Genomic DNA, 57671 nt, shown 5'->3' with positions numbered 1-57671 from the left:
GAGCGCCGCCAGCGCGCAGAGCAGGATCGGAACGAGCAGCCGTTGGCGGCGATATGAGCGCATGTCAGCGATCGTCGCCCAGTCCCGCCCGCCCGGTCCTGTTCACGTCGTACGGCTGGGGGACCGGCTGCGCCGAACGGCCCAGTGCGGGCCGTTCCCGCGAGTCAGCGCGCTCCCACCAGCGACTCGGACGCCGCTTCCCGCTCCGCCATCTCCCGCAACGGCCCGTCCACGGCCACCAGCTGCGCGTACGGCCCGCGCTGCGCCACCCGCCCCCGGGCGAGGACGATCACCTCGTCGACCGCTTCGAGGCCCGCCAGCCGGTGTGTGATGAGCAGCGTCGTACGGCCCTCGGTGGCGTCCAGCAGATCGGCGGTGAGCGCGTCGGCGGTCGGCAGGTCGAGGTGCTCGGCGGGCTCGTCGAGCACCAGGACGGGGAAGTCGGTGAGGAGGGCCCGGGCCAGAGCCAGCCGTTGCCGCTGACCTCCGGACAGCCGTGCTCCGTGCTCGCCGACCAGGGTGTCGAGACCGTCGGGCAGGCTGTCGGCCCACTCCAGCAGCCGGGCGCGGCCGAGCACGGCGCGCAACTGCGCCTCGGTCGCGTCCTTCCTGGCGAGCAGCAGGTTCTCGCGCAGCGAGCTGTCGAAGAGGTGCGCGTCCTGCGCGCAGAGCCCGACGAGCCCCCGGACGTCGTCGCTGTGCAGCGCGTACGCGTCCACGCCCGCCAGCGTGTACGAGCCCGCCTCCGCGTCGAGGAACCGCAGCAGCACCTGTGCCAGCGTCGTCTTGCCCGAGCCGGAGGGCCCGACCACGGCGATCCGGCGTCCTTCCCGCAGGGTCAGGTCGAGCCCGGCGAGCGCGTGCCGGTCCTGTCCGGCGTGCCGGGCGGTCAGCCCCGTGACGACGAGCGGGAACGGCGACACGGGTGCCTGCCCGGGCCGCTCGGGCTCCCGTACCGGCTCGGGAGCGTCCAGCACCTCGTACACCCGCTCGGCGCTTCTGCGCACGCGCTGCCGGTACTGCACGGCGAGCGGCAGCCCGAGCACGGCTTCGAAGGCGGCGAGAGGGGTGAGGACGACGACGGCCAGGGCCACGCCGTCCAGCCGCCCGGCGGCGACCGCCTGGGCTCCGGCCAGGGCGGCGGCGGTGACGGTCAGGCCGGAGACCAGTGCGGTGAGACCGTCACCGAGGGCCGTGGCGGTGGCGGCGCGCGAGGCGATCCGGGTGAGCACCCGGTCGGCCTCGCGGGCCCGGGCGGTCCGCGCGGGCAGGGCACCGGCGACGGTCAGCTCCGCGGTGCCGGTGAGCAGATCGGCCACGTGTGTCGCGAGTGCCCCGCGCGCGGGCGCCAGCCTGTGCTCGGCCCGCCGGGCCACCGCGCCGGTGAGCAGCGGCACCCCGACCCCCGCCGCCAGCAGCCCGGCCGCGAGCACCGCCCCGGCCTCGGGCAGCAGCCACGCCGTGAAGCCGACCGACGCCGCCGAGACGACGACGGCCGCCCCGGCCGGCAGCAGCCACCGCAGCCAGTAGTCCTGCAACGCGTCCACGTCCGCGACCAGCCGGGAGAGCAGATCACCGCGGCGGGTCCGGTGCAGCCCGGCCGGCGCCAGCCGCTCCAGCCGGCGGAACACCGCCACCCGGGTGTCCGCCAGCATCCGCAGCACGGCATCGTGCGACACCAGTCGCTCGGCGTACCGGAAGACGGCCCGCCCGATCCCGAAGGCCCGCGTCGCCGTGACGGCCATCATCAGATAGAGCACGGGAGGCTGCTGAGAGGCCCGCGAGATCAGCCACCCGGAGGTGGCCATGAGCCCCACGGCGCTTCCCAGCGCGAGACTCCCGAGCAGCAGTGCGAGCCCCAGGCGTCCGCGCCGGGCTCCGGACATGGCGCGCACACGCGTGAGGACCCCGCCCTGAGCGGGCCGTTCGACGTACGCGCCCGGGATCGGGGGCCCGGCCACGGACCGCGTCTCGGTCCCCCGGACCGCGGCGGGCATCACCGCGCGGGCGGCGGTGGCCTCGGGTTCCGCCAGCCGCACCACCCGGTCCGCGACCTCCAGCAGCGCCGGCCGGTGCACCACCAGCAGCACGGTCCGGCCGGCCGCGAGGCGCCGCACCGCCGCCACGACCTCGGCCTCGGTGGCCCCGTCCAGCGCCGCCGTCGGCTCGTCGAGCAGCAGCACGGGCCGGTCCGCCAGGAACGCGCGGGCCAGTGCGAGCCGCTGTCGCTGCCCCGCCGACAGGCCGGCACCGTCCTCACCGAGTTCGGTGTCCACGCCCTCGGGCAGTGCGTCGACGAACTCAAGGGCTCCGGCGTTCCCCAGCGCCTGCCTCACGGCGTCGTCGTCGGCGCCGGGCCGCGCCAGGCGTACGTTCTCGGCGATCGTCCCGGCGAACAGGTGAGGCCGCTGCGGCACCCACGCGATCCGGGAGCGCCACTGGTCCAGGTCGGCGTCGGTGAGGTCGGCCTCCCCGATCCGGACCCGCCCGTCGGTGGGCCGCACGAACCCCAGCAGGACGTGCAGCAGCGTCGACTTGCCGGCGCCGCTGGGGCCGACGAGCGCGACCGTCTCCCCGGGCTCGACGCGGAAGGACACGTTCGAGACGGCGTCCGCCGACCGCTCCGGGTACCGCACGCTCACGTCCTCGAAGGACAGCGCCCCTTCCGGTACGGCCATATGGCCGGATGCCGGGACGGGCGTCTCCAGGACCGCGAAGATCTCCTCGGCGGCGGCGAGTCCCTCCGCCGCCGCGTGGTACTGCGCTCCGACCTGCCGCAACGGCAGATACGCCTCGGGCGCGAGGATCAGGATGACCAGGCCGATGTAGAGGTCCATCTCCCCGTGCACCAGCCGCATGCCGATCGTCACGGCGACCAGGGCCACCGAGATCGTCGCGAGCAGTTCCAGCGCGAACGAGGAGATGAAGGCGATCCGCAGCGTCCGCATGGTCGCCAGCCGGTACTCACCGGTGATCCGCCGGATCGACTCGGCCTGTGCCTTGGCCCGTCCGAACACCTTCAGAGTGGGCAGCCCCGCCACCACGTCCAGGAAGTGCCCGGACAGCCGCGACAGCAGCCGCCACTGACGATCCATCCGGGACTGGGTGGCCCAGCCGATCAGCACCATGAACACCGGGATGAGCGGCAGGGTGCCGACGATGATGGCCGCGGAGACCCAGTCCTCGGTGACGATGCGCGCCAGCACCGCCACCGGCACGACCACCGCGAGACCCAGCTGCGGCAGATACCGCGCGAAGTAGTCGTCGAGGGCGTCGACGCCCCGCGTGGCCAGGGCGACCAGGGAACCGGTCCGCTGACCGCTCAGCCACCCCGGGCCGAGCTCGGCCGCACGCTCCAGGAGCCGCCCCCGCAGCTCGGACTTCACCGCCGCGCTCGCCCGGTGCGCGGCGAGTTCGGTCAGCCAGCCGATCAGCGCCCGGCCGACCGCGACGGCGACCAACAGCAGGAGGGGAGTGGCGAGTTCGGGCACCCGCATGCGGTGCTGGAACGCGCCGACCACCACCTCGGCGATGAGCATGGCCTGCGCGATGACCAGGCCCGCGCCCACCGCACCCAGGGCGACGACCGCCACCAGGAAGCCCCGGGTGGCGCGGGCGTACCGCAGCAGACGCGGATCGATCGGTTTCACGTGAAACACACCTCAGTGCGCGGGTCTCGACGATGTGCTGCTCAGTGCACGGTCTCGGCGATGTGCTGCGTGCCGATCCGCTTGCGGAACACCCAGTACGTCCAACCCTGGTAGAGCAGGACGACCGGGGTGGCGATCCCGGCGCACCAGGTCATGATCTTCAGCGTGTACGGGCTGGACGAGGCGTTGTTGACCGTCAGGCTCCAGTCCGGGTTCAGCGTCGACGGCATGACGTTCGGGAACAGCGTCAGGAAGAGCATGGCGACCGTGGCCACGATGGTGAGCCCCGACAGGGCGAACGCCCAGCCCTCACGCCCGGCCCGCGCCGCGACCAGGGCCACGAGAAGCGACACCACGGCCAGGACCGCCGCGACGAGCGACGACCCGTCACCCCGGTCGGCCTGCGTCCACAGCAGGAAGACGAGCGCCAGCAGGGCGGTCACCAGTCCGACGCGCAGCGCCAGCCTCCGCGCCCGCTCGCGGATCTCCCCGACGGTCTTGAGCCCGACGAACACCGTGCCGTGGAAGGTGAACAGCGCCAGCGTCACCAGGCCGCCCAGCAGCGCGTACGGGTTGAGCAGGTCCAGGACGCCACCGGCGTAGTTGAAGTCCCGGTCGATCTTCACGCCCCGCACGATGTTGGCGAAGGCCACGCCCCAGAGGAAGGCGGGCAGCAGCGAGGCCCAGAAGATCGCCGTCTCCCAGTTGCGCTGCCAGTTCTCCTCGGGCCGCTTCACGCGGTACTCGAAGGCCACACCCCGGACGATCAGGCAGACCAGGATGAGCAGCAGGGGCAGGTAGAAGCCGGAGAAGAGCGTGGCGTACCACTCGGGGAAGGCGGCGAAGGTCGCGCCGCCCGCCGAGAGCAGCCACACCTCGTTGCCGTCCCAGACCGGGCCGATGGTGTTGATCAGCACCCGCTTCTCGGGCCGGTTGCGGGCGAGCAGCTTGGTGAGCACGCCGACCCCGAAGTCGAAGCCCTCCAGAAAGAAGTAGCCGGTCCACAGGACGGCGATCAAAACGAACCAGACGTCGTGCAGTTCCATGACGGTGCAGCTCCCTCGGCCTAGTACGAGAAGGCCATCGGCTTGTCGGCGTCCCGGGAGTCGCCGCCGATCTTCGTGGGCGGGTTGAGGTCGGCCTCGGTGAGCTCCGGCGGGCCCGCCTTGACGTACTTGACCAGCAGCTTGACCTCGACGACGGCGAGGATGGCGTACAGCGTGGTGAAGACGACCATCGAGGTGATGACCTCGGCCTGGGAGACGCCGGGGGAGACCGCGTCACGGGTCTGGAACAGGCCGTAGACGACCCACGGCTGGCGGCCCATCTCGGTGAAGATCCAGCCCCAGGAGCTGGCGATCAGCGGGAAGCCCAGGGTGAGGATGGCGATGCGCCAGTACCACTTGGTGAGGGTCGGACCGAGCGCCTTCCTCGGCAGCAGCACGAGATGCGGTACTTCGTCGTCGCCCACCCTCAGGTGCCGCGGCAGCATGAACTTCTTGCGGGTCAGCCACAGTCCGGCCAGGCCGATGGCGAAGGACGTCATACCGAAGCCGATCATCCACCGGAAGCCCCAGTAGGCGACGGGGATGTTGGGGCGGTAGTCGCCGGGGCCGTACTTCTCCTGTTCGGCCTTGTTGACGTCGTTGATGCCGGGCACGTACGAGGTGAAGTCGTCCTTCGCGAGGAAGGACAGCAGGCCGGGGATCTCGATGGCGACCTTGTTGTGGCCCTTGTCGACGTCGCCGATGGCGAAGACGGAGAAGGGCGCCGGCTTCTCGCCGTCCCACAGCGCCTCGGCAGCGGCCATCTTCATCGGCTGCTGCTGGTACATGATCTTACCGAGCACGTCACCGCTGATCGCGGTGAGGAGACCGCCGATGACGACGGTGACGAGGCCCAGCCGCAGCGAGGTCTTCATCACGGGGACGTGCTTCTTGCGGACCAGGTGGAAGGCGGCGATGCCCACCATGAAGGCGCCGCCCGTCAGGAAGGCCGCGGTGAGCGTGTGGAAGACCTGGGCGAGCGCGGTGTTCTGAGTCAGCACCAGCCAGAAGTCGGTGAGCTCGGCCCGGCCCTTCTCCCCGTTGATCCGGTACCCGACCGGGTGCTGCATCCAGGAGTTGGCCGCGAGGATGAAGTAGGCCGAGAGGATCGTGCCGATGGAGACCATCCATATACAGGCCAGGTGGATCTTCTTGGGCAGCTTGTCCCAGCCGAAGATCCACAGGCCTATGAAGGTCGACTCGAAGAAGAAGGCGATCAGAGCCTCGAAGGCCAGCGGCGCACCGAAGACGTCACCGACGAAGCGTGAGTAGTCCGACCAGTTCATCCCGAACTGGAACTCCTGCACGATGCCGGTGACCACACCCATCGCGATGTTGATCAGGAAGAGCTTCCCCCAGAACTTCGTCGCCTGGAGGTACTTCTCCTTCTCCGTCCGCACCCAGGCCGTCTGCAAACCGGCCGTGAGCGCGGCCAGCGAGATCGTCAGGGGGACGAACAGAAAGTGGTAGACGGTGGTGATGCCGAACTGCCATCGCGCCAGGGTCTCCGGCGCCAGAGCCAGGTCCACGTCGCCGCTCCTTACCTACGCTTGTGAAAGCGTTCACATTCACAAGCCATTATGCAGCACGTGCTTTCGAGCGCTGGAGGGGACCCCCTGTCTCCCCCGTCACAGTCGACCTCTTGGCCGGAACTTCAACATATTGTTGAATCAACGGCATGCAGACACCGACGTCACGACAGATACGGATCTCATGGCCGGCGGGGCATCTCACCGCCACGCTCGACGACACCCCGACCAGCCGGGCCCTCGTCGAGGCGCTACCTCTCGTCTCCACCGCCCGCACCTGGGGCGAGGAGGTGTACTTCGACACCGGGGTGTCGGTTTCACGTGAAACGGGAGCCCGGGAGGTCGTCGAACCCGGCACGGTCGCCTTCTGGACCGATGGCGACGCTCTCGCTCTCCCCTACGGGCCCACGCCCATCTCGCAGGGCGACGAGTGCCGCCTCGCAAGCCCGAGCAATGTCCTGGGCCGCCTCGACGGCGACCCCCGGCTGCTCGCGACCGTGCGGGACGGCGACCCCGTGCGCGTGGAACTCCTGGACGTCTGACCCGGCGCGCGAAGCGCTACAGCTCCTTGCGGAACCCTTCCGCCACCTTCAGGAAGATGTCGTTCGCCTCGGCTTCCCCGACCGTCACCCGCACACCCTCTCCCGGGAACGGCCGGATGACCACGCCGGCCTGGTCGCACACCTCCGCGAACGGGACCGTGCGCTCCCCCAGCCGCAGCCACACGAAGTTGGCCTGGGTCTCGGGCACCGTCCAGCCCTGAGAGCGCAGTCCGTCGACCACGCGGGTGCGCTCACACACCAGCGAGCCGACCCGGCCGAACAGTTCGTCCTCGGCCCGCAGTGAGGCGATCGCCGCCTCCTGCGCGAGCTGGCTGACACCGAACGGCACCGCCGTCTTGCGCAGCGCCGCGGCCACCGGCTCGTGCGCGATGGCGAACCCGACGCGCAGGCCGGCGAGACCGTAAGCCTTGGAGAAGGTCCGCAGGACGCAGACGTTGGGCCGGTCGCGGTAGAGCTCGACGCCGTCCGGCACCTCGGGGTCGCGGATGAACTCGCGGTACGCCTCGTCGAGGACCACCAGCACGTCACTGGGCACCCGGTCGAGGAAGCGCTCCAGCTCGGCTCGCCGCACCACCGTGCCGGTCGGGTTGTTGGGATTGCAGACGAAGATCAGCCGCGTCCGGTCGGTGATCGCGTCGGCCATCGCGTCGAGGTCGTGCACATCGCCGGGCGTCAGCGGCACCTGCACCGAGGTCGCGCCGCTGATCTGCGTGATGATCGGGTACGCCTCGAAGGACCGCCAGGCGTAGATCACCTCGTCGCCCGGGCCGGAGGTGGCCTGGATCAGCTGCTGGGCGACACCGACCGAACCGGTACCGGTGGCCAGGTGGGTGAGAGGCACGCCGAAGCGCTCGGACAACTCGTTCATCAGCGCCGTACAGGCCATGTCCGGGTAGCGGTTGAAGGCGCCCGCCGCCGCCGTCACCGCCTCCATCACGCCGGGCAGCGGCGGATACGGGTTCTCGTTGGAGGACAGCTTGTAGGCCACCGGCCCACCGGCCGCGGCGGGCTTGCCCGGCTTGTAGGTGGGGATCCCCTCCAGCTCGGCGCGCAGCTTGGGGCTCGTCTCGCTCACCGCAGTCCTCCTCGTGAAGACCGGCGGCCCATGACCGCCGCCGTCATCCAATACTCCTCACCTTATGAGGATTCGGCGCCGCTGCGTATAGCCACGACCGACCGGTCGGCCCCGGCCCCGTCCGTCACACCGGCATCAGGGGCATCGGCGCACCAAGGCGTACGAATCCGGGGGCGCGCCGTACATATATCTATGCGCCGGTGGTGCACGCCGTGGCGCGCATCCCCCGTGCAGGTGAGTTGAGACCTCTTCGCAACATCGACCACGTGACAGGCCCGTGTGCGCCACCACGTCACGTATTGGCATGGAAGCGCTCAACACCCTTGCTATCACAGGCAATTGGCGCCTGATGATCATGCAGAAACGTGCCTGTCAACGCGTGCATATGCGTCCGCACTACCCCACCGCATGAGCCCTACTATCGGCTCGCCATGACAGCAGCAGGGAAGCACCAGGTGAGCCGCGCGGAAACCTCACGGCGAGGCAGTCGGCCGGGTCGGGCCGGAATCAGAGACGTGGCCGCGGCCGCCGGGGTCTCGATCACGACTGTCTCCGACGCCCTCAACGGCAAGGGTCGACTCCCGGACGCCACCCGGCGCCACGTCCGGGAAGTCGCCGACCGGCTGGGGTACCGGCCCTCGGCCGCCGCCCGGACCCTCCGTACCGGCAAGTCGGGCCTCATCGGCCTGACCGTGACCACGTACGGGGATGAACCTTTCACCTTCACCGAGTTCGCGTACTTCGCCGAGATGGCGCGGGCCGCCACCTCCGCCGCGCTCGCCCGCGGCTACGCCCTCGTCATCCTGCCCGCGACCTCCCGCCACGACGTGTGGTCGAACGTCGCCCTGGACGGCACCGTCGTCATCGACCCCTCCGACCAGGACCCGGTCGTCAGCGAGCTCGTCCGGCAGGGTCTGCCGGTCGTCTCCGACGGTCGTCCGGCCGGCTCGCTGCCGGTCACGGCATGGGTCGACAACGACCACGAGGCCGCCGTCCTCGGCATCCTCGACCACCTGGCCGACGCCGGTGCCCGCCGCATCGGCCTGCTGACCGGCACCACGACGGACACGTACACCCACCTGTCGACCACCGCCTACCTGCGCTGGTGCGAGCGGGTCGGCCAGGACCCGGTGTACGAGGCCTACCCGGCGCACGATCCGTGCGCGGGCGCCGTCGCCGCCGACCGGCTCCTCGCCCGTCCCGACCGGCCCGACGCGGTCTACGGGCTGTTCGACCCGAACGGCACCGACCTGCTCGCCGCCGCCCGCCGCTACGGCCTGCGCGTCCCCGACGACCTGCTGCTGGTCTGCTGCAGCGAGTCCACGGTGTACGCCAACACCGAACCGCCCATCACCACACTGTCCCTGAAACCGCGCCGCATCGGCACGGCGGTGGTGCAGCTCCTCATCGACGCCATCGAGGGAGTGGACTCCGACCATCCGGTGGAGCAGGTGATACCGACGGAGCTGATCGTGCGCACGTCGTCCCAGCGGCGCTCCCCGCGCACGACGGTCAGCCCGCCGCGATCACCCGAGGAGACGTAGGTCCCCAGCGGACTTCCCGCGGCGGACATCCCCCGGCGCGCGCCGCACGGCGGATGTCGCACAGCGGGCAAAGGGAGGGTCGTCCTCCTGGGGAGAAACGGGGCCGGTCCCCCGGAGAGAAGGGATCGTTCTCGCGAAGAGAAGAAGGGCGAGGACGGTCACACGGTGGTCAAAGCCCGGCGCAATCGGGGCGAAAGCCGCGGTGAACTGGACTCTTGCTCTGATTCACCACCCCTGGGTCATCACATGGCGCGATCCGCATTCCTATGATGGGCCCACGACATCCGCGGGCCGCTACGACCAGGCAGTCCGATGCGGTGCAATGCGGCGCGATGGTGGAGGGGTCGATGACTCAGGGGGCCGGTCAGGGACCCGAGGTGGAGCGGACGGCGACGTTGCGCGACTTCCGGGTGCCCGCGTACGTCCACGAGACCGGTCCGTACGTCCACAGCGTTCACCCCGGCGAGGTCGCCCCGCCGCACGAAGAGGCCTATCCCGAGGGATACACGCCGACCCAGCGCGACCTTCCCGTCGTCAACCGGGGTGACACTGTCCAGGTGACCGTGGATCCCGAGACCGCCGCCGCCCCGCAGCCCAGCACCGGGCAGGGCCCGCTGTACGTCGTGGGTGACGTGCACGGCTACCTCGACCAGCTGGTGTCGGCCCTCCAGGAGAAGGGCCTGCTCGACGCCGCCGGCAACTGGTGCGCGGGCACCGCCCGGCTGTGGTTCCTGGGCGACTTCACCGACCGCGGCCCGGACGGCATCGGCGTCATCGACCTGGTGATGCGGCTGTCCGCCGAGGCCGCAGCGGCCGGCGGCTACTGCAAGGCGCTCATGGGCAACCACGAGCTGCTGCTGCTGGGCGCCAAGCGGTTCGGCGACACCCCCGTCAACTCCGGCGCGGGCACCGCCACCTTCCAGGCGGCCTGGCTGCTCAACGGCGGCCAGAAGACCGACATGGACCGCCTCCAGGACCACCACCTGCAGTGGATGTCCCGGCTGGACGCCGTGGAGGAGGTCGACGGCCACCTGCTCGTGCACTCCGACACCACCGCCTACCTCGACTACGGCCGCTCCATCGAAGAGGTCAACGACACCGTCCGCGAGACGATCACCCGCAATGACGCGGACGAGGTCTGGGACCTGTTCCGCAAGTTCACCAAGCGGTTCTCCTTCCGCGACGAGGGCGGCGCGGACGCCGTGCGCACCCTACTCGACACGTACGGGGGCACCCGCATCGTTCACGGGCACAGCCCGATCCCGTATCTGCTGGGCGAAGTCGGTGCCGAGGAGGACGAGGACAACGGCGACCCGGTCATCGAGGGACCGCACGTGTACGCCGACGGACTCGCCATCGCGATGGACGGCGGCGTGACCATGGCCGGAAAGCTGCTGGTCCAGCAACTGCCGCTGGACACGTGAACGTTCACCGGGACAGTGCTCCCGGTGGGAGGACGGGCCCGGTGAGGGGCCAATTTCGGTAAACCCCCTGTCACCGCACACCGTCACCGCTCTACCATCGGCTTATCCGTAGCAGGCTCCCCTCCGTTTCTGCCCGACGGCTCGTCAGCATGCCGAGCCCCAAGCCCTACGGAGCATCGGGGGATGCACATGAACAGCGTTCCGCAGCACCTGCTGAACGAGGACCGCCAGGAGTACGAGCGGATCCTCGATGAGGCGCTGCGCTCCGCACCACACCGTCCCGAACTGGCCGCTGTCGGTCAGCGGCTCAACCCCGAACAGCTGCGCACCATGGCGTTGAACGCCACCGCGCTCATCACGGCGGCCGCCTCGACCGAATACCAGTACTACGTCAAGGTCCGCGACGAACTGCGGCAGCCGGCGTCCGCCGCGCCGGCCGTCCAGGAGTCCGGTTCCGCCGAGCCGGGCGCGGGCGCGTCGGGTTTCGCCGCCACCATGGGGGTCGCCGAGGCCTCCGGTGCGGGCGCCGTCGCCGTCGTCGCCGTCCTCGCACCCGTCCTGGCCGGAACCGCTGCGGCGATCTTCCTGCTCGTCGGTTACATCCTGCGGATGCTCGACCCCGGGCAGGGGTTCGCCCGGACCATGCTCACCACGGGCTGGGTGTTCGGCGCCGTGACCGCGGTCGCGATCCTCGTCGCCGGGGTGGGACTGCTGCTCACCGCCCTGCGCAACAAGCCCACGGCCGAGAGCGGGCCGTACGGCGAGCTGCGCAGAGAGGTCGCCCAGGCCAAGGAGGCCTGGCGCGAGGCGCTGCTGGAACGCGGCGTCCTGCCGTTCCTGCGGGAAGCGCTCGTCGACCCGGGCGCGACCGCCGCGCTGCACCCCGCTCCGTCGCCCGCCCCGGTCAGCCGCATGCCACACCTCGGCTACGACCGCCCGGGGTTCAGCAGCCCGGACGACGGCGACCGCGGCTCACGCCCCAGCTTCAGCAGCCCGGACTACACCAGCCCGGACTTCGGAGGACCGGAGCACCAGCCGGAGTAACCGTCGGATCCCGTCCGAGCAGGCGCCTCCCACAGGCCGGGGGCCATGGGTCCCCGGGGCTGTGCGCGGCCGGGGCTGTGCGCGGGCGGTCAGTCCGCGATCGGCAGGTACACGCGGTTGCCGCTCGCCGCGAACTCCTTCGACTTCAGAGCCATGCCCTCCTCGATCTCGGTCCGTGAACCGCCGTGTTCACGACGGATGTCCTGGGAGATCTTCATGCTGCAGAACTTGGGACCGCACATCGAGCAGAAGTGAGCCGTCTTGGCCGGCTCGGCGGGCAGGGTCTCGTCGTGGAACTCCCGCGCCGTGTCCGGGTCGAGGGCCAGGTTGAACTGGTCCTCCCACCGGAACTCGAAACGGGCGTCGGACAGCGCGTCGTCCCACTCCTGCGCGCCCGGGTGTCCCTTGGCGAGGTCGGCCGCATGGGCGGCGATCTTGTAGGTGATCACACCGGTCTTGACGTCGTCGCGGTTCGGCAGGCCCAGGTGTTCCTTGGGGGTGACGTAGCACAGCATCGCCGTGCCCCACCAGGCGATCATCGCGGCGCCGATGCCGGAGGTGATGTGGTCGTACGCCGGGGCGACGTCCGTGGTCAGCGGGCCGAGCGTATAGAACGGAGCCTCATCGCAGATCTCCTGCTGAAGGTCGATGTTCTCCTTGATCTTGTGCATCGGGACGTGGCCCGGGCCCTCGATCATGGTCTGAACGTTGAAACGCTTCGCGATCCGGTTGAGTTCCCCGAGCGTGCGCAGCTCCGCGAACTGCGCCTCGTCGTTGGCGTCGGCGATCGAGCCGGGCCTGAGGCCGTCGCCGAGCGAGTAGGTGACGTCGTACGCGGCGAGGATCTCGCAGAGCTCCTCGAAGTTCTCGTACAGGAACGACTCCTTGTGGTGCGCGAGGCACCAGGCGGCCATGATCGAGCCGCCACGGGAGACGATGCCGGTCTTGCGGTTCGCCGTCAGCGGCACGTACGCCAGGCGCACACCCGCGTGGACCGTCATGTAGTCCACGCCTTGCTCAGCCTGTTCGATGACCGTGTCCTTGTAGATCTCCCAGGTCAGCTCCTCGGCCCGGCCGTCGACCTTCTCCAGCGCCTGGTAGAGCGGCACGGTGCCGATGGGGACGGGGGAGTTGCGCAGCACCCACTCGCGCGTGGTGTGGATGTTGCGGCCGGTGGAGAGGTCCATGACCGTGTCGGCGCCCCAGCGGGTCGCCCAGGTCATCTTCTCGACCTCCTCCTCGATGGAGGAGGTGACGGCCGAGTTGCCGATGTTGGCGTTGACCTTCACCAGGAATCGCTTGCCGATGATCATCGGCTCGATCTCCGGGTGGTTGACGTTGGCCGGCAGCACGGCCCGGCCGGCGGCGATCTCGTCGCGCACGACCTCGGGCGCCACGTTCTCCCGGATGGCCACGTACTCCATCTCGGGCGTGATCTCACCGCGGCGGGCGTACGCGAGTTGTGTGACCGCCTGCCCCTCCCGACCACGGCGCGGTTGGCGCGGGCGCCCTGGGAAGACGGCGTCCAGGTTGCGGAGGCCGCCGCGGGGCGAGGTGTGCTTGATGCCGTCGTCCTCCGGACGGACGGGGCGGCCCGCGTACTCCTCGGTGTCGCCGCGGGCGATGATCCAGTTCTCGCGCAGCGGCGGCAGTCCCCTGCGGACGTCGGTGTCAACGTGCGGGTCGGTGTACGGGCCCGATGTGTCGTACAACGTGACCGACTGGCCGTTGGTGAGGTGCACCTGACGGACCGGCACGCGCAGGTCGGGGCGGGTGCCCTCGACGTACGCCTTGTGCCAGCCGATGGACTTCCCGGCCTCCTCGGACGTCTCGTCCTGAACGGAGGCAGGCGTGCGTGTGTCCTTGCTGGTCATGAGACCTACTCCCTACGCCGGCATTACCCGGTAACAGGTTCGGCGGTCGACGCAGCGGCTTCCGTCCGGCGATGTTTCGTGTGAAACATCACTCGACTCCGGCGATGTTTCATGTGAAACATCGCCGGGACGGAGGTCAGCGCCCTCTCAGCCCGGTGCTCCGAGCTCCCGCGTGTACAAAAGGTGCCTCCACGCTAGCGGCAATTCTGGCGCGGTGAACAGAGGGCCCCCCTCGTTCTTGCGATGATCGGTCGGTGACCACGACGCAGCGTCCTCCCTTCCCACCGCCCGAACCGCCCCGCGGATCCGGCGCCGGAAACGGCAACGGCCGTGGTGACGGCCACGATGTCACCGCGGGTTCCGGCCGAGGCCCGGCGCGGAGACAAGCCCAGGGCCCCGGGCCTCGATACGGGAGCGGCGGCACTGCCGGCTCCGGGGACGGCGGCGAGCGTGGTCCCGGCTCGGACCGTGGGTACGGGTCGGGTCCGGGTGGCGGGTACGGCTCGGAGTCCGGCAGGCAGTACCGCTCGGATTCCGGCAGTGGGTACGGCTCGGGTTCCGGCAATGGGTACGGCTCGGAGTCCGGTGATCGGCGTGGCGCGGTGTCCGGCCATGAGTACGGCTCCGGGCCGGGGCGCGAGTACGGAGGCCCTCCTGGGGGTGCATACGGTTCCGGCTCCGGCGGTGCGTACGGTTCCCGTTCCGGCGGTGAATACGGGCCGGACTCCGGTGGAGGCCAGGGCGGTACGGGTTCCTCCGGTGGCGGGCGCGGTGGTCCCAACGGTGGGCAGGGCCCCGGTGGCGGGCACGGACCCGGCGGAGGCGACGGGCACGGGCACGGCGGTGACGACGGGCATGACGGGCACGGCTCCGCACCGGGCGGGGGACACGGCCACTCGCATCATCACGGCCCGGCCACGCCCGTCTCGCTGCATCTGCGCAGAGTCATCGCGGCGGTACTGATCCCCTTTGGCGTGGCGGTGCTGGTCGGTCTCGTCGTGCTGTGGCCGGGCGGCGCCCCGGCGCACGAGCGCACCGGCGTCGGCTTCGACCGGCAGACGCAGGACGCCACGGTCACCAAGGTGGTCGAGGTGAGCTGCAAGGAGGCGGGCGCCTCGGGGGTCCCGCCGACCGGCGACACCTCCACCGCGGAGGGTTCCTCGGCGGTGCAGGAGGAGAAGGGCGCCTGCAAGCGGGCGACGATCCGGGTCGACACTGGCGACGACAAGGGCCGTACGTTCACCGAGATCGTCCAGCCGGACCAGTCCCGCCAGTTGCACGAGGGCCAGGAGGTCGTGGTCGCCTACGAACCCTCGGCCCCCAAGGACTTGCAGTACTCGGTCACCGACATCAACCGCCGTGTGCCCCTGGGGCTGCTCGCCGGCATCTTCGCGATCGCCGTCGTGATCGTCGGGCGGCTGCGCGGTGTCATGGCCCTGGTGGCGCTGGCCATGAGCTTCCTGGTGCTGAACTTCTTCATCCTGCCCGCGATCCTCCAGGGCTCGAACCCGCTGGTCGTGGCGGTGGTGGGCGCGAGCGCCATCATGCTCATCGCCCTGTACCTGTGTCACGGCCTGTCCGCCAGAACGTCGGTGGCGGTGCTCGGCACCCTCATCTCGCTGTTGCTGATCGGCGTTCTCGGCTCGGTGTTCATCGACTGGGCCGCGCTCACCGGCAACACCGACGACAACACCGGCCTGATCCACGGCCTCTACCCGACGATCGACATGAGCGGTCTGCTGCTGGCCGGCATCATCATCGGCTCGCTGGGCGTGCTCGACGACGTGACCGTCACGCAGACCTCCGCGGTCTGGGAGCTGCACGAGGCCAACCCCTCGATGGGCTGGCGCGGGCTCTACCGCGCGGGCATCAGGATCGGCCGCGACCACATCGCCTCGGTCGTCAACACGCTCGTCCTCGCCTATGCGGGTGCGGCGCTGCCGTTGCTGCTGCTGTTCTCGATCGCGCAGAGCAGTGTGGGGACGGTCGCCAACAGCGAGCTGGTGGCGGAGGAGATCGTGCGTACGCTGGTCGGCTCGATCGGCCTGGTCGCCTCGGTGCCGGTCACCACGGCTCTGGCGGCGCTGGTCGTCTCGGCCGACCGCCCCCATGCGGAGTCCGCCGCGGAGACCTCTCCGGTCCCGGCGCGCGGGGGGAAGGGCCGGCGCCGCAAGCGCTGACGCGTCCGTGTCGTCGCCGAGGCCTGTGCAGGGCGTGGGGTGCGGCGGAGGAAGAGTTTCGTGGTCGGGCTGCTCCGCTGTGCGGCCCCCGGCACCCTGCGCGCGGTATGCCTTGAGCGCCTCGGCCTCGGGGCCGCCTCAGCCCCCGTCCCGGACCTCGGGGACACTCGGCGTCCCGCACGACAGCGGCCTCGCAGGCACCTGGCACACCCCTCGCCCGGCAGCGTCCGCATTTCCGCCGTCCCGGCCGCGCCGCGCACCGTCGCGAGAGGATCGCCCGGTCATAGGAAGATCGCAGGAAGAAGCGTTCCTGCACAGTTCGGCGGCATCCGGTGAAGCGTTCCTCCACCGTGCCGCCGAGCCCATGTCTCAACCAGCGCCCTGCTCGGCGAGGATGCGGTCCAGGGCCTCGTCCAAGTGCGCGTCGAAATCGGCGAGCGAGCCCTCCTGGCCCAGCGGCACCAACTTGTCCGTACGGTCGAGAAAAGCGACGAGTGGTGCCGTCGAAGACCGGAACAACGCCTGGTCACTGCCCACCTGAAGCCGGATCAACACCTCGCCCAGCGCATCGGGTTCGACGGGCGTGACCCGCACATCGCCCTCCCCGCACGGCCGGCCCACACCGTCGATCAGCAACTCCCGCCCGAAAGCCCACGTGACCGGGGCATCACCGGGCAAGTGGAACGTCAGCCGGACGGCATAGGGATCACTGGACTCATAGCGCAGCTCCACCGGGATGCGGAAGGAGAGCTCCTCGGACACGAGAAAGCTCATCATGACCTCTGCTTGTACGGACTCGCGCATCGATAACCCCGTCATTCGCCGTGACTGGCCGGGAACGAACCTCTGACACTTGGTGGAATCTTGCTGAACGTACACAGCAGATCACAAGGAGTGAGTTTTCACATACTGATAGAGAGCGCCAGCGAGCCGAGCGACCGCCCGATCTCCACCTGCAACTGCCCGGCCACAGGCAGCAGTCGGTCGGCCTGGTGTGCGGGGAGTGAGATGGCCATCGTCGCTGCCGTGGTGCCGATCGTCAGCGGGATCGCGGCGCAGACCGCGCCCAGCGCGTACTCCTGACGTTCGATCACCGGCTCCATACGCCGGATCCGCTCCAGACGACGGAGCAGACTGTGGTTGTCGCGCACGGTGTACGGCGTGAGGGGCTGCACCGGGTAGCGGTCGAGGTGGTCCCGGCGCGCGTCCTCGTCCAGCTGGGACAACAGGCACTGCCCGATGGCGTGCGCGTGCCCGGTCTCCCGGAAGTCGGCCCATTCCTCGACGGCGGGGTTGCCGGGGGTGTCGGAGACGCACATGACCTCGATCTCGCCCTCGCGGTACACCGCGTAGTACACGGGCACACCCAGGACGTCCCGCCAGTGCGCGAGCGCGTCGACGATCGTGCTGCGACGTTTCTGCCGCGCTCCGCTGCTGCTCAGCCGCTCGGCGGCCTCACCGAGGAAGAACAGGCCCTTGTCCCGGCGCAGATAGCCCTCGTGCACGAGTGTGCGCAGCAGATGATAGGTCGTCGGCAGCGCCAAACCCGTCTCACGGGCCAGCTGCTTGGCCGGGGCGCCGTACTCGTGCACGGCGACGGTCTCCAGCAGGCGCATCGCGCGCTGCACGGATCCGATGAGCGTCGGCGGAGGGGCCGGTGCCGGCGCGGCGGGCGCCCTGGGTACCGACGAGCGGGGTTGTGCGGGGACGGCGTGGAGGTGGACGGGGGCGGTGTCAGCCGGGACCAAGGGGCTCTCCCGAAGCGCGGGGGGCAGACCGTGCGGAGGGGCACGGGTGGGGGTGAAGGCCGCTCGCGGGGAAGTCCCCGCGTCGAGTTCCGGACTCTATTCGTCTGCCACCGCGCGCAGACCGCCCCGCCGGGAAACTTCCCCCGCCCGAGGGAACCGGTGATTCCAGGCGTTTCCCACTACCCCCACCGGTTTCCCACCGGTCTCACCAGTCGCTGCGCGACGAGGAGCTCGCCGTGAACTTCCGTACGACGTAGATCAGTCCGCCGACCAGCGCCACGAAGACCAGCACCTTGAAGAGCAGTCCGATGACGAAGCCGACCACGCTGGCGATCAGCCCGCCGAACACGACCAGGGCGATGACCGGCACCGCGATCCACTTCACCCACCACGGCAGTCCCGTGAAGATCTCTCGCATCGCCCTCGTCCTTACCTCTCCACCCGTTCGAGTGCCGGGTCGTGTCGGTCCTGCCGGATCTCGGATCTCCGATGTCCTGCACTCGATGCTAGGTGCGGGCAGGGGCGAACGGGGGCCTCGCACCCCTTGTCCTCCCCTGACCGGTCCCCTAGGGAACCCTGACGCCGTCCGTCATTTCTCGGGCGGAGAGAAGACCACCAGCACCCTCAGGTCCTCGGTGATGTGGTGGAACTTGTGGGCGACGCCCGCCGGCACGTAGACCACGCTCCCGCGCGCCACCTGGGTCGTCTCCAGGCCGACGGTGATCGCGGCACGGCCGCTCACAATGAAGTAGACCTCGTCCTGATTGTGCGGCTTCTGTGGATCCTGCTCGCCCGCGTCGAGGGCGTACAGGCCGACCGACATGTTCCGCTCCCGCAGAAACTGCAGGTAGGCGCCCTCGTTGGCGGCGCGCTCCGCCTCCAGTTCATCCAGCCGAAATGCCTTCATCGCCTTGCCCGCCCCTGCCTCTTGTGCCCGTGTCCGATCAGGTCTGCCACGATCAGACACATGAAGAATTTCGTAGTCAAGACGATCGCCAACGCGGGCGCCCTGGCGGTCGCCGTGTGGCTGCTGGACAAGATCACCCTGACCGGTGACAGCACCGGGAAGGAGATAGGCACCCTGATCGTCGTGGCGCTGATCTTCGGCCTGGTGAACTTCCTGGTCAAGCCGGTCGTCAAGCTCCTCAGCCTGCCGCTGCTGATCCTGACGCTCGGCCTGTTCACGCTGGTCGTCAACGCGCTGATGCTGCTGCTCACCTCGTGGCTCGCGGACAAGCTGGACCTGAGCTTCCACGTGGAGGGCTTCTGGACGGCCGTCGTGGGCGGCCTGATCATCTCGGTGGTCTCCTGGGCGCTGCACGTCCTGCTGCCCGACGGGGACTGAGCGGGCATGACGTACCGGGTCTGCTTCGTCTGCACGGGAAACATCTGCCGTTCCCCGATGGCCGAGACCGTCTTCCGCGCGCGGGTGGCGGAGGCGGGTCTCGACGAGCTGGTGGAGGTCGACAGCGCCGGCACGGGTGGTTGGCACGAGGGCGACGGAGCCGACCCGCGCACGGTGGCCGTCCTGGAGGACAACGGCTACTCCGGCGACCACACGGCCCGGCAGTTCCAGTCGTCCTGGTTCTCCCGCCTCGACCTGGTGATCGCCCTCGACTCCGGCCACCTCGGGGCCCTGCGCCGCCTCGCACCCACGGAGCGGGACGCGGAGAAGGTGCGGCTGCTCCGCTCGTACGACCCCGCCGCCGGTGACGATCTCGACGTACCGGACCCCTATTACGGGGGCATGGACGGCTTCGAGGAGTGCCTTGAGATGGTGGAGGCGGCGAGCACCGGGCTGCTCGCCGCAGTGCGCGAGGACGTGGAGGGACAGGCGGCATGAGCGATTCCGGGACGGATGACGCGGGCCGGATGGCGGATGACGCAAGCCGGACGGCGGCCGACGCGGGCCGGGAGGCCGGCGACACGGACCGGGTGCCCGGCGACGCGCACCAGGTGGAGCATGCCGCGAGCCGGATGACGGGAGCGGCGGGCCGGGCGACGGGAGCCGTCCACGAGGTGACGGCCGCCGTCGATGACGTGACGGCCGCCGTGGACAAGGTGACGGGCGTCGCGGAGGAGGGGGCCGGGGTCACGGACAGCGTGACGGGCGCGGCAGGCCGGGGCGCCGGGGACGGCACGCGCGCGGTGCGGGCGGGACTGCCCGAGCCGGTCAAGCACGAGCCCACCCTGCCCGGTCCCGTGTTCGCCGCCCACTTCCACCTGCCGGGCGATCCGACCGGCCCCTACACCTACGGCCGCGACGAGAACCCGACCTGGACACTGCTCGAGCGGGCGGTCGGCGAGCTGGAGGCGCCCGGTGAGGCCGGCGCCGAGACGCTCGTCTTCGCCTCGGGCATGGCCGCGGTCTCGGCGGTGCTCTTCTCCCAGCTGCGCACCGGCGACGTGTGCGTCCTGCCCGACGACGGCTACCAGGCGCTGCCGCTGGTCCGCGCTCAGCTGGAGGCCTACGGCATCGAGGTCCGCACCGCGCCGACCGGCGGCGACGCCCAGCTCGACGCCCTCGACGGCGCGAAGCTGCTGTGGATCGAGACCCCGTCGAACCCCGGGCTCGACGTGTGTGACATCAGGCGGCTCGCCGAGGCGGCCCACGCGCGGGGCGCCCTGGTGGCCGTCGACAACACCCTGGCGACGCCGCTCGGACAGCGTCCGCTGGAGCTCGGCGCCGACTTCGCGGTCGCCAGCGGCACCAAGCAGCTCACCGGTCACGGCGATGTCCTCCTGGGTTATGTCGTCGGCCGGGACGCCGCCGCCATGGGCGCCGTACGCCGCTGGCGCAAGATCGTCGGTGCGATTCCCGGACCCATGGAGGCCTGGCTCGCGCACCGTTCGATCGCGACGCTCCAGATGCGGGTCGACCGGCAGAGCGCGACGGCCCTCGCGGTCGCCGAGGCGCTGCGTGAGCGGCCCGAGGTGACGGGGTTGCGCTACCCCGGGCTCCCCGATGACCCCTCGCACGAGATCGCCGCGCGGCAGATGCGGCGCTTCGGGTGCGTGGTGTCGTTCACGCTGGCCACGCGCGCGCGTGCCGACCGTTTCCTCGACGCGCTGCGGCTGGTGGACGACGCGACGAGCTTCGGCGGGGTGCGGTCCACGGCCGAGCGGCGCGGACGCTGGGGCGGGGACGCGGTGCCGGAGGGCTTCATCCGCCTGTCGGTGGGTGCCGAGGATCCCGAGGACCTGGTGGCGGATGTACTGCGCGCCTTGGAGGTGTCGGCCGACTGACGTCCCCACGGACGGTCCGAGCCTCCCCCCTCGTGGCTCGGACCGTCCTCCGGTTCCGCGCGCAAGAACCGCGCGACCCAGGCTAGTTGACTCTCTGTCAGTGTCCAATCACCCTAGCGACAGAGACCTATCGACTTATTTATAGTTGAGCGCGGCCGGGGGCGGGAGCGGGGCCGCGGAGGGGAGTGCGCACGGTGGATCTGGCCTTGCTGCGGACCTTCGTGACCGTGCACCGAGCCGGATCCTTCACCCGTGCCGCCGCCCTGCTCGGCCTCTCCCAACCGGCCGTGACCTCACAGATACGGACACTGGAACGGCAGCTGGGCCGCCCCCTGTTCCTGCGGCAGGCCCGCGGCGTGACCCCGACGAGCATCGGCGACGAACTCGCCCACAAGGCCGCGCCCCATCTCGACGCCCTCGTGGAGATCACCGAAACCGGCCTGGACGACGATTCCTCCTTACGGACGCTGCACCTCGCAGGTCCGCCGGAGTTCACCGCCGAACGAGCTCTGCCCGCCCTCACGGAACTGACCGGCGAGGACGGTCAGGGTTTCTCCCTGCGCGCCTCCTTCGGGACCGCCGAGGAGACATTGGAAGGCCTTTCCGCCGGGCACCATGATCTCGCGATCAGCACAGCCCAGCCGCGCGGCGCCCTGCTGACGGCGACTGCGCTCTGCGACGAGGAGCACGTCCTGGTCGCCGCCCCGCAGTGGGGCGGACAGATGGGCGCCGGGCAGCCGGACCACAAGCCGATACCGGCCCTTGAGCAGGTGCCCGTGGTGGAGGTGCACGAGTCGCTGCCCTTCGTCTCCCGCTACTGGGCCTCGGTCTTCGACTCACCCGCGGTCGCCCCCGGCACTGTGATCGTCCCCGACCTGCGGGCGGTCCTGGCCTGTGTGGTGGCGGGCGCGGGCCTGGCGGTGCTGCCCCGCTATCTGTGCGCGGGGGCGCTGGAGCGGGGCGATGTCGTCGCCCTGCACGAGCCGGCGGTGCCGCCGCTGCGGACGTACTTCCTCGTGGTCCGCACCGGGACGCTCGCGATGCCCCATGTCGCACGGGCCCACGACTGGTTGCTGCGGTCCTCGGCCGACTGGTGCTGAGGCTTGGCGTGGGTGCCAGGACGCGCCTTTTGCGCGGGGGTGCGAAGGCGCTCCGACATGGAGCGAAGGCGCCCTGGCGCGGGTGCCGGGGCGCTCAGCACCACGCCTCACTCTGAGGGCCTGACCGGTCACGATCGGCGATGTTTCACGTGGAACCAGCCGGGCCACATTTCACTCATGACCGTCCGACCCGTGGTCAAGCGCACCGCCCGCGCCGTTCTGCTGGACGGTGACGACCTGATCCTGATCAAGCGCACCAAGCCGGGTGTGGATCCCTACTGGCTCACCCCCGGCGGCGGGGTCGAGCCCAGCGACTCGACTGTCGTCGACGCCCTGCACCGTGAGGTGTACGAGGAGCTCGGCGCGAAGGTCACCGATGTGGTGCCCTGCTTCGTGGACACCATGGAGCACATCGGTGAGGACGGTGGCGCGACCGGTGTGAAGGTGCAGCACTTCTTCGTCTGCCGCCTGGAGTCCATGGACCCCTCCCTGCGCCACGGCCCCGAGGTGGACCAGCCCGTCGGCGAGTACGAGATCGTGCGCGTGCCCTTCACCCGAGTCGGGATCGCGTCCGTCCATCTCGTGCCGCTGTCGCTGCGGCACTACCTGGACGGCAACATCGAGGGCGTCCTCGCCATGCACGCGCCCGACCTGGGCTGAGGCGGCTGATCAGCTTCCGGTTGCGACCAGCTCTTCCACGGAGTCGTGCCGTATGCGGTCCGACGGGATGCCGATGTCCCTCAAGGCGTCCACACCGCTGCGGATCATCCCGGGCGGGCCCGAGAGGTAGGCGTCGAACTCGCTCCACGGCCCGTAGGCACGAATTGCGTCCGGCAAGGTCCGGTGCGCCTGCTGGTCGGTGATCGCGCGGACCGAGAGCCAGGGGTGGGTCCGCTGGAGACGGAGCATGGTGTCGATGTCGTACAGGTCGTGGTCGGTGCGGGCACCGTAGAAGACCTCGACCGGCCGCCGTTCCCCGTGCTCGGCGACGTCCTCGACCAGGGCCTTGATGGGCGCGATGCCGGTGCCGCCGCCCAGGCAGAGCAGGCCGCTGTCGGTGGTGTGGTCGACAGTCATGGCCCCCGTGGGCGGTCCGAGCCGGATGATGTCGCCGGGGCGGGCTCGGTGGACCAGAGCGTTGGAGACCCAGCCGGCCGGAACGGCCTTCACATGGAACGACAGCAGTCCGTCGGAGCGGGGGGCCGAGGCGAAGGAGTAGTGCCGCCAGATCCGTGGCCACCAGGGCGTCTCCACGCTGGTGTACTGCCCGGCGAGAAAGGCATACGGCTGGTCGGGCCGGACGGTCAGGACGGCTACGTCCGGGGTCCTCGGCTCGTGCGTGACGATCTCGGCATGCCACCAGGCCGGGGCGCGCAGTTCGTCCGCGGCCGCCGCGTCGATCATGATCTGGGAGATCGTGGTGTAGGCCCGTATCCAGGCTGCCTCCATCTCCGGGCTCCAGACCCCGGCGGCGTACTTGCTCAGCGCACCGATGAGGCATTCGCCGACGGCCGGGTAGTGCTCGGCCCGCGTCCCGTACTTCCGGTGCCCCCTGCCGAGGGCTCGCAGGTAGCCGACCAGGACCTCTCTGTCGTCGATGTGTTCGGCGGCCGTGACCAGCGCTCTGAGAAGCCGGTCCCGTTGGGTGTCCATCGCGGCCGGGAACAGCGAGCGCAGGTCGGGGTGGCGGACGAAGAGCAAGGCGTAGAAGTACGACGTGACCGCATCGGAGACCGGAGCGACCTCGGCCAAGGCACGGCGGATCAGGAGGGCATCCGGGGACGCGGCTGCCGTCCGAGGCGTCGCGGCCGGTTCCGCGGACGACGTCGGTGCGTACCGCTGGAGGGGAACACCCGGTTCGGGGACGGCTGTCGGAGGCGAGGACAGAGCGGAGGGGAAGGGCGCCGGGGTGAGTGCCGTGGGTGCGGGGCCTGGAGCCGAGGCAGCGGCAGCGCTCGTGCTTCCGGACATCGAGGCACCTGATGCGGAGGCGCCGTCCTCCGGAGCTCCTGGAGCGGTCGTGGAGCTGCCCATCGGGCGTATCGCGGCCGGTCGACGCTCCTCTTCCGTCACAGGGTCACTGTCCGGCGCGGTCGTCGGGTCCTTGCGGGGGGTGAACCAGCCGCCCCCGTCGCCGGGAGCACCGTTGTCGGCCGACATGCTGGTCGGAGCGTCCATGGTGTGTCTCGCCTCGAGCATCTTCCGGTCGGTCGGCGCACTTCCTCGGCCGGAAGTCGCCTGCTTTCCCCCGCGGACGGTCTGCGTTCCCTCCTTGGCGCGGCGTATGCGGCCCCTTCGCCCTGCGCTCGGCCTACACGAAACGGGCCGGCTCGTCCCGGACGCGCATCGGAGCCGACCCTATCGGCCGCCGTTGTGCACACACCTCTCCTTCCCTCGTCACGCGTGAGGGAACGATGCGCGTCCCGCAGGGCCCCGACCTCAAGACTGCACGGCCTCGTTCACGGCCCTGTCCGGACACCCGATGTTCTTACGTGTTTCACGTGAAACATCCAGTTCCGGTCCGCGCGCCGACCGAGCGGCGACAACTGGCCAAAAGGTCGTATGTCTCCGCCGAAACGGGTGGACGCCGGGGTGCCTTGTCGGACAGCCTGACCTGCGTGCCGACTCCTTCTCTTGCCTCATTGCCCATCCGCCGTCTGACGCTCCGCGATCAAGCCGCCTGTTCCGACTTGTCCGAGGATCGGGGGTGGCTACGGGAGGAGCACAAGTGGGGGTTTCTCCTCACGGCCGGTAAGGGATACGGCATCGATGACCCCGCCGGGGGCCTCGTGAGTGCCTGTGTCGTCACCGAGTACGGGCCGCAGAACCCCGCCCTCGCCGCGATCGGCATGGTCCTGGTCGCCGGACGGCACGCCCGCAAGGGGGTGGGGCGTCGCCTGATGCGCCACGTCGTCTCCGCGATGGGCACCACGCCTGTCACCCTGCACGCGACGCCGTACGGACGCCCCCTCTACGAGGAACTCGGCTTCAAGGTCAGCGGGCGGGCCGAAATGGTCATCGGACGCTTCTCTCCCGGCGGGCCGGAGCCGACCGTGGCCACCCGTGCCGCGACCGCTGAGGACCTCACCGCCATCCTCCGGCTCGACGAGCAGGTGTTCGGCGCCGACCGGACGCACATCGTGACGCGACTGCCCGCCTTCGCGGACCAGTTGCGCGTGGCCGAGGAGGACGGGCGGATCGTCGGGTATGCGGCCGCCTGGCCCAACATGGACACTCACGTCGTCGGCCCCCTCATCGCACGCGACACATCGGTGGCCCAGGCGCTCATCTCCTCCCTCGCGGCCCACACCGACCGCCCCCTGCGCACCGACATCGATGTGCGGCACGAAGAGCTCCTCGCCTGGGTGAAGGAACGAGGTCTGGAGTCCGTCGCGTTCAACTCGGTGATGGTCCACGGGATCACCGACCTGCCCGGAGACTGGAGCCGGCGGTTCGCGCCCGTCACGGTCGCGGCGGGCTGAAGAGCTTCGTTACAACGACGCCAGCCCCCCGGGGATCGGGGACCCGGCGTCGTGGCACAGAAGGGGTCCGGTCAGGCGAGGGACTCCACGGCGGCCGTGGCGAAGCCGTGGTCCTCCTCCGGAGCACCCCCGCCGACACCGATCGCGCCGATCAGCCGGCCGTCACGGTGCACCGGGACACCGCCGGCGATGAACAGCAGCGGCCGGTCGAGCGCGGTCGGCAATGTGTGGAAGAGCCCGCCGGGCTGCACCGCCTCGACGAGATCGGCGGTGGGCGCGTTCAGCTGGAGCGCCGTGTAGGCCTTTCGGGTGCTGGTCTCACCAGAGATCAGCACGGCGCGGTCGTCCCGCCGGAAGGCGAGCAGATGGCCGCCCGCGTCCAGGACGGTGACACTGACGGTGACGCCCGCGGCCTCAGCGGCACGGTGGGCCGCGGCGACGAGGACGTCGGCGTCCTCGGTGGTCAGCGGGGCGACGGCGGTGGTGGTGCTCATGAGGGGGTTCTCCCGGAGTCTTGCTGGTGAGGCTGGGTCGTGGTGGTGGCCGGAGGAATCCGCGATCTGGTGGTTCGGTCGGCCGGGGTGATGCGGTGGGCCGGGGTGATCCGGTCGCTCAGTGGTGGACAGCGGCCCGCTGCTCGGCCGGCGCCGATCCCGTGACGACGGTGCTCGGACCACCGGCGCGGCGTTCCAGGGCGGCCGACAGGGCGGCCAGGGCCAGGGCTCCGGCGGCCAGCGCGGCACCGACCCAGTTGGGGGCGGTGTAGCCGAGACCCGCCGCGATCACGAGGCCACCCAGCCAGGCGGACAGCGCGTTGCCGAGGTTGAAGGCGCCGATGTTCACGGCGGAAGCCAGGGTCGGAGCGCCGGACGCCTGGTCGAGGACCCTCTTCTGGAGCGGCGGCACGGTGGCGAAGCCGAGGGCACCGATCAGCGCGATGGTGATCGCCGACAGCACCTTGTCGTGAGCGGTGAGGGTGAACAGCGCCAGGACGACGGCGAGGGCACCCAGCGCGATGTACAGCATGGGCATCAGGGCACGGTCGGCGAACTTGCCACCGACGAGGTTGCCGCCGACCATGCCGAGGCCGAAGAGGACCAGCAGCCAGGTGACGGACCCGTCGGCGAAACCGGCGACGTGGGTCATCATCGGCGCGATGTACGTGATCGCCGCGAAGACACCGCCGAAGCCGAGGACGGTCATGGCCATCGCGAGCAGCACCTGCACGTTCCTGAAGGCGGCCAGTTCGTGCCGAAGGCGCACGCCCTGCGCCTTCGGCAGGTCGGGGACGAGCCGGGCGATGCCGAGCAGGCCGATGACGCCGAGGGCGGCGACGATGCCGAAGGTGACCCGCCAGCCGACGGACTGCCCGACGAGCGTGCCCAGCGGAACGCCGACGACGTTGGCGACGGTCAGGCCGGTGAACATCATCGCGATGGCTCCGGCCTTCTTGTCCGGGGTGACGAGGTCGGCCGCGACGACGGAGCCGATGCCGAAGAAGGCGCCGTGCGCCAGGGAGGCGACGATCCGGCCGATCAGCATGACGGAGAAGGCCGGGGCGAGGGCCGAGAGCAGGTTGCCCGCGATGAACAGCCCCATCAGCAGCATCAGCATCCGCTTGCGCGAGATCTTGGTGCCGAGGACGGTCATCAGCGGAGCGCCGAACATGACACCGAGCGCGTAGCCGGTCACCAGGTACCCGGCCGTGGGGATGGAGACCCCGTAGTCGCTCGCGACCTCGGGCAGCAAGCCCATGATCACGAATTCGGTCGTTCCGATCCCGAAGGCCCCGATCGCGAGGGCCAGAAGCGCGAGAGGCATGGAGGGGTTACCTTCCCAGATGATTGCAGGAGCGCTTTGCGTGCGTCCACAATAGTTGCAAACGCGGGCTATCCGCAACCGCCGTCTATTGCACTCCTGCTCTATCCTGGGAGGCAGCCGCTCCGGGACGGAGGAAACGCCAATGACAGCGACGGACCCCGCGCTCACCGCTCTCGCCCAGAGCTGGTGCGCCCTCTCCCTGCTGCACGGGAGGATCGAGGCCCACATCGAGCGCGCCCTGCAGGCGCGGCACGACCTCAGCGCGCGCGAGTACTCCCTGCTGGACGTGCTCAGCCGGCAGCACGACGGTGACGGAGGACATCTGCAGATGAAGCAGGTCGCCGACGCCGTCGTCCTCAGCCAGAGCGCCACCACGCGACTGGTCACCCGGCTGGAAGACCGCGGGCTTCTGGAGCGCTACCTCTGCCCCACCGACCGCAGGGGCATCTACACGAACGTCACCGAGGAAGGCCTCGCCCTGCTGGAAGCGGCGCGGCCCACCAACGACGCGGCCCTGCGCGAGGCTCTCGACGAGGCGGCGAAGAACCCCGAGCTGGCCCCCCTGGTGCGGGTCGTGGAGACACTGAAGGCCCCGGTGCCCGCCTAGGACACCTCCCCTGGACGTCCCGCGTAGGGTGCGCGCATGGGAGACCTTGCAATACGTGCCGCCGTCGCGGACGACGTCCCGGCGATCGTCGCGATGCTCGCGGACGACCCGCTGGGCGCGCAGCGCGAATCACCGGACGACCTCAGCCCGTACCTGATCGCGCTGGAGCGGCTCAGTGCCGACCCGAATCAGCACCTGGTCGTGGCGGTCAGGGACGGCCGGGTGGTCGGCACCCTCCAGCTCACGATCATTCCCGGACTGTCGCGGCGTGGTGCGACCCGATCGGTCATCGAAGGGGTGCGCATCCACGCCGACGAGCGCGGCAGCGGCCTCGGGACCCAGCTCATCGAGTGGGCGATCGACGAATCCCGGGACCAGGGCTGCCATTTGGTTCAGTTGACGTCCGACAAGACCCGCCATGACGCTCACCGCTTCTATGAGCGGCTCGGCTTCACCGCCTCGCACACCGGGTTCAAGCTGCAGCTGTGACAGCTGTGGTGCACGTGTGCGGGCGTCCTGTTTCACGTGAAACAGGGCGCCCCTTTGCCCTAGCCGATACCACGCCATCCCTCGGGATCGACGCCACCCGGCACAGGAGCTGTCTCGTCGTACGGCTGGCGCGTGAACAAGAACGAGCCGAGGTCCAGGTGGCTCACGGCCCCGCCCGGCCGCTGTACGGCCTTCAGGAGCTCGCCGGCGTAGTAGCCGTCCAGCCCTGTCCATGTGCCGTCGCTGTTCGGGCGAAACCTGGACCGGCGGCCGCCGCCGGTCAACGGCCCCAGGGACACGAGCCCTTCTGCCGTCAGCCGCAGAACGAAGGCGTGCGTCCCCCAGTACCACTGCCCCGTCAGGTCCAGCAGTGACGGGTCGACCTCGCTCAGCGGCTTCCAGGGGGCAGGGATGCGCGGCTCTGCTTCGGCGACGATACGGACCAAGTCGGCCGCGACAGTGAACAGCAGCGGCCCGGACGTGGCATTGGCGAGGACGATCGCCGCCACGTCGTCCTCGACGCTGATCATGAGACAGGCGAGAAAGCCGGGCAGGGAACCGGTGTGGCCGACGAGAGACCGTCCGTTCCGTCGCCGGATCTCCATACCCAGGCAGTAGGCGTAACCGCTCGCCACGTCCGCGGCCTCATGCGGTGCGGCCGGTGTCCTCATCTCCCTCAGCGACGCGGCGCTCAGCACCCGATCGTCGCCGTTGACCAGGAAGACCGCGAACCGTGCCAAGTCGGCTGTCGTCGACCAGAGTTGCCCGGCCGGTGCCATGCGCCCCAGATCCTCGGTGGGTTCGGGGAGCAACACGTCCGCCCAGGGGTGCACGGCCCAGCCACCCGCGTGGGGAGCCTGTGGCCGCACGCTCGTGCGATGTAGCCCCAACGGTTCGAGCACTTCACGCCGAAGGACGTCCTCCCACGGAGCCCCGCGGAGCTTCTCGATGAGTGCGCCGAGCAGCGCGTAGCCCGGGTTCGAGTAGTGGAAGCGGCGGCCGGGCGGGGCCAGCAGAGGCCGCTCACCCAGGACGTCGGCGAGCTCGGGCCGCAGGGTCCCCGGGCTCCGCTCCCACCAGGGCCCCGGGGTCTCGGCCGCCAACCCACTCGTGTGCGCGAGGAGTTCGGCGATGGTCGCCTCCCCCACACCGGTGCCCGGCAGATGCTTCTCCAGCGGATCCCCCAGATCCAGGGCACCCTCGTCCCGCAGCCGCAGCACGAGAACCGCCGTGAACGTCTTGGTGATCGAACCGATCCGGTACTGCACGTTCTCGTCCGGCGCATGGCCTTCCACCGACGTCCGTGCCCCCGTCCACACCGTGGTCCCGCCTCGCACGACGGCCGCGACGAGCGACGGAACCCGCCCTTCGGCCTGCGCGACAGCGATCCGGTGCAGCAGAGCGCGACGGGTGCCGGGAAGCAGCTCTTCCTGAGATGTCGTCATGGGCCCAGTCCACCCGGCGGGCAGCCCTGCGTCGAGCACATTTGGATCAGTGACGCTGAGACCCCGTCGTGCCGGGCCTCACCACCGCTGACTTGCCGGCTGCGCCACCGAGCACAGGGACCCCGCGCGAGCCCCGATCGTGAACCGATGAGTTCCCCTCGCCGCGTCGGTCCGTACGCGTGAGACCGACTCACGGAAGGCTGACGCCATGCGGAAACTGATCTACGGCATGAACCTGTCCCTGGACGGCTACATCGCCGCGCCCGGCGACGACATCGGCTGGAGCGTGCCGAGCGACGAGCTGTTCCAGTTCTGGTCGGACCAGTTGCAGGCGACCGACCTGTCGCTGTACGGGCGCAAGTTGTGGCAGACGATGAGCTCCTACTGGCCGACCGGCGACCAGCAGCCCAACGCCACCCCGGCGGAGATCGAGTTCGCGCGCCGCTGGCGGGACATGTCGAAGGTGGTGTTCTCCTCGACGATCGACGAGGTCGACTGGAACACCCGCCTGGTCACCGGTGACGCGGTCGCCGAGATCACACGGCTCAAGGCCGAGGACGGCGGCCCGATGGACATCGGCGGCGCGACGCTCGCCGGGGCGGCCATGCGGGCCGGGCTGATCGACGAGTACGTGCTGGCCACCGCGCCGGTCCTGGTGGGCGGCGGCACACCGTTCTTCGCCGCGCTGGACAGCTGGGTGAACCTGAACCTGGTGGAGACGCGGGCGTTCCCCTGCGGCGTGATCCTGACCAGGTACGAGACGAGGCGCTGAGCGCCCGTCCGGAGGCAGGGGCCATCCGCGGGGGACACCCGGAGAAGCCGGCTCGGTTGCCCCGTGCACGCGACCTCATGGCCCGCGAGTCCACACCGGCCGGGATCAGGTCTGCGCCATGTCCACGAATCGTGAGTAGTGCCCCTGGAAGGCGACCGTGATTGTCGCCGTCGGACCGTTTCGGTGCTTGGCCACGATCAGGTCGGCCTCACCCGCACGCGGCGACTCCTTCTCGTAGGCGTCCTCGCGGTGCAGCAGGATGACCATGTCGGCGTCCTGCTCGATGGAGCCGGACTCACGCAGGTCGGACACCATCGGCTTCTTGTCCGTGCGCTGCTCGGGGCCACGGTTCAGCTGCGAGAGCGCGATGACCGGAATCTCCAGCTCCTTGGCCAGCAGCTTGAGGTTTCGGGACATGTCCGAGACCTCCTGCTGACGGCTCTCCGCCCGCTTGGAGCCACCCGACTGCATCAGCTGAAGGTAGTCGATGACGACCAGCCTGAGGTCGTTGCGCTGCTTGAGGCGACGGCACTTGGCACGGATCTCCATCATCGACAGGTTCGGCGAGTCGTCGATGTAGAGCGGCGCCGCAGAGACGTCCGGCATGCGCCGGGCGAGGCGCGTCCAGTCCTCGTCCGTCATCGTGCCGGACCGCATGTGGTGCAGGGCGACCCGGGCTTCGGCGGACAGCAGACGCATCGCGATCTCGTTGCGCCCCATTTCGAGCGAGAAGATCACGCTCGGCAGGTTGTTCTTGATGGAGCACGCCCGCGCGAAGTCCAGCGCGAGCGTGGACTTACCCATGGCCGGACGCGCGGCGATGACGATCATCTGGCCCGGGTGCAGGCCGTTGGTGAGCGAGTCGAAGTCCGTGAATCCCGTGGGCACACCGGTCATCTCACCGCTGCGCGAGCCGATCGCCTCGATCTCGTCGAGCGCGCCCTCCATGATGTCGCCGAGCGGGAGGTAGTCCTCACTGGTGCGCTGCTCGGTGACCGCGTAGACCTCGGCCTGGGCGCGGTTGACGATCTCGTCGACGTCGTCGTCGGCCGCGTATCCCATCTGCGTGATACGCGTGCCGGCCTCGACCAGGCGGCGCAGAACGGCCCGTTCATGGACGATCTCCGCGTAGTAGGCCGCGTTGGCCGCCGTGGGCACCGTCTGGACGAGGGTGTGGAGGTAGGACGCCCCGCCGACCTTGTTGATCTCGCCGCGCTTGGTGAGCTCGGCCGCGATCGTGATGGGGTCGGCCGGCTCGCCCTTGGCATAGATGTCGAGGACGGCCTGGTAGATCGTCTCGTGGGCCGGTTTGTAGAAGTCGTGGCCCTTGAGGATCTCGACGACGTCGGCGATGGCGTCTTTCGACAGGAGCATGCCGCCGAGGACGGACTGCTCGGCATCGATGTCCTGCGGTGGTACCCGCTCGAACGACGGGGCCGATCCGCTGTCCCAGCCCCCGCCGTCCCTGCCGCGCTCATGCTGTTCGTCGCGGCCCCGGCCGCCGTCACCCCGTCGACGGGAGGCGGGCAGACGATCACTGGGACCACTGTCGGCCCACGGATCGTCCAAGGGCTCGGAAATGCTCACCGAGCCACCTCCTCCCGTCCGCCGAGGCGGACCTAGCCGTGCCCCTCTTTTGTACGGCACGGCACTGACAAATAAGAGGCCCAACTCCGGTTGGCACGCGCCGGTTTTGTGGTGTTTTGAAAACCGGCGGACGGAGCGGGCGCCGGACCACCGTAGGCCCCCGGGCACCGTCAGCCAATCTGGTTATCCACAGGCCATGTGGACGACGGCCCAGATGCTGTGGAGAACTCGCCGAAACCTGTGCACGAGCCGGTGGACAGGCCTGTGAACAAGCAGTCAGATGTCTCCGGGCAACCTCTCTGACCTGCGATGTTGCCGTCCACCGGCTGTGCAGAAGAAAAACTTTCCCAAGCGGCGCAAGATCGCCTCGAACAGTGCACAGGAGTGCGCACCCGGAGACGGAAAGTAAGGGTCACAAAAGCTTTGCATCTCTTACCTGTGGACGATTAGATTGGTGCACATGACACAGGCTCCAGCGCGCCGCCGAACCGGCCGGAGACAGCACGACCGCGAGATCGTCGCCCTGGCCGTGCCGGCCTTCGGTGCCCTCGTCGCCGAGCCCCTTTTCCTCATGGCCGACACCGCCATCGTGGGCCATCTCGGCACAGCCCAACTCGCCGGACTCGGCGTCGCCTCGGCCCTGCTGATGACCGCCGTGAGCGTCTTCGTCTTCCTCGCCTACGCCACGACAGCAGCGGTCGCCCGCCGCGTCGGAGCGGGTGATCTCCCAGCCGCCATCCGACAAGGCATGGACGGCATCTGGCTGGCACTGCTGCTCGGCGTCGCCGTCATCGCCGTCGCCCTGCCGACGGCACCCCAACTCGTAGACGTCTTCGGCGCCTCGGACGCGGCGACTCCCTACGCGACCACGTACTTGCGCATCTCCGTCCTCGGCATACCGGCCATGCTCGTCGTCCTGGCCGCGACCGGCGTGCTGCGCGGTCTGCAGGACACCCGGACCCCGCTCTATGTCGCCATCGCCGGCTTCGTCGCCAATGGCGCCCTCAACGCAGGGCTCGTCTACGGCGCCGATCTGGGGATCGCCGGTTCCGCGTGGGGCACCGTCATCGCCCAGTGCGGCATGGCCGCGGCCTACCTCGTGGTGGTGCTGCGAGGAGCCCGCAAGCACGGCGCCTCGCTGCGCCCGGATGCCGCCGGGATCAGGGCCTCCGCACAAGCCGGCGTGCCGCTGCTGGTCCGCACCCTCTCCCTCCGGGCGATCCTGATGATCGCCACCGCCGTCGCCGCCCGACTCGGGGACGCCGACATCGCCGCCCACCAGATCATTCTCTCCTTGTGGAGCCTGCTGGCCTTCGTCCTCGACGCCATCGCCATCGCTGGGCAGGCCATCATCGGACGCTATCTGGGGGCCGGTGACGCCCAGGGAGCCCGGGAGGCGTGCCGTCGCATGGTGGAGTGGGGCATCGCCGTCGGTGTTGTACTCGGCGTCTTGGTGGTCATCCTCCGACCCGCGTTCCTGCCGCTGTTCACCAGCGATACGGCGGTCAAGGACGTGGCACTGCCCGCCCTGGTCATCGTCGCCCTCTCCCAGCCGATCTCCGGCATTGTCTTCGTGCTGGATGGGGTCCTGATGGGCGCCGGCGACGGCCCGTACCTCGCCTGGGCCATGTTGCTCACCTTGGCGGTCTTCACACCGGTCGCCCTGCTGGTCCCAGTGCTGGGTGGTGGGCTCACCGCTCTCTGGGCCACGATGACGCTGATGATGACGGTGCGGATGCTGACGCTGTGGCTGCGCGCCCGCTCAGGCCGCTGGATCGTGACCGGTGCGACCCGCTGACCGTTTCACGTGAAACGTTGCCTGTTTCACGTGAAACACGACGAGTTCCACAGAGCCCGGTGTTTCACGTGAAACGGGACGTCGTGATCAGGGACGTCGCCCGCAGGCAGGCTGACCACAGACACGATTGGGGCCGCACCCCACAGGGTGCGGCCCCAACGCTTACTGCTTCAGCAGGCGCGGCACTCAGGCCGCGACGACCTCGATGTTGACCTTGGCGGCAACCTCGGGGTGCAGACGCACGGACGTCTCGTGAGCGCCCAGCGTCTTGATCGGCGAGCCGAGCTCGATGCGGCGCTTGTCGACCTCGGGGCCACCGGAAGCCTTGATCGCGGAAGCGATGTCGGCCGGCGTGACGGAACCGAAGAGACGACCGGCGTCGCCGGAGCGAACGGCCAGACGGACCTTGACACCCTCGAGCTGGGCCTTCACAGCGTTGGCCTGCTCGATGGTCTGGATCTCGTGGATCTTGCGAGCACGACGGATCTGCTCGACGTCCTTCTCGCCACCCTTGGTCCAGCGGATAGCGAACTTCCGCGGGATCAGGTAGTTGCGAGCGTAACCGTCCTTGACGTCGACGACGTCGCCCGCGGCACCGAGGCCGGAGACCTCGTGGGTGAGGATGATCTTCATGAGTCGGTCACCCTTCCCTTATCGCGCGGTGGAGGTGTAGGGCAGCAGCGCCATCTCACGGCTGTTCTTCACGGCCGTGGCGACGTCACGCTGGTGCTGGGTGCAGTTGCCGGTCACGCGGCGGGCACGGATCTTGCCGCGGTCGGAAATGAACTTCCGCAGCATGTTCGTGTCCTTGTAGTCCACGTACGTGACCTTGTCCTTGCAGAATGCGCAGACCTTCTTCTTCGGCTTGCGCACAGGCGGCTTAGCCATGGTGTTTCTCCTGTGTGATCAAGAAGTGTGAGTACGAGCTCCCCCTTAGAAGGGAGGCTCGTCCGAGTAGCCGCCGCCACTGCCGCCGGAGTTTCCACCCCAGCCGCCGCCACCGCCCTGGTTGCCACCGGCGGGAGCGCCGGTCGCCCAGGGGTCGTCAGCGGGAGCGCCGCCGCCCTGCTGGCCACCGCCGGGGCCGCCGCCCCAGCCGCCGCCACCCTGGCCGCCGCCACCGCCGCTGAAGCCACCCTGGCCGCCCTGGCCACCCCGGCCGCTGGTCTTGGTGACCTTGGCCGTGGCGTTGCGCAGGCTGGCGCCGACTTCCTCGACGTCCAGCTCGTAGACCGTGCGCTTGACGCCCTCACGGTCCTCGTAGGACCGCTGCTTCAGCCGGCCCTGCACGATGACGCGCATGCCTCGCTGGAGCGACTCCGCGACGTTCTCCGCCGCCTGACGCCAGACCGAGCAGGTCAGGAACAGGCTCTCGCCGTCCTTCCACTCGTTCGTCTGACGGTCGAAGGTGCGGGGGGTGGACGCGACACGGAACTTCGCGACCGCCGCACCGGAGGGGGTGAAGCGCAGCTCGGGGTCGTCGACAAGATTGCCGACAACCGTGATGACGGTCTCGCCTGCCATGGGGGAACCTCTCGGCGGGTTTGCTCTGGCTGCTTGCTACTCGAATCCCGGGATCAGCTGAGCCGAAGCTCAGTGCATCTCGGGACGGAGGACCTTGGTCCGGAGGACCGACTCGTTCAGGTTCATCTGGCGGTCGAGCTCCTTGACGACCGCAGGCTCGGCCTGCAGGTCGATGACCGAGTAGATGCCCTCGGGCTTCTTCTTGATCTCGTACGCGAGACGACGACGGCCCCAGGTGTCGACCTTCTCGACCTTTCCGCCGCCGTCACGGACGACAGAAAGGAAGTTCTCGATCAGCGGAGAGACAGCGCGCTCCTCGACCTCGGGGTCGAGGATGACCATCACCTCGTAGTGACGCATGTGGAACCCACCTCCTTTGGACTCAGCGGCCACGGTCGTTCCGTGGCAGGAGGGTTGTGATGCGTAGCAACGGTATCGGCCACCACTGACAGTCGGGGGTTCTGATGAGGAGCCCCTGCCATGACATGGGCAGACACCGGTGCGGACGGTACAGAGTACCCGCACAGCGGCTTGCGGTTGAAATCCGGCCGCCAGGGCAGCCAATCTGTACACATCGGGTGTGTATGGCGCTACGATGCGCCGACTTTCGCAGGAGGTGCCCTATGGCACAGGCATTGCGACCCAACACCGCCGGCGGCCTCTTCGCCACGGACGGCAAGCCCCATCCCCTCCAGGACACCCTGCTCGCGGTGACCCTGGTGCTGGGCCTCACCGCGTTCCTCACCGCGATCATCGACGAGGATCTGCACCTGCTCAGCTCCTGGGCCGGTCTGGTGGGCATCCTCACGGGCGCGTACGGCCAGTGGATCTCGGAGACGACCCGCGAGCGCTTCGGACTGATCCTCGGCCTGGGCGCATCCGGCGTCGGGTTCTTCCTGGGCATGGCACACGGCGGTCTCATCGGCTGACGCCAGGACACCTCCTCTTCCGAACACCGGGTCACGCCCCGGCCGGCATCGCGCCGGGGCGTAGGTCCCGTGCGGCCAACCGGCGCGCTCCCACGGCGCAGTAGGCTTCGCGCGAGAGCCGGAGCCCCTGAACCCATGGGGACACACCAGCCCGAGGAGCGCCCCGAATGAGCCTGACCCTGAGGACCATCAGTCGCGAGCAGCATCTGGCCTACATCCAGAGTCTGCCGTCGGCGAGCCACATGCAGGTCCCGGCCTGGGCTGATGTCAAGGCGGAGTGGCGCTCCGAGAACCTCGGATGGTTCGACGACCGCACCGGCGAGATGGTCGGTGCCGGGCTGGTCCTCTACCGGCAGCTTCCCAAGATCAAGCGCTACCTCGCCTACCTGCCCGAGGGCCCGGTCATCAACTGGTTCGCGCCGAATCTCCAGGAGTGGCTGGAACCGATGCTGGCGCACCTGAAGCAGCAGGGCGCCTTCTCCGTGAAGATGGGCCCGCCCGTGATCATCCGACGCTGGGAGGCGCCCTCCATCAAGCAGGGCATCCAGAACCCGGACGTCAAGCGCCTGCGGGACATCGAGGCCGACCACATCGAACCGCGTGCCTTCGAGGTCGCCGACAAGCTGCGCCGCATGGGCTGGCAGCAGGGCGAGGACGGCGGCGCCGGCTTCGGCGACGTCCAGCCCCGTTACGTGTACCAGGTGCCGCTGGCGAACCGCTCCCTGGAAGAGGTCCACAAGAACTTCAACCAGCTGTGGCGCCGCAACATCAAGAAGGCCGAGAAGGCCGGCGTCGAGGTCGTCCAGGGCGGTTACCAGGACCTCGAGGAATGGCAGCGGCTGTACGAGATCACGGCCGTGCGCGACCACTTCCGGCCGCGCCCGCTGTCGTACTTCCAGCGCATGTGGACGGCCCTCAACACCGAGGACCCCAACCGCATGCGGCTGTACTTCGCCCGGCACAACGGCGTGAACCTGTCGGCGGCGACGATGCTGATCGTGGGCGGGCACGTCTGGTACTCCTACGGCGCCTCCGACAACATCGGCCGCGAGGTCCGGCCCTCGAACGCGATGCAGTGGCGCATGCTGCGTGACGCCTACGCGCTCGGCGCCACGGTCTACGACCTGCGCGGCATCTCCGACTCGCTGGACGAGACCGACCACCTCTTCGGCCTGATCCAGTTCAAGGTGGGTACCGGCGGCCAGGCGGCCGAGTACCTCGGCGAGTGGGACTTCCCGCTGAACAAGCTGCTGCACAAGGCGCTCGACATCTACATGTCGCGCCGTTGATGTCCCTTTCAGTGCTTCTATACCCCTGACACACGGCAACCGCTGATTCACGGCGACCACGAGAAAGGTTCCAGGTCCGGCCATGGCGCTCACGCTCTACGTCGACACCGCGCGCTGGCGTGCGCACCACAAGCACGTGCAGGAGCAGTTCCCGGGCCTCGTGCCGGTCTGCAAGGGCAACGGCTACGGCTTTGGACACGAGCGCCTGGCGGAGGAGGCCACGCGGCTCGGCTCGGACATCCTCGCCGTCGGCACGACGTACGAGGCCGCCCGGATCAAGGACTGGTTCAGCGGGGACCTGCTGGTGCTGACGCCCTACCGGCGCGGCGAGGAGCCGGTGCCGCTTCCGGACCGGGTCATCCGCTCCGTCTCGTCGATAGACGGGGTGTACGGCCTGGTCGGCGCCCGCGTGGTCATCGAGGTGATGTCCTCGATGAAGCGGCACGGCATCAGTGAGCAGGACCTGGCCCAGTTGCACGCCGCCATCGAGAACGTCCGCCTGGAGGGCTTCGCCATCCACCTGCCGCTGGACCGCACCGACGGCTCGGACGCCGTCGAGGAGGTCATCGGCTGGATGGACCGGCTGCGGGCCGCCCGTCTGCCCCTGCACACCATGTTCGTCAGCCACCTCAAGGCCGACGAACTCGCCCGGCTCCAGCAGCAGTTCCCGCAGACCCGGTTCCGGGCCCGCATCGGCACGCGGCTGTGGCTGGGGGACCACGACGCCACCGAGTACCGCGGTGCGGTCCTGGACGTCACGCGCGTCGCCAAGGGCGACCGCTTCGGCTACCGGCAGCAGAAGGCGGCCTCCGACGGCTTCCTGGTGGTCGTGGCGGGCGGTACGTCCCACGGAGTGGGTCTGGAGGCTCCCAAGGCGCTCCACGGCGTCATGCCGCGTGCCAAGGGTGTCGCCCGGGCCGGCCTCGCGACGGTGAACCGGAACCTCTCCCCGTTCGTCTGGGGTGGCAAGCAGCGCTGGTTCGCGGAGCCGCCCCACATGCAGGTCTCGATCCTGTTCGTGCCGGCGGACGCACCGGAACCGAAGGTCGGCGACGAGCTGGTGGCCCATCTGCGCCACACCACCACGCAGTTCGACCGGATCATGGACCGCTGACGACGCGACGCAGCGCCTCTGCCCGCGCGGCAGGAAGGCCGTACACGGTTTCCCGTGTACGGCCTTCGTCGTCCCGTCTACGCCATCTCGCGCCGTGCGCTCAGGGTGAACCGTCCGTGGCGTCGGGCCGGCCCCACTCGACCGACGGCCCGTCGAACCGGGCGGTCTTCTGCCGTACGCCGCGGGCAGCGGGGCCGAGCACGAAAGCGTCCTCGGCGCCGTCGAGCACTCCGCCCGAGGGATCGTCGTCACCGGACCGCCGCACCGGATCCCGCTCGGGCAGGAAGATGTCGCGCACGACCATCACGCACAGGTAGAGCGTCCCCAGCAGGTGCAGGGCGATGGCCCAGTGGTAGCCGTCGGTGGGCAGGCCCTTGTGGGCGTCTCCGCTGGTCGTGTACGCGAGGTAGAGCCAGATCCCGAGGAAGTACGCCACCTCGCAGGCCTGCCAGATCAGGAAGTCCCGCCACTTCGGGCGGGCCAGGACGGCCAGCGGTACCAGCCACAGGACGTACTGCGGCGAGTAGACCTTGTTGGTGAGGATGAACGCCGCCACGATCAGGAAGACGAGCTGAGCGAACCGCGGGCGCCGCGGGGCGGTCAGTCCGAGCGCCGCGACAGCCGCACAGCACACCAGCATCAGCAGCGTCGCCAAGGTGTTGACGGTGTCGGTGCTGAGCGGGTCGTCCGAGTTCTGCGCCATGATCAGCCAGAAGGAGCCGAAGTCGACGCCCCGTTCCTGGCTGAACGTGTAGAACTTCGACCAGCCGTCGAACGCGAACAGCATCACCGGAGCGTTCACGACGACCCAGGCGACGATCGCACCGCCCAGAGCCGTTCCGAACGCACGCCACTTACCCGCCCGCCAACACAGCACCATCAGGGGCCCGAGCAGCAGGAACGGATAGAGCTTGGCGGCCGTGGCGAGCCCCAGCAGGACACCGAAGGCGAGCGATCGGCCGCGCGACCACATCAGCATCGCGGCGGCCGTGAGAGCGACCGCGAGCAGGTCCCAGTTGATGGTCGCCGTCAGCGCGGCGGCGGGCGCCAGGGCGACCAGCAGACCGTCCCAGGGGCGCCGTGCGTGGGTGCGGGTCACACAGACGGCGATGACCGACGCACACACCATGAGCATCCCGGCATTGACCATCCAGTACCACTGCTCCTGGTACTGGATGGTGCCGCTGCCGGGCGTCAGCCAGGAGGCGACCTCCATGAAGACGCCGGTGAGCACCGGATACTCCAGGTACTGCATGTCGCCGGGCAGCCGGTCGAAGTACGGCACGAGCCCATCGGCGAAACCGCGCCCCTGATAGAGGTGCGGGATGTCCGAGTAGCACGCGTGCGTGTACTGGGAACTCGCGCCGAAGAACCACGCGCCGTTGTAGCAGGGCGCCTTCTGGACCAGGCCGAGGGCGAACATGCCGATCGCCACCAGCGCGATCACCCGCACGGGAGTCCACCAGGACGCCCCGAGCAGGGCACGCCGCCCGAGCGGGCCGCCGATCAGCTCGCTGCCGGCCGCGGCGACCTCGTCCTCCTTGGTCGGCCGCACCGGGTCCGGCTCATGGACGCTCGCTTGCGTCGATTCTGCACTGGGCATGCCGCACATCCTGCCGTACGTGTCTGGCAAAACGCCGAGGGCCGCCGTACCCACGAGGGGGCGGCGGCCCTCGTTTCACGTGAAACACCTTCGCGTTTCACGTGAAACACCCAAGCCGGGCGGTCTCTGAGCGGCTATTCCTCTGGCCCTCCGAAGATGCCTCCGTTGCCATTGCCCCTGGTATTGCCACCTGTCTCGCTTGTGTCGGTCGGTGCGGGCGGGGAGCTCACTCCACCGTCCGTCCCACCGTTCTCCTGGCCGCCGTTCTCCTGGCCGCCGTCGTTCTGGCACCCGAAGAACCCACAGGTTTCGCTCGGGGTGGGCGACGGACTGGTCGGGGTCTCGCTGGGCGTGGCACTCGGCGACTCGGTCACCGTCTCACTGGGCTCCACGGTGGGCGTGGGGGTGGGCGTCGGCGCACCCAGCTCGTCCTGGATCTGGCCGATCTTCTCGGCCTGCGGGAAGCCGAGGTCGGGCTCATCCTTGAGCGCGGCCTTCATGTACTCGGTCCACACCAGGGTCGGAACGTCACCACCGTGGATGGACTTCTCACCCGCCGTGCCGTTCATGGAGAGCAGCTTGGCGCTCTTGGGGTCCTCACGGAACATCGCGACCGAGGTCGACAGCTGCTGGGTGTAACCGACGAACCAGGCCGACTTGTTCTCGTCGGTGGTACCGGTCTTGCCGGCCGCCGTACGGCCGAGGGCGAGCGCTTTCGTACCCGTACCGTTCTGGATGACGTTCTCCAGGACGTTCGTGACGTTGTTGGCCACCTGCTCGGGCATCGCCCGGGTGACCCTCGGCTTCTCGAAGCCCTGGATCTCCTGGCCGTTGAACTTGACGCTCGTCACCGAGTACGGGGCGGCCTGCTTGCCCGACGCGGCGAACGTCGCGTAGGCGTCGGCCATACGGATCGCACTGGGAGTCGACGTACCGAGCGCGAAAGACGCGTTGAGCTCGGCGAAGCTGCCCTCCAGGATGCCGGCCTTCTCGGCCACATCGGCCACGTTCTTCATCCCCACGTCCATGCCGAGCTGCACGAACGGCGTGTTCACGGACTGCTCCATCGCCTTGCGCAAGGAGATGTAGCCCCAGGGGTAGTCGCTCTCGTTCTCCTGGAAGAACGGCGTGTTGTCCTTCTTCAGGACGTAGCTTCCGTCGTTCTTCCTGACCTTGAGATGGTCGTTGCCGTTGTACTTGCTCAGCGGCGAGACCCCGACTCCGTCGCTCTTGTACGTGCCGTGCTCCATCGCCGCCGCGAGCACGAACGGCTTCCACGTCGAACCGACCGGGACACCTGCGGTGTCCGCGTTGTTGTTGAAGTGGCCGTTCTCGTAGCCGGCTCCGCCGTACAACGCGACGATCGCGCCGTCCTTGGGCTTCACCGACGCCGCACCGAACTGGACGTGCTTGTCCAGCTCCCGGTTCTTCGGGTCGAGCTTCTCCTTCTCGACCTTCTTGACGGCCTTCGCCAGCGCCTCGACCTTGTCCTTGTCGAAGGTCGTCTTGATCTGGTAGCCGCCCTGGTCGAACTGCTTCTCGGAGATGTTGGAGTGGTTCAGGACGTACTTCTTGGCCGTGTCCGCCAGGTACCCGATCTGGCCGGTCATGCCCTTGGATGCCTTGCGTCCCTGGAGCTTGGGGAAGTTCTTGATCGCCTCTTGATACTGCTGGTCCGTGATCCTGTCGTCGTTGTGCATCTGCTCGAGGATCCAGCTCCAACGGGCCTTGGCGCGCTTGGTGTTGGCATCCCGGGTCGCCGAGGAGTCGATGCCCTCGTTGCCCGCCGGGTCGTAGTAGGTCGGGCCCTTGAGCAGAGCGGCGAGGAAGGCACACTCGTTCGGCTCGAGATCCTTCGCTTCCTTGCCGAAGTAGGTCTGCGCGGCCGCCTGGATGCCGTAGGCGCCTCGACCGTAGTACGAGGTGTTGAGGTAACCCTGGAGGATCTTCCCCTTGCTGAACTTGGTGCCTACCTTGATGGAGATGAACATCTCCTTGAACTTGCGGCTGACCGTCTGTTCCTGGCTCAGGTAGGTGTTCTTGACGAACTGCTGGGTGATCGTCGAACCGCCCTGCGTGTCACCGCCCCGTGCCATGTTCGCCACGGCCCGGGCGATGCCCATGGGGTCGACACCGGAGTCCTGGTAGAAGCTCTTGTTCTCGGCCGAGATCACCGCCCACTGCATGGCCTTGGGAATCCGGTCGATCGTGACGTTCTGCCGGTTCTGGCCGCTGCCCGCCGCGACCATCTGGGTGCCGTCGGCCCAGTAGTAGACGTTGTTCTGCGACAGGGCCGCGGCGTTCTCCTCGCTGGGGACGCCCACCATGGCGTAGCCGATGCCCGCCACGGCCACCAGGCTGCCGAAGAAGCCGATGCACAGCCCGGAGACGAGCTTCCAGGAGGGCACCCAGCGCTGCCAGCCGTACCTACCGGCCCGCGGATAGTTGATCATCCGCTTCTTGTCGGGCACGGCGGCTGCCCGCCCCCTGCCCCGGCCGGGCCCGTGCGGGCCACCGGGACCGGCACGCCGGCCACCTCGGGCCGGTTCGGCCGCTCTGCGGCGGCTGCCGCCCGTGCTTCTCTGCGCCGCGCGGCGGGCCTCGGCACGGCCGCCGTACTGACGCTCCTCACCCCCTGAGTCGTACGCGTCCGACCCATAGGAGTCGGACGGAGACCCGGTGGCGCCTCGCGGTGCCGCGCGGCGGCCGGAGGACGAGCCGGACTGGCCGCGTCGGGCCGCGGCACGTCCGCCTCCCTGCGGCTGCGGCGGTTTGCGACGGTGCTCGCTCATCGAACGACTACTCCTCGGGCAGGCGCACCTTTGCGCGCCTGGAAACGGCGGCTGGTTTCCGGTCCCCCCGAAGTACGGATGCGGTCGGCTCCGCATTCATCGGTCCCGTGTGCACCCGTACTACACCGAGGACCACGACGCTCTCAGGCGTCACTCGGTTCCCGGTGATGTGCATGGCGCACAGACTACGCACCGTCAAAACCCTCCGAGCCCCGAAGTTCACCTCAAATCAGGCAAGTCGTGTCCGATGAATCGGTGATGTGATCCCGTTCACCCGACCCCCTCTTGTCGCATGCGGAAGGCCGTTCTATCGTCGTGATGTATCGAGTCGATACATCAGCCCGACACATCGGTCCGACACATCGGTCCGATACACGCGCACCGCGGCGAGAGGAGGCGACGATGAGCCGGCGTTCCGGGATCCTCGAGTTCGCCGTACTCGGCCTGCTTCGCGAATCTCCGATGCACGGGTATGAGCTGCGCAAACGGCTCAACACGTCCCTCGGGGTGTTCCGTGCGTTCAGCTACGGGACGCTCTACCCCTGCCTCAAGACGCTGGTCGCCAACGGCTGGCTGATCGAGGAACCGGGCACCACCCCCGAGGACGCCCTCGCCGCCCCCCTCACGGGGCGCCGCGCCAAGATCGTCTACCGGTTGACGGCGGAGGGTAAGGAGCACTTCGAGCAGCTGCTCTCGCAGACCGGGCCCGACGCGTACGAGGACGAGACCTTCGCCGCCCGTTTCGCCTTCTTCGGCCAGACCTCGCGCGATGTGCGCATGCGCGTACTGGAAGGCCGTCGCAGCCGGCTGGAGGAGCGGCTGGAGAAGATGAGCGCTTCCCTGGCCCGGACCCGGGAGCGCCTCGACGACTACACGCTCGAGCTCCAGCGCCACGGGATGGAGTCCGTGGAGCGCGAGGTGCGCTGGCTGAACGAGCTGATCGAGAGCGAGCGGGCGGGGCGGGACCTCAAGGGTCCGGCCGCCGGGGGGCCCGCCTCGCGTGACACCACATCTGGAGCGTCGGGCGGCCTGCCCCGGCCGGGGGGCGACCCCCGTCCGGATACGCCCGACGACACCGCCACGTGAGAGCCCAGTCAGGGCCTCACTCGTACACACAGGGAGCAACCGGAATGGGTTCGGTTCGCGTAGCCGTCGTCGGTGTGGGCAACTGCGCCGCATCGCTGGTGCAGGGAGTCGAGTACTACAAGGACGCCGACGCGGCGTCCAGGGTGCCGGGCCTGATGCACGTCCAGTTCGGCGACTACCACGTCAGCGACATCGAGTTCGTCGCCGCCTTCGACGTGGACGCCAAGAAGGTCGGTCTCGACCTGGCGGACGCCATCGGCGCCTCCGAGAACAACACCATCAAGATCTGCGACGTGCCCAGCACCGGTGTGACGGTGCAGCGCGGCCACACCCTCGACGGTCTCGGCAAGTACTACCGCGAGACCATCGAGGAGTCCGCCGAGGAGCCGGTCGACGTCGTGCAGGTCCTCAAGGACCAGCAGGTCGACGTCCTCGTCTGCTACCTGCCCGTCGGCTCCGAGGACGCTGCGAAGTTCTACGCGCAGTGCGCCATCGACGCCAAGGTCGCCTTCGTCAACGCCCTCCCGGTCTTCATCGCCGGCACCAAGGAGTGGGCGGACAAGTTCACCGAGGCGGGCGTGCCGATCGTCGGCGACGACATCAAGTCGCAGGTGGGCGCCACCATCACGCACCGCGTCATGGCGAAGCTGTTCGAGGACCGGGGCGTCGTCCTGGACCGCACCATGCAGCTGAACGTCGGCGGCAACATGGACTTCAAGAACATGCTCGAGCGCGACCGCCTCGAGTCGAAGAAGATCTCCAAGACGCAGGCCGTCACCTCCCAGATCCGCGACCGCGAGCTGGGCGAGGGCAACGTCCACATCGGCCCGTCCGACTACGTCGCCTGGCTGGACGACCGCAAGTGGGCCTACGTCCGCCTCGAAGGCCGTGCCTTCGGTGACGTCCCGCTGAACCTGGAGTACAAGCTGGAGGTCTGGGACTCCCCGAACTCCGCCGGCGTCATCATCGACGCCCTGCGCGCCGCGAAGATCGCCAAGGACCGCGGCATCGGCGGTCCCATCCTCTCGGCGTCGAGCTACTTCATGAAGTCGCCGCCGGTGCAGTACTTCGACGACGAGGCCCGCGAGAACGTCGAGAAGTTCATCAAGGGTGAGGTCGAGCGCTGACGCGCCGGAAACATTCGCTCCTGCCAGGGCTGTGAGGGTCCCCGGGTCGCACGACCCGGGGACCCTCCCCGTATGTGAGGCTGGGCCCCATGGCCGTCGTCCGTGACCTGCGCGTCCTCTTGCGCTTCCAGGGTTTCCGGCGCCTGCTCGCCGTGCGTCTGCTGTCCCAGGGGGCCGACGGTGTCTACCAGGTCGCGCTCGCCGCATACGTGGTCTTCTCCCCGGAGAAGCAGGCCTCGGCCGCCGCGGTCGCCTCCGCGATGGCGGTGCTGCTGCTCCCGTACTCGCTCGTCGGTCCCTTCGCCGGCGTGCTGCTGGACCGCTGGCGGCGCCGCCAGGTGCTGCTGTTCGGGAGCCTCTTGCGCGCACTGCTGGCCTGCGCGACGGCCCTGCTGATCCTCAGCCCGGCGCCGGACTGGCTCTTCTACGTCTCGGCTCTGTGCGTCACCGCCGTCAACCGCTTCGTCCTGTCCGGCCTGTCCGCCGCCCTGCCGCGTGTGGTCGACGCCGATCGCCTGGTCATCGCCAACTCCCTTTCCCCGACTGCCGGAACGCTCGCGGCGACCGCGGGCGGCGGGCTCGCCTTCGTCGTCCGCCTGGTGGTGGCGGACTCCGACGCCGCGGTGGTGCTCGTGGGAGCGGGGCTGTACCTGTGCGCGGCCCTGGCGTCCTTGAGCATGGCGCGCGAACTCCTCGGACCTGACCGGCCGTTGACGCGCCAGCGGATCGGGACGGCTCTCACGGACACCGCTCGTGATCTGGCGTCAGGTGTGCGCCATCTGGCCGCGCCGCAGCGCCGTGAGGCCGCCTGGGCGCTCGCGGCGATGTCGCTGATGCGGTTCTGCTACGGCGCCCTGCTGGTCATGCTGCTGATGCTGTGCCGGTATGCCCTCACCTCGACCACGGACGACGGACTCGCCCTGCTGGGAGTGGCGTTGGGAGTTTCGGGTGCCGGCTTCTTCGCGGCGGCCGTGGTGACGCCCTGGGCCGCGGTGCGGCTCGGGCCGGGCCGCTGGATCGTCGCGTGCGCGGGCGCCGCCGCGCTGCTGGAGCCGGCTCTCGGGCTGCCGTTCGCCGCCGCCCCGCTGCTGGCCGCGGCTTTCGTCCTCGGGCTGACCACGCAGGGCGCGAAGATCGCCACGGACACCATCGTCCAGTCCTGCGTCGAGGACGGCTTCCGTGGCCGGATCTTCTCGGTTTACGACGTGCTCTTCAACGTTTCGTTCGTCAGCGCGGCCGCCGTGGCCGCCCTGATGCTGCCGCCGGACGGTCGGTCGGCGCCGCTGGTGATCACGATCGCCGTTATCTACGCGGCGGTAGCTGTGGCTATGGCCCGTTTTGACCTCCGGCGAGTGTCACATCAATGACACAGAGCCACTTCTGACTACTGCGGTGTCAGTGGGGACCGCTACCTTACGTGGGTCTTATCTCGCGACATGTTCGCGTCACTCACCATGTTTTAGGGGGACCCCCAGTGACCACTCCGCCGCCCCAGGGCAATCCATTCGCACAGGGCCAGCCCGTGGCTGCACCCCAGGCTCCGTTCCCGGCCCAGGGCGGTCAGCCCCAGCAGCCCGGCTTCCCGCCCCTGGGTGCCGGTCCGGTCCCCCCGCCGGCCCCCGGCCGACGCTTCAGCAAGAAGCTTCTGCGCATCGTCGGGTTCATCGTCGTCGCGATCATCATCGCCGTGATCAAGTGGCAGGTGGGCAAGACCGACGCGGAGACCACATCCGTGGGCAGCTGCATGCACAACAAGGGCACGCAGTCCCAGCCCGACCTGTCGACGGTCGACTGCTCATCCAGCGATGCCCAGTACGAAGTCGTCGAGAAGTTCGACAACAGCAGCGACGCCGACAAGTGCGAAGCCGTCAAGGAATCGCAGATCGCGTACTACCAGTCGGGCGACAACCACGATGTCGTTCTCTGTCTGAAGACCGTCAAGTAGAGCCAGAAGCACGGGGCCGGCGTTTCACGTGAAACACCGGCCCTCTGTATGCCTCAGTGCGAAGCCCCGGGGTCGTGTTTCACGTGAAACACGACCCCTGAGGGGCTTCAGCTCTCCTGCCCCGCCCACCACTCCTTGAGCGCGGCCACCGCGGCGTCGTGCTCCATCGGCCCGTACTCCAGACGCAGCTCCAGCATGTGCTGGTACGCCCGGCCGATGACCGGCCCGGGGCCCACGCCGAGGATCTCCATGATCTGGTTGCCGTCGAGGTCCGGACGGATCGAGTCCAGCTCCTCCTGCTCCTGAAGCTTGGCGATCCGCTCCTCCAGCCCGTCGTACGCACGCGACAGAGCGGCAGCCTTGCGCTTGTTCCGGGTCGTGCAGTCCGAGCGGGTCAGCTTGTGGAGGCGGTCGAGGAGCGGGCCGGCGTCACGGACGTAGCGCCGAACCGCCGAGTCCGTCCACTCTCCCGTGCCGTAGCCGTGGAAGCGCAGGTGGAGTTCGACCAGACGTGAGACGTCCTTCACCAGTTCGTTGGAGTACTTCAGGGCCGTCATGCGCTTCTTGGTCATCTTCGCCCCGACCACCTCGTGGTGGTGGAACGAGACCCGCCCGTCCTTCTCGAACCGGCGCGTGCGGGGCTTGCCGATGTCGTGCAGCAGGGCGGCCAGGCGGAGGGTGAGGTCGGGACCGTCATCCTCCAGCGCCATCGCCTGCTCCAGGACGATCAGTGTGTGGTCGTAGACGTCCTTGTGCCGGTGGTGCTCATCACGCTCCAGACGCAGCGCCGGAAGCTCGGGCATCACGCGGTCGGCGAGGCCCGTCTCGACGAGCAGCGTCAGGCCGGTGCGCGGCTGCTGGGAGAGGATCAGCTTGTTCAGCTCGTCCCGCACCCGCTCGGCCGAGACGATCTCGATGCGTCCGGCCATGTCCGTCATCGCCGTGACGACCTCGGGGGCGACCTCGAAGTCGAGTTGGGCCGCGAAACGCGCGGCCCTCATCATGCGCAGCGGATCGTCCGAGAACGACTCCTCCGGAGTTCCCGGCGTCCGCAGCACACGTGCCGCCAGGTCCTCCAGCCCGCCGTGCGGGTCGACGAACTCCTTCTCCGGCAGCGCCACCGCCATGGCGTTCACCGTGAAGTCACGGCGGACGAGATCCTGCTCGATGGAGTCCCCGTACGACACCTCGGGCTTGCGCGAGGTGCGGTCGTAGGCCTCGGAGCGGTAGGTGGTCACCTCGATCTGGTACCCGTCCTTCTGGGCACCGACCGTGCCGAAGGCGATCCCGACCTCCCAGACGGCGTCTGCCCAAGGGCGCACGATCTTGAGAACGTCCTGCGGACGAGCGTCAGTCGTGAAATCCAGGTCGTTACCGAGCCGACCCAGCAGCGCGTCCCGCACCGAGCCGCCGACCAGGGCAAGTGAGAACCCGGCCTCCTGGAAGCGGCGGGCGAGGTCGTCGGCGACAGGAGCGACCCGCAGCAGTTCACTCACCGCGCGGCGCTGCACCTGGCTCAGGGCACTGGGCGTTTCTTCGTTCGGCACAACAGAAGAGGGTACGTGGCCCGGGCCCCCGCGAGCTCTCCCCTTTTCCCCGCACGAAAGCATGAGGACACGTCCGTCATACACCCCCAAGCCCAGTCCTGGACCCGCAAACAGCCGCTCCCTTTCATAGAGCGACATACCGGGCAGCGCGGTGCTGGTCAGCGATCTTGTGGAGCGGACCGCGGCACTTCCCCTCAGCGCACATCGTTACCATGCGTGGACGCACATTCCGACGACCACTGACGACGACGAGGGACGGACGAGCGCGTGGCCGAGGCGGCAGACTTCCAGGGGACCAGTGCCTCACCTGCCCGCCGGTGGCTGCGGCGCACCGGGGCACTGCTCGCCGGTGCACCGCTGCTGGCCGGACTCCTCCAGCTGCCCGCCGCGACGCCGGCGGACGCGGCCGGGCAGGAATCCCCGCAGGCCGCCTCCAGCGCGGGCTCGGTGTCGGTCGCGGTCGACTCGCTCAGCCCCACCGCCCCCTCCGAGGGGGACACGATCACCGTGTCGGGCACGGTGACCAACAAGGGCAGGCAGACGGTCACCGGCGCCCACGTCGACCTTCAGGTGGGTCCCCCGCTCGAGACCCGCTCGGCGATCGACACGCTCGCCAAGAAGAGCGACGACCTCCAGGGACCCACCGGCAAGAAGGTCGGCGGCAAGTACAGCGAGAAGTTCCCCCGGCTCACTCCCGGAGTCGCACAGCCCTTCAGCATCTCCGTGCCGGCCGACAAGCTGGATCTCGGCCGTGACGGTGTCTACCAGCTGGCCGTCGCGCTCTCCGGAGAGACCGCGGCGCAGCCCTGGGACCAGGTACTCGGTGTCCAGCGGACCTTCCTGCCGTGGCAGCCGGAGGAGGCGGGCACCAAGACGAAAACCACGTTCCTGTGGCCGCTCGTCTCCAGCGCCCACATGGCGGCCGAGACGGGGTCGAACGAGCAGCAGACACCGGTCTTCCGCGACGACGAGCTCGCCGAGGAGATCGCCCCGGGCGGCCGCCTCGACCAGATGGTGTCGCTGGGCAAGGGCCTGGACGTCACGTGGGTGATCGACCCGGACCTGCTGGCGTCCGTCGACGCGATGACGGGGAGCTACGAGGTCAGCGGTGCGAACGGCACCACCACCCCCGGCCGGAGCCAGGAGGCCGCCAAGCACTGGCTGGCCGAGCTCCAGCAGGCGGTCACGGGCGAGGAGGTGGTCGCCCTGCCGTTCGGCGACCCTGACCTGGCCTCCCTCGCCCACAACGGCACCAGCGTCGCCGGCTCGCTGGGCCACCTCAAGGAGGCCACCACCGTCGCCGCCGAGACGGTGGACACGATCCTCCACGTGAAACCGTCCACGGACTTCGTCTGGCCGGTGGACGGCGCCATCGACCCGTCGATCGTGAAGGTCGCCACGTCCGCGGGCGCCGACAAGGTGATCGCCCGCGGCGACAGCCTCCAGGACAACCTGTCGTACACGCCCTCAGCCGCTCGGCCGATCGGCGGTGGCACCACGGCCGTCGTCGCTGACTCCCGGATGTCCACGGCGTTCCAGGGCAACCTGACCAGGGCCTCTGCCTCCACGCTCGCCGTGCAGCGTTTCCTGGCCCAGAGCCTGACGCTGGGCCTGCAGACCGGCAAGCAGCGCAGCGTCGTGATCGCCCCGCAGCGCATGCCGTCCGTGAGCCAGGCGCAGACCATGGCGGAAGCCGTGGCGGCTCTCCAGGACGGGAACTGGTCCGAGTCGCAGGACCTCGCGGCCGCCGCCAAGGCCAAACCGGACGCGTCGGCCAACACGAAGGTCCCGCCGACCTCCGCGTACCCGTCCTCGCTGCGCAAGCAGGAGCTGCCGCGGGCCGCCTTCGAGCAGATTGCCCGGACCCAGGGCAAGCTCGACAAGTTCAAGGTCATCCTCACCATCCAGGCCCGGGTGGTGACCCCCTTCGGGCGGGCCATGAACCGCGAGATGTCCACGTCGTGGCGCGGCCGTGGCGTCGCGGCGGTGGGATACCGCGACGGCATCGAGTCGTACCTCGACGGACTGATCGACGGGGTGAAGCTGATCCAAAAGTCGGAGACCAAGCTCTCCGGCCGCAGCGCCACCATCCCCGTGACCGTCCAGAACAACCTGGTCCAGGGCGTGGAGCACCTGGAGCTGCGGCTCACGTCGAAGAACCCCACGCGGCTCAAGATCGGCGGCGACGCCTACGAGGAGCAGCGCGTCGCCGTCAACGGGGGTCACGCCCAGTCGGTGAAGTTCACCACGTCGGCCAACGCCAACGGCCGGGCGGAAGTCGTCGCCCAGCTGTACACGGAGGACGGACAGAAGTACGGCGCCCCGGTCGTCTTCGACGTGAGGGTCACCGAGGTCACGCCCACGGTGATGCTGGTCATCGGCGGTGGCGTTCTGATCCTGGTCCTCGCCGGCTTCCGTATGTACACCCAGCGCAAGCGCGCCGCCGCCCGCGAGGCCGCCGAGGACGACGACCTCGCCGAGGCGGACGACGAGGACGAGGGCCCGCGGAGCAGGACCGACGCTCCGCGGAACCCGCAGCCCTCCGGCACACGTCTGGAGCAGGACAACCCGGACGGCTCGGGGGCGGACGGCCCGCAGCAGCCGAGTGACCCGGCCCCGGACACCGCAGCGGAAAACGCCGACCCGTCCGGCACGGGTGAGAGAGTGGACCGTTGAGAAGTCGTGGCCGGTGGGCCCGGGACGATGAGGTGGGGTAACCATGAACGCGCCGTACGACGGTGACCGCGGCCGGGCCGCGGGCAACTCGGGCTACCCCGATGCGGGCGGGCCCGAGGACTCACCGCCCGAGCACGGCCAGGTGCCGCCGCAGCCGCCCGCCGACAGCTACCTCCAGGACGCCTACGGCCAGGACCCCTACCGGGCCCAGGACCTCTCCGCCCAGGACCCGGTAGGCGAGGCCCTCTACGACCGCGCCGCGCACCCCCCGCCCGCTCCCGGCACGTACCCGCAGCAGCAGCTCTACGGCCAGCCGCCGCAGTCGCCGTACGCACCCGACCCGCAGGTCTGGGCGCAGACGCCCCCGCCGGAGCCGGAAGGCCCGACACGGCACCTGCCGTACGGCGACGACCCCCGCACCACCCAGTTCGTGGGCGTGGACGACCTCGTCTCCCAGGCGGGGGAGCCACGCCAGGAGCCGGACGCGTTCGCGCATCTCTTCCGGGACCAGCAGCAGAACAGCGGCCACCCCTCGTACGACGCGCCGTCGGTCCCCGGCCCCTCTCCGGCTCCGGGGCAGGCGGCCCAGGGCCCCTACGCACCACAGGACCAGTACCCGGCGCCCGACCCGGCCTCGGCGACGGCGCCCCTCGTGGACGAGACGCCGGCCGCCGAGCCCGCGGCAGCCCCGAAGAAGGGCGGCCGCGCCGCGGGCCTGATGAAGTCCAGTGCCGTGATGGCGGCGGGCACGATGGTCTCCCGCCTCACCGGCTTCATCCGCTCCGCGCTGATCGTGTCGGCACTGGGCGTCGGCCTCCTCGGTGACACCTTCCAGGTCGCCTACCAGCTGCCGACGATGATCTACATCCTCACCGTCGGCGGTGGTCTCAACTCCGTGTTCGTGCCGCAACTCGTGCGCGCCATGAAGGAGGACGACGACGGTGGGGAGGCGTACGCCAACCGTCTGCTCACCCTGGTCATCGTGACGCTCGGCGGCCTCACCGCCCTCTCGGTCCTGGGCGCGCCACTCCTGATCCGCGTGCTGTCCGACCCGGTCGCCAGCGACCCGGCGGCGAACCAGGTCGCCGTCACCTTCGCCCGGTACTTCCTGCCCACGATCTTCTTCATGGGCATCCACGTGGTGATGGGTCAGATCCTCAACGCCCGTGGCAAGTTCGGCGCGATGATGTGGACCCCGGTCCTGAACAACATCGTCATCATCGTGACGCTGGGCATGTTCATCTACGTCTACGGCACCGCGGCCGACTCCGGCATGAAGGCCGCGAACATTCCGCCGGAGGGCCAGCGCCTGCTCGGCATCGGCGTCCTGCTCGGCCTCGTCGTCCAGGCGCTCGCGATGATTCCCTATCTGCGCGAGACCGGTTTCCGGCTGCGGCTGCGCTTCGACTGGAAGGGCCAGGGCCTCGGCAAGGCCGTCACCCTCGCCAAGTGGACGGTCCTGTTCGTCCTCGCCAACCAGGCGGGCGCGATGATCGTCATCCAGCTGTCCACGGCGGCGGGCAAGGCCTCGCCCGTCGACGGCACTGGCTTCTCCGCCTACGCCAACGCCCAGCTGATCTGGGGTCTGCCGCAGGCCATCATCACGGTCTCCCTCATGGCCGCCCTGCTGCCCCGCCTGTCGCGCTCGGCCGCCGAGGGCGACGGGGGCGCCGTACGCGACGACATCTCCCAGGGCCTGCGCACCACGGCGGTCGCGATCGTGCCGATCGCGTTCGGCTTCCTCTCCCTCGGCATCCCGATGTGCACGCTGATGTTCGGCTCCTCGGGCACCAGCGAGGCCACCAACATGGGCTTCATGCTGATGGCGTTCGGCCTCGGTCTGATCCCGTACTCCGTGCAGTACGTGGTCCTGCGTGCCTTCTACGCCTATGAGGACACCCGAACCCCCTTCTACAACACGGTCATCGTGGCCGCGGTCAACGCGGGCGCCTCGGCGATCTGCTACTTCGTGATCCCCTCGCGCTGGGCCGTGGTCGGCATGGCCGCCTCGTACGGATTGGCCTACGCGATCGGTGTCGGTGTCGCCTGGCGCCGGCTGCGCAAGCGGCTCGGCGGTGACCTCGACGGCGCCCGTGTGCTGCGGACTTACGCCCGGTTGTGCATCGCCTCGGTCCCGGCCGCCCTGCTCAGCGGCGCGGCCTGCTACGGCATCGGCCACACGCTCGGCCAGGGTCCCGCGGGCTCGCTCGCCGCGGTCCTGGCAGGCGGCGTGGTGCTCCTCGGAATCTTCTTCGTGGCCGCCCGCCGCATGCGCATCGAGGAACTCAACTCGCTGGTCGGCATGGTTCGCGGGCGCCTGGGACGCTGAGCCTGAGGGTAGGCGCACAACCATCGTCGGCCACCGCGTGTCGTGCATGGCGGCGGACTGTGGGCACAATTGGTTTCGGCGTCGGACGGCGCGCGAACGGAAGTCGGGCGGCGCGCAATGGATGGGGAGGCAGGGACGACGGTGGCGGAACGGAGTACGGCTGCCGTCGACGTGGCAGACAACAGCGACGACACGTCGCTGACCGCGCAGGCGGACCAGTCCACGGCCGACGGGGTGGCCAAGAACCGGGAGCGGGACACGGACAGCGACGAGGTACAGGAGAGCGCCCGGACCGACGGTGCCGGAAAGACTTCGCCGCCCGAACTGCACAGTGGTCACAAGCTCGCCAGACGCTACCGCCTCGAGGAGTGCGTCACCCGTCTGGACGGCTTCAGCAGTTGGCGCGCCGTGGACGAGAAGCTCCGCCGTGCCGTGGGCGTGCACATCCTGCCGGCCGACCACGCGCGGGCCCGCTCCGTCCTGGCGGCCGCCCGCTCCTCCGCCCTCCTGGGCGACCCGCGCTTCGTGCAGGTCCTGGACGCGGTGGAGGAGAACGACATCGTCTACGTCGTCCACGAGTGGCTTCCCGACGCGACGGAACTGACCACGCTTCTGGCCTCGGGCCCCCTGGAGCCCTACGACGCCTACCAGATGGTCAGCCAGGTCTCCTCCGCGATGGCCGCCGCCCATCGTGAGGGCCTCGCCCATCTGCGGCTGAACCCGAACGCCGTGCTGCGTGCCTCGACCGGCCAGTGGCGCATTCGCGGCCTCGCCGTCAACGCGGCCCTGCGCGGGGTCTCGTCCGACACGCCACAGCGCACCGACACCGAGGCCATCGGCGCCCTGCTGTACGCGGCGCTGACGCAGCGCTGGCCCTACGAGAGCGACGCCTACGGGCTGTCGGGGCTGCCGAAGGACATCGGCCTGATCGCGCCCGACCAGGTGCGGGCCGGTGTGCACCGAGGCCTGTCCGAGCTGTCCATGCGCGCACTCGCCAACGACGGCGCCACCGCCTCCCGGCACGAGTCACCGTGCACCACGCCGGAGGAGCTGGTGAAGGCGATCGGCGAGATGCCCCGCATCCGCCCGCCGGAGCCGACGTTCACCGCCCCGCCCGAGTACCAGCGCACGACGTACCAGCAGGGCACGTACGGCCGTCAGAACCCGCGTCCCGGTGTCACCCAGGTGATCCCGGCTCCACCGCCCCCGCTCCAGAGCCGCACGGGCAAGGCACTGAAGTGGGCCGTCTCCGCACTCCTGATCGCCGCGCTGGGCCTCGGCAGCTGGCAGCTCGCGGACGCGCTGATGGACCAGGGCGGCAAGAACGACGAGCCGACCAAGACGCAGGACCACGAGGGCGGCGACAAGAACAAGAACGCGGCGCCCTCGCGGCCGATCCCCATCAAGGGCGCCGAGGAGTACGTCGCCCAGGGCGACGCCCAGCACCCCGCCGACGTGGGCAAGACCTATGACGGCAGCACCTCCACGGGCTGGCGGACCAACAGCTACGTGGACGGTCCGAAGATCGTGATAAAGCCGGGCGTCGGTATCGTCTACGACCTCGGATCCGAGCAGAAGGTCTCGGCCGCGACCCTGTCGCTGCGGTACGGCAACGACCACACCACGGCCGAGCTGTACGCGACGAATTCCCTGGGTTCGTCGACGCCGCTGAGCTCCATGCGGAAGCTCGGGGCGGCGACGACAAGCGGCACATCCCTCAAGGTGAGCGTCGACAAGCTGGTGAAGAGCCGGTACGTCCTCGTCTGGCTCACCGCCCTGCCGTACTCGGGCGACGACCCGGCCAACTTCAGCAACAGGGGATACAAGCAGGCCATCACCGAAGTGAAGTTCACAGGCTGAGTACCGACCGAGGGAGGGGGCCCGATGGCAGACCGCGCCGAGCACAGCGGTGCCAGTGATCAGGATCTCCTCGCACGGCACGTCGAAGGCGACCCCGACGCCTTCGGGGAGATCGTGCGTCGGCATCGCGACCGGCTCTGGGCCGTCGCCCTGAGGACGCTGGGCGACCGCGAGGAAGCCGCTGACGCCGTGCAGGACGCCCTCGTGTCCGCCTACCGGGCCGCCCACACCTTCCGGGGCCAGTCGGCCGTCACGACCTGGCTGCACAGGATCACGGTGAACGCCTGCCTGGACCGCGCCCGCAAGGCCGCCTCCCGGAAGACCTCTCCCGTCGACGACACCGAGCGTCTGGAGCAGTTGCTGGAGCCGCACGAGTCGGCCTCGGCCCCCGCCGAGCGCAACGACCTCCACCGGCAGCTCATCGAAGCGCTGGGGACCCTGCCTGCCGACCAGCGGGCCGCGCTCGTCCTGGTGGACATGCAGGGCTACCCGGTCGCCGAGGCGGCGCGCATCCTCGACGTGCCGACCGGCACGGTGAAGAGCAGATGCGCGCGCGGACGGGCCAGACTCCTCCCGCTGCTCACCCATCTACGGCCCGACAGCGGCGGTGCGGGCAAGAACCCGGGCGGAGAACGGAACCGGACGCAGCGGCCGCCCGTCCCACCCGCAGCGGGACCGCACCGAGCGCAACCGCCGGACACAGGACCGAACGACCCAGCCGCGGTGAAGGGCGGAGGTGGACGAGCGTGACGTCGACGACAGACATGGCCGGGCACCCGGACGTCGCTGAGATCTCCGACTTCGCCGACGGTCTTCTCCCACCGTCCCGGACCACCGACCTCCGGCGGCATCTGGACGAGTGCGAGCTCTGTGCGGACGTGTACGCCTCCCTGGAGGAGATCCGCGGCCTGCTCGGCACGCTGCCGGGCCCGCCCCGTATGCCCGCCGATGTCGCGGGCCGCATCGATGCGGCACTCGCCGCCGAGGCGCTGCTGAACGCCAATGATCCCGAGTCCGCTGAGAGCCCGACGTCCACGGGTGATCCTCGCCCCGCACACGACGACAGTGGTGCTCATGTTTCACGTGAAACATCGACGCCCTCCGACCGACCTGCCGGCCGCCCCCGCTCCTCCAGCACCGGCCCGGGCCGCAAGGGTCGCACGCGCCCCGGGCGTCGCAGGATCGCCGTCCTCGGGACCGTCTTCACGGTGGCTGCCCTGGGTCTGGGTTCCGCCCTGCTCTCCTCGCTCGGTGACAACAAGCCGCCCCATGACACGGCGGGTGAACGGAAGCCCACCTCCGCGGACACCTTCTCCGAGGGGAAGCTGCGGGACCATGTCACCGATCTCCTTGCCGAGAACAAGACCGGGAAGAAGACTGAAGGAGGCGGCGGCTCCCGCACCCCCTTCGGCGCCGCGACCGCCCCCGGCGACAACCAGCGCAAGGTCTTCAAGGCAGTGGTGGTGCCGGGCTGCGTCCGCGACGGCATCGGGCGGCAGGACGAGGCCCTGGCCACGGAGGACGGCACGTACCAAGGGAAGAAGGCGATCCTCGTCCTGCTTCCCGATGCTTCCGACGCCACCCGGGTCACCGCCTACATCGTGGACGCCACCTGTGTGGATCACGCGGCATCAGGCGCCGTCGGCAAGGTGCTCCTGGAGCGCAGCTACCCGTCCACCTGAGCAAGCGCTTCGACTTGCCCGATGAGGTCACCTGACGGTGCCGTATCCCGGTGTGCGCGGACACAGCGGGAATGCGCGCCCCTTAGGATCCGTTGGGTGGGGTGAGAGCTCCTCTGGGAGAAGCTCCCACCGGTCGAACGACGC

General features: G+C 69.4%; 49 protein-coding genes and 1 riboswitch (1 of these 50 cut by a window edge). Of the genes, 27 read left to right on the top strand and 22 right to left on the bottom strand.

Features of this window, described 5'->3' with window-relative positions; genetic code table 11:
* The 4 genes from AB0I06_RS27405 to AB0I06_RS27390 form a co-directional block, all read right to left on the bottom strand.
* Positions 1–63 carry the 5' portion of a M23 family metallopeptidase gene (locus AB0I06_RS27405; protein WP_363121489.1) on the bottom strand. It extends 1005 nt beyond the left edge of the window, so the window shows 63 of its 1068 coding nt (coding positions 1–63); it begins with the start codon at positions 61–63; its stop codon lies off the left edge, out of view.
* Between the two features lie 101 nt (positions 64–164).
* Positions 165–3650 (bottom strand): thiol reductant ABC exporter subunit CydD, encoded by a 3486-nt coding sequence (cydD, locus tag AB0I06_RS27400; protein ID WP_363121488.1) that lies wholly within the window; start codon positions 3648–3650, stop codon positions 165–167.
* A gap of 41 nt (positions 3651–3691) precedes the next feature.
* A complete protein-coding gene (cydB, locus tag AB0I06_RS27395) occupies positions 3692–4696 on the bottom strand; it encodes a cytochrome d ubiquinol oxidase subunit II (RefSeq protein WP_363121487.1) in 1005 nt (334 codons plus the stop codon).
* A 20-nt stretch (positions 4697–4716) separates the two neighbouring features.
* Entirely contained in the window at positions 4717–6225 is a 1509-nt protein-coding gene (locus AB0I06_RS27390; protein ID WP_363121486.1) for a cytochrome ubiquinol oxidase subunit I, read from the bottom strand.
* Positions 6226–6374: 149 nt separating this feature from the next.
* On the opposite strand from AB0I06_RS27390, the gene AB0I06_RS27385 reads away from it, so the two are divergent.
* Positions 6375–6767: a cyclophilin-like fold protein gene (locus AB0I06_RS27385; protein ID WP_363121485.1), complete on the top strand. Its 393-nt coding sequence runs from the start codon at positions 6375–6377 to the stop codon at positions 6765–6767.
* 16 nt (positions 6768–6783) lie between these two features.
* Here AB0I06_RS27385 and hisC read toward each other — a convergent pair whose 3' ends face one another.
* Entirely contained in the window at positions 6784–7863 is a 1080-nt protein-coding gene (hisC, locus tag AB0I06_RS27380; protein WP_363121484.1) for a histidinol-phosphate transaminase, read from the bottom strand.
* A 431-nt stretch (positions 7864–8294) separates the two neighbouring features.
* Between hisC and AB0I06_RS27375 the strand changes: the two genes are divergently transcribed.
* From AB0I06_RS27375 to AB0I06_RS27365, 3 genes are all read left to right on the top strand, one after another.
* On the top strand, positions 8295–9407 hold the full coding sequence (locus AB0I06_RS27375; RefSeq protein ID WP_363121483.1) for a LacI family DNA-binding transcriptional regulator: 1113 nt from the start codon (positions 8295–8297) through the stop codon (positions 9405–9407).
* 332 nt (positions 9408–9739) lie between these two features.
* Positions 9740–10831: a metallophosphoesterase gene (locus tag AB0I06_RS27370; RefSeq protein ID WP_363121482.1), complete on the top strand. Its 1092-nt coding sequence runs from the start codon at positions 9740–9742 to the stop codon at positions 10829–10831.
* 183 nt (positions 10832–11014) lie between these two features.
* Positions 11015–11875, top strand: coding sequence for a hypothetical protein (locus AB0I06_RS27365; RefSeq protein ID WP_363121481.1), 861 nt, complete (start codon positions 11015–11017; stop codon positions 11873–11875).
* Between the two features lie 89 nt (positions 11876–11964).
* On the opposite strand, the gene thiC is transcribed toward AB0I06_RS27365, so the two are convergent.
* Complete coding sequence (thiC, locus tag AB0I06_RS27360; RefSeq protein ID WP_363121480.1) at positions 11965–13749, bottom strand: phosphomethylpyrimidine synthase ThiC; 1785 nt, start codon at positions 13747–13749, stop codon at positions 11965–11967.
* Positions 13742–13931: riboswitch (TPP riboswitch) on the bottom strand. Its footprint overlaps the gene before it by 8 nt.
* A 420-nt stretch (positions 13932–14351) precedes the next feature.
* On the opposite strand from thiC, the gene AB0I06_RS27355 reads away from it, so the two are divergent.
* On the top strand, positions 14352–15929 hold the full coding sequence (locus AB0I06_RS27355; protein WP_363121479.1) for a YibE/F family protein: 1578 nt from the start codon (positions 14352–14354) through the stop codon (positions 15927–15929).
* A 369-nt stretch (positions 15930–16298) separates the two neighbouring features.
* Here the strand turns inward: AB0I06_RS27355 and AB0I06_RS27350 are convergent, their stop codons facing one another.
* The 4 genes from AB0I06_RS27350 to AB0I06_RS27335 form a co-directional block, all read right to left on the bottom strand.
* Positions 16299–16733, bottom strand: coding sequence for an SsgA family sporulation/cell division regulator (locus tag AB0I06_RS27350; RefSeq protein WP_033309865.1), 435 nt, complete (start codon positions 16731–16733; stop codon positions 16299–16301).
* A gap of 98 nt (positions 16734–16831) precedes the next feature.
* A complete protein-coding gene (locus tag AB0I06_RS27345; RefSeq protein ID WP_363121478.1) occupies positions 16832–17557 on the bottom strand; it encodes an IclR family transcriptional regulator C-terminal domain-containing protein in 726 nt (241 codons plus the stop codon).
* Between the two features lie 325 nt (positions 17558–17882).
* Positions 17883–18095 (bottom strand): DUF5326 family protein, encoded by a 213-nt coding sequence (locus AB0I06_RS27340; RefSeq protein WP_010032826.1) that lies wholly within the window; start codon positions 18093–18095, stop codon positions 17883–17885.
* 171 nt (positions 18096–18266) lie between these two features.
* Positions 18267–18584: a cupin domain-containing protein gene (locus tag AB0I06_RS27335; protein WP_363121477.1), complete on the bottom strand. Its 318-nt coding sequence runs from the start codon at positions 18582–18584 to the stop codon at positions 18267–18269.
* 60 nt (positions 18585–18644) lie between these two features.
* On the opposite strand from AB0I06_RS27335, the gene AB0I06_RS27330 reads away from it, so the two are divergent.
* From AB0I06_RS27330 to AB0I06_RS27310, 5 genes are all read left to right on the top strand, one after another.
* Positions 18645–19022, top strand: coding sequence for a phage holin family protein (locus AB0I06_RS27330; RefSeq protein ID WP_363121476.1), 378 nt, complete (start codon positions 18645–18647; stop codon positions 19020–19022).
* Positions 19023–19028: 6 nt separating this feature from the next.
* Positions 19029–19520, top strand: coding sequence for a low molecular weight protein-tyrosine-phosphatase (locus AB0I06_RS27325; RefSeq protein ID WP_363121475.1), 492 nt, complete (start codon positions 19029–19031; stop codon positions 19518–19520).
* Positions 19517–20923, top strand: a complete 1407-nt coding sequence (locus AB0I06_RS27320; protein WP_363121474.1) for a cystathionine gamma-lyase — start codon at positions 19517–19519, stop codon at positions 20921–20923. Before AB0I06_RS27325 ends, AB0I06_RS27320 begins: the two co-directional genes overlap by 4 nt.
* A 194-nt stretch (positions 20924–21117) precedes the next feature.
* Complete coding sequence (locus tag AB0I06_RS27315; RefSeq protein ID WP_363121473.1) at positions 21118–22023, top strand: LysR family transcriptional regulator; 906 nt, start codon at positions 21118–21120, stop codon at positions 22021–22023.
* 177 nt (positions 22024–22200) lie between these two features.
* Positions 22201–22683: an NUDIX hydrolase gene (locus tag AB0I06_RS27310; RefSeq protein WP_363121472.1), complete on the top strand. Its 483-nt coding sequence runs from the start codon at positions 22201–22203 to the stop codon at positions 22681–22683.
* A gap of 9 nt (positions 22684–22692) precedes the next feature.
* Here AB0I06_RS27310 and AB0I06_RS27305 read toward each other — a convergent pair whose 3' ends face one another.
* Positions 22693–24222: a globin domain-containing protein gene (locus AB0I06_RS27305; RefSeq protein ID WP_363121471.1), complete on the bottom strand. Its 1530-nt coding sequence runs from the start codon at positions 24220–24222 to the stop codon at positions 22693–22695.
* Between the two features lie 419 nt (positions 24223–24641).
* Between AB0I06_RS27305 and AB0I06_RS27300 the strand changes: the two genes are divergently transcribed.
* Positions 24642–25505 (top strand): GNAT family N-acetyltransferase, encoded by an 864-nt coding sequence (locus AB0I06_RS27300; RefSeq protein ID WP_363121470.1) that lies wholly within the window; start codon positions 24642–24644, stop codon positions 25503–25505.
* A 71-nt stretch (positions 25506–25576) separates the two neighbouring features.
* Here the strand turns inward: AB0I06_RS27300 and AB0I06_RS27295 are convergent, their stop codons facing one another.
* Together AB0I06_RS27295 and AB0I06_RS27290 are read right to left on the bottom strand one after the other, a co-directional pair.
* Positions 25577–25999 carry a heme-binding protein gene (locus AB0I06_RS27295; RefSeq protein ID WP_363121469.1) on the bottom strand — a complete coding sequence of 141 codons (423 nt, stop codon included), beginning with the start codon at positions 25997–25999 and terminating at the stop codon, positions 25577–25579.
* 118 nt (positions 26000–26117) lie between these two features.
* A complete protein-coding gene (locus AB0I06_RS27290; protein ID WP_363121468.1) occupies positions 26118–27326 on the bottom strand; it encodes an MFS transporter in 1209 nt (402 codons plus the stop codon).
* 142 nt (positions 27327–27468) lie between these two features.
* Here AB0I06_RS27290 and AB0I06_RS27285 point away from each other — a divergent pair, with 142 nt between their 5' ends.
* Complete coding sequence (locus tag AB0I06_RS27285; protein WP_363121467.1) at positions 27469–27933, top strand: MarR family transcriptional regulator; 465 nt, start codon at positions 27469–27471, stop codon at positions 27931–27933.
* A 36-nt stretch (positions 27934–27969) separates the two neighbouring features.
* The gene (locus AB0I06_RS27280) at positions 27970–28422 is read left to right on the top strand and encodes a GNAT family N-acetyltransferase (RefSeq protein ID WP_363121466.1); all 453 of its coding nucleotides are present in this window, start codon (positions 27970–27972) and stop codon (positions 28420–28422) included.
* Between the two features lie 59 nt (positions 28423–28481).
* On the opposite strand, the gene AB0I06_RS27275 is transcribed toward AB0I06_RS27280, so the two are convergent.
* Positions 28482–29867: a serine hydrolase domain-containing protein gene (locus AB0I06_RS27275; RefSeq protein ID WP_363121465.1), complete on the bottom strand. Its 1386-nt coding sequence runs from the start codon at positions 29865–29867 to the stop codon at positions 28482–28484.
* Positions 29868–30075: 208 nt separating this feature from the next.
* Here AB0I06_RS27275 and AB0I06_RS27270 point away from each other — a divergent pair, with 208 nt between their 5' ends.
* The gene (locus tag AB0I06_RS27270; RefSeq protein WP_363121464.1) at positions 30076–30639 is read left to right on the top strand and encodes a dihydrofolate reductase family protein; all 564 of its coding nucleotides are present in this window, start codon (positions 30076–30078) and stop codon (positions 30637–30639) included.
* A gap of 105 nt (positions 30640–30744) precedes the next feature.
* Here the strand turns inward: AB0I06_RS27270 and dnaB are convergent, their stop codons facing one another.
* Positions 30745–32226, bottom strand: a complete 1482-nt coding sequence (dnaB, locus tag AB0I06_RS27265) for a replicative DNA helicase (protein WP_363121463.1) — start codon at positions 32224–32226, stop codon at positions 30745–30747.
* Between the two features lie 460 nt (positions 32227–32686).
* On the opposite strand from dnaB, the gene AB0I06_RS27260 reads away from it, so the two are divergent.
* The gene (locus AB0I06_RS27260; RefSeq protein ID WP_363121462.1) at positions 32687–34024 is read left to right on the top strand and encodes an MATE family efflux transporter; all 1338 of its coding nucleotides are present in this window, start codon (positions 32687–32689) and stop codon (positions 34022–34024) included.
* A gap of 186 nt (positions 34025–34210) precedes the next feature.
* On the opposite strand, the gene rplI is transcribed toward AB0I06_RS27260, so the two are convergent.
* The 4 genes from rplI to rpsF all read right to left on the bottom strand — a co-directional run bounded on the left by rplI (position 34211) and on the right by rpsF (position 35908).
* Entirely contained in the window at positions 34211–34657 is a 447-nt protein-coding gene (rplI, locus tag AB0I06_RS27255) for a 50S ribosomal protein L9 (RefSeq protein WP_033309881.1), read from the bottom strand.
* A gap of 18 nt (positions 34658–34675) precedes the next feature.
* Positions 34676–34912, bottom strand: a complete 237-nt coding sequence (rpsR, locus tag AB0I06_RS27250) for a 30S ribosomal protein S18 (RefSeq protein WP_003949403.1) — start codon at positions 34910–34912, stop codon at positions 34676–34678.
* Positions 34913–34957: 45 nt separating this feature from the next.
* Entirely contained in the window at positions 34958–35548 is a 591-nt protein-coding gene (locus AB0I06_RS27245; protein ID WP_363121461.1) for a single-stranded DNA-binding protein, read from the bottom strand.
* A gap of 69 nt (positions 35549–35617) precedes the next feature.
* A complete protein-coding gene (gene rpsF, locus AB0I06_RS27240; RefSeq protein ID WP_104779105.1) occupies positions 35618–35908 on the bottom strand; it encodes a 30S ribosomal protein S6 in 291 nt (96 codons plus the stop codon).
* Between the two features lie 263 nt (positions 35909–36171).
* On the opposite strand from rpsF, the gene AB0I06_RS27235 reads away from it, so the two are divergent.
* The 3 genes from AB0I06_RS27235 (at position 36172) to AB0I06_RS27225 (ending at position 38880) form a co-directional block, all read left to right on the top strand.
* Entirely contained in the window at positions 36172–36477 is a 306-nt protein-coding gene (locus AB0I06_RS27235; RefSeq protein WP_361871411.1) for a hypothetical protein, read from the top strand.
* A gap of 167 nt (positions 36478–36644) precedes the next feature.
* Positions 36645–37766: a peptidoglycan bridge formation glycyltransferase FemX gene (gene femX / locus AB0I06_RS27230; protein ID WP_031137685.1), complete on the top strand. Its 1122-nt coding sequence runs from the start codon at positions 36645–36647 to the stop codon at positions 37764–37766.
* A gap of 82 nt (positions 37767–37848) precedes the next feature.
* Positions 37849–38880: an alanine racemase gene (locus AB0I06_RS27225; RefSeq protein ID WP_363121460.1), complete on the top strand. Its 1032-nt coding sequence runs from the start codon at positions 37849–37851 to the stop codon at positions 38878–38880.
* 100 nt (positions 38881–38980) lie between these two features.
* Here the strand turns inward: AB0I06_RS27225 and AB0I06_RS27220 are convergent, their stop codons facing one another.
* Together AB0I06_RS27220 and AB0I06_RS27215 are read right to left on the bottom strand one after the other, a co-directional pair.
* On the bottom strand, positions 38981–40492 hold the full coding sequence (locus AB0I06_RS27220) for a glycosyltransferase 87 family protein (RefSeq protein WP_363121503.1): 1512 nt from the start codon (positions 40490–40492) through the stop codon (positions 38981–38983).
* A 125-nt stretch (positions 40493–40617) separates the two neighbouring features.
* Positions 40618–43275 (bottom strand): transglycosylase domain-containing protein, encoded by a 2658-nt coding sequence (locus tag AB0I06_RS27215; protein ID WP_363121459.1) that lies wholly within the window; start codon positions 43273–43275, stop codon positions 40618–40620.
* A gap of 402 nt (positions 43276–43677) precedes the next feature.
* Between AB0I06_RS27215 and AB0I06_RS27210 the strand changes: the two genes are divergently transcribed.
* The 4 genes from AB0I06_RS27210 to AB0I06_RS27195 all read left to right on the top strand — a co-directional run bounded on the left by AB0I06_RS27210 (position 43678) and on the right by AB0I06_RS27195 (position 47433).
* Positions 43678–44361 (top strand): PadR family transcriptional regulator, encoded by a 684-nt coding sequence (locus tag AB0I06_RS27210; RefSeq protein WP_363121458.1) that lies wholly within the window; start codon positions 43678–43680, stop codon positions 44359–44361.
* Positions 44362–44405: 44 nt separating this feature from the next.
* Positions 44406–45488 carry an inositol-3-phosphate synthase gene (locus AB0I06_RS27205; protein WP_363121457.1) on the top strand — a complete coding sequence of 361 codons (1083 nt, stop codon included), beginning with the start codon at positions 44406–44408 and terminating at the stop codon, positions 45486–45488.
* Positions 45489–45577: 89 nt separating this feature from the next.
* Positions 45578–46855 (top strand): MFS transporter, encoded by a 1278-nt coding sequence (locus tag AB0I06_RS27200; RefSeq protein WP_363121456.1) that lies wholly within the window; start codon positions 45578–45580, stop codon positions 46853–46855.
* 107 nt (positions 46856–46962) lie between these two features.
* Positions 46963–47433 (top strand): hypothetical protein, encoded by a 471-nt coding sequence (locus AB0I06_RS27195; protein ID WP_363121455.1) that lies wholly within the window; start codon positions 46963–46965, stop codon positions 47431–47433.
* 107 nt (positions 47434–47540) lie between these two features.
* Here the strand turns inward: AB0I06_RS27195 and AB0I06_RS27190 are convergent, their stop codons facing one another.
* Positions 47541–49043, bottom strand: coding sequence for a CCA tRNA nucleotidyltransferase (locus tag AB0I06_RS27190; protein ID WP_363121454.1), 1503 nt, complete (start codon positions 49041–49043; stop codon positions 47541–47543).
* 204 nt (positions 49044–49247) lie between these two features.
* Here AB0I06_RS27190 and AB0I06_RS27185 point away from each other — a divergent pair, with 204 nt between their 5' ends.
* From AB0I06_RS27185 to AB0I06_RS27165, 5 genes are all read left to right on the top strand, one after another.
* Positions 49248–51656 (top strand): DUF6049 family protein, encoded by a 2409-nt coding sequence (locus AB0I06_RS27185; protein WP_363121453.1) that lies wholly within the window; start codon positions 49248–49250, stop codon positions 51654–51656.
* Positions 51657–51699: 43 nt separating this feature from the next.
* On the top strand, positions 51700–53985 hold the full coding sequence (murJ, locus tag AB0I06_RS27180; RefSeq protein ID WP_363121452.1) for a murein biosynthesis integral membrane protein MurJ: 2286 nt from the start codon (positions 51700–51702) through the stop codon (positions 53983–53985).
* 141 nt (positions 53986–54126) lie between these two features.
* Positions 54127–55845 (top strand): protein kinase family protein, encoded by a 1719-nt coding sequence (locus AB0I06_RS27175; protein ID WP_363121451.1) that lies wholly within the window; start codon positions 54127–54129, stop codon positions 55843–55845.
* A gap of 24 nt (positions 55846–55869) precedes the next feature.
* Entirely contained in the window at positions 55870–56595 is a 726-nt protein-coding gene (gene sigM, locus AB0I06_RS27170; RefSeq protein WP_363121450.1) for an RNA polymerase sigma factor SigM, read from the top strand.
* A complete protein-coding gene (locus AB0I06_RS27165) occupies positions 56592–57527 on the top strand; it encodes a zf-HC2 domain-containing protein (RefSeq protein ID WP_363121449.1) in 936 nt (311 codons plus the stop codon). Before sigM ends, AB0I06_RS27165 begins: the two co-directional genes overlap by 4 nt.
* The last annotated feature ends 144 nt before the right edge of the window (positions 57528–57671 follow it).

This window comes from Streptomyces sp. NPDC050674, from assembly GCF_040654575.1.
GTDB lineage: Bacteria > Actinomycetota > Actinomycetes > Streptomycetales > Streptomycetaceae > Streptomyces.
This window is presented reverse-complemented; position numbering and strand designations above follow the sequence as displayed.

Bases quoted from the DNA above. Each gene is read 5' to 3' on its own strand.
- cydB (WP_363121487.1), bottom strand. From the start codon at position 4,696: ATGGAACTGCACGACGTCTGGTTCGTTTTGATCGCCGTCCTGTGGACC.
- AB0I06_RS27385 (WP_363121485.1), top strand. From the start codon at position 6,375: ATGCAGACACCGACGTCACGACAGATACGGATCTCATGGCCGGCGGGG.
- AB0I06_RS27375 (WP_363121483.1), top strand. From the start codon at position 8,295: ATGACAGCAGCAGGGAAGCACCAGGTGAGCCGCGCGGAAACCTCACGG.
- AB0I06_RS27370 (WP_363121482.1), top strand. From the start codon at position 9,740: ATGGTGGAGGGGTCGATGACTCAGGGGGCCGGTCAGGGACCCGAGGTG.
- AB0I06_RS27365 (WP_363121481.1), top strand. From the start codon at position 11,015: ATGCACATGAACAGCGTTCCGCAGCACCTGCTGAACGAGGACCGCCAG.
- thiC (WP_363121480.1), bottom strand. From the start codon at position 13,749: ATGACCAGCAAGGACACACGCACGCCTGCCTCCGTTCAGGACGAGACG.
- AB0I06_RS27350 (WP_033309865.1), bottom strand. From the start codon at position 16,733: ATGCGCGAGTCCGTACAAGCAGAGGTCATGATGAGCTTTCTCGTGTCC.
- AB0I06_RS27340 (WP_010032826.1), bottom strand. From the start codon at position 18,095: ATGCGAGAGATCTTCACGGGACTGCCGTGGTGGGTGAAGTGGATCGCG.
- AB0I06_RS27335 (WP_363121477.1), bottom strand. From the start codon at position 18,584: ATGAAGGCATTTCGGCTGGATGAACTGGAGGCGGAGCGCGCCGCCAAC.
- AB0I06_RS27330 (WP_363121476.1), top strand. From the start codon at position 18,645: ATGAAGAATTTCGTAGTCAAGACGATCGCCAACGCGGGCGCCCTGGCG.
- AB0I06_RS27325 (WP_363121475.1), top strand. From the start codon at position 19,029: ATGACGTACCGGGTCTGCTTCGTCTGCACGGGAAACATCTGCCGTTCC.
- AB0I06_RS27320 (WP_363121474.1), top strand. From the start codon at position 19,517: ATGAGCGATTCCGGGACGGATGACGCGGGCCGGATGGCGGATGACGCA.
- AB0I06_RS27310 (WP_363121472.1), top strand. From the start codon at position 22,201: ATGACCGTCCGACCCGTGGTCAAGCGCACCGCCCGCGCCGTTCTGCTG.
- AB0I06_RS27305 (WP_363121471.1), bottom strand. From the start codon at position 24,222: ATGCTCGAGGCGAGACACACCATGGACGCTCCGACCAGCATGTCGGCC.
- AB0I06_RS27295 (WP_363121469.1), bottom strand. From the start codon at position 25,999: ATGAGCACCACCACCGCCGTCGCCCCGCTGACCACCGAGGACGCCGAC.
- AB0I06_RS27290 (WP_363121468.1), bottom strand. From the start codon at position 27,326: ATGCCTCTCGCGCTTCTGGCCCTCGCGATCGGGGCCTTCGGGATCGGA.
- AB0I06_RS27285 (WP_363121467.1), top strand. From the start codon at position 27,469: ATGACAGCGACGGACCCCGCGCTCACCGCTCTCGCCCAGAGCTGGTGC.
- AB0I06_RS27280 (WP_363121466.1), top strand. From the start codon at position 27,970: ATGGGAGACCTTGCAATACGTGCCGCCGTCGCGGACGACGTCCCGGCG.
- AB0I06_RS27275 (WP_363121465.1), bottom strand. From the start codon at position 29,867: ATGACGACATCTCAGGAAGAGCTGCTTCCCGGCACCCGTCGCGCTCTG.
- AB0I06_RS27270 (WP_363121464.1), top strand. From the start codon at position 30,076: ATGCGGAAACTGATCTACGGCATGAACCTGTCCCTGGACGGCTACATC.
- AB0I06_RS27260 (WP_363121462.1), top strand. From the start codon at position 32,687: ATGACACAGGCTCCAGCGCGCCGCCGAACCGGCCGGAGACAGCACGAC.
- rplI (WP_033309881.1), bottom strand. From the start codon at position 34,657: ATGAAGATCATCCTCACCCACGAGGTCTCCGGCCTCGGTGCCGCGGGC.
- rpsR (WP_003949403.1), bottom strand. From the start codon at position 34,912: ATGGCTAAGCCGCCTGTGCGCAAGCCGAAGAAGAAGGTCTGCGCATTC.
- AB0I06_RS27245 (WP_363121461.1), bottom strand. From the start codon at position 35,548: ATGGCAGGCGAGACCGTCATCACGGTTGTCGGCAATCTTGTCGACGAC.
- rpsF (WP_104779105.1), bottom strand. From the start codon at position 35,908: ATGCGTCACTACGAGGTGATGGTCATCCTCGACCCCGAGGTCGAGGAG.
- AB0I06_RS27235 (WP_361871411.1), top strand. From the start codon at position 36,172: ATGGCACAGGCATTGCGACCCAACACCGCCGGCGGCCTCTTCGCCACG.
- femX (WP_031137685.1), top strand. From the start codon at position 36,645: ATGAGCCTGACCCTGAGGACCATCAGTCGCGAGCAGCATCTGGCCTAC.
- AB0I06_RS27225 (WP_363121460.1), top strand. From the start codon at position 37,849: ATGGCGCTCACGCTCTACGTCGACACCGCGCGCTGGCGTGCGCACCAC.
- AB0I06_RS27220 (WP_363121503.1), bottom strand. From the start codon at position 40,492: ATGTGCGGCATGCCCAGTGCAGAATCGACGCAAGCGAGCGTCCATGAG.
- AB0I06_RS27215 (WP_363121459.1), bottom strand. From the start codon at position 43,275: ATGAGCGAGCACCGTCGCAAACCGCCGCAGCCGCAGGGAGGCGGACGT.
- AB0I06_RS27210 (WP_363121458.1), top strand. From the start codon at position 43,678: ATGAGCCGGCGTTCCGGGATCCTCGAGTTCGCCGTACTCGGCCTGCTT.
- AB0I06_RS27205 (WP_363121457.1), top strand. From the start codon at position 44,406: ATGGGTTCGGTTCGCGTAGCCGTCGTCGGTGTGGGCAACTGCGCCGCA.
- AB0I06_RS27200 (WP_363121456.1), top strand. From the start codon at position 45,578: ATGGCCGTCGTCCGTGACCTGCGCGTCCTCTTGCGCTTCCAGGGTTTC.
- AB0I06_RS27190 (WP_363121454.1), bottom strand. From the start codon at position 49,043: ATGCTTTCGTGCGGGGAAAAGGGGAGAGCTCGCGGGGGCCCGGGCCAC.
- murJ (WP_363121452.1), top strand. From the start codon at position 51,700: ATGAACGCGCCGTACGACGGTGACCGCGGCCGGGCCGCGGGCAACTCG.
- sigM (WP_363121450.1), top strand. From the start codon at position 55,870: ATGGCAGACCGCGCCGAGCACAGCGGTGCCAGTGATCAGGATCTCCTC.